The following is a 55,700-nucleotide window of genomic DNA, read 5'->3' on the forward strand; positions in this document are numbered from 1 at the left end:
AAGCCTTCGAGGCCGAACGCGCCATCAACGTAAGCCGCGCAGGGCAGCAGACGCTTCTGGTCTTTCAGGTAGGCTTCAGCCATTTCAATCGCCGAGGTCGCCGGTGCGTAGAACGCCGAACCGTTGCCCAAGTACTTCACGATTTCTGCGCCGCCATCACGGGTGCGCTGAACGATGGCTTCCAGTTTCTCTGCAGTGGTCCAGCCCATGTCGACCAGATCGGGCAGAGGAATACCGGCTACGGTCGAGTAGCGGGTCAGCGGAACCATGGTGTCGCCGTGGCCACCCAGAACGAACGCGGTCACGTCGCGCATGGAGACGTTGAACTCCAGCGACAGGAAGTGACGGAAGCGTGCGGAGTCCAGAACGCCAGCCATGCCGCAAACTTTGTTCGCGGGCAGTCCCGAGAACTGCTGCAGAGCCCAAACCATCGCGTCGAGCGGGTTGGTGATGCAGATGACGAATGCGTCGGGCGCGTGGGCTTTGATGCCTTCGCCAACCGATTTCATCACCTTCAGGTTGATTCCCAGCAGGTCGTCGCGGCTCATGCCGGGCTTGCGGGGAACACCTGCGGTTACGATGCAAACGTCTGCGCCAGCGATGTCGGCGTAGTCCTGAGTGCCCTTCAGTGCGGCGTCAAAGCCAGCAACGGGGCCGGATTCTGCGAGGTCGAGCGCCTTGCCCTGAGGGGTGCCTTCAGCGATGTCGAACAGAACGACGTCGCCGAGTTCTTTCATTGCTGCCAGGTGTGCAAGGGTGCCGCCGATCTGACCTGCGCCGATAAGGGCAATCTTGGGTCGAGCCATGGATTTCATCTCCGGGTCGGTTGAAATTGGGCTTTTGGGTAGTGCTTTGTTTGCGTCCGCGCAAGTGTGCTGCGACGCGGCGCAGGGAAATCAGCGGCTTATGTGAACGCTAACCCTATGCTAAAGCCCTATTTGTATGCGCTTTTTTGAAAGGAACTTTCGTGATCGATTTTAGCCTCGTCTTCTTTGCGATCACGATCCCGGCCGTGATTTTTGCTGGAATAACAAAGGCGGGCTTCGGATCGGGGGCGTCTTTTGCCTCTGCTTCGATTCTGGCTTTGCTGCTGGAACCGGGCATTGCGCTGGGGATTATGCTGCCGCTCTTGATGCTGATGGATGTGTTTTCGCTGCGCCCCTATTGGAAGCGTTGGAACAGCCGCGATGCGTTGCGGATCATTATCGGCGCAGTGCCCGGTGTAGCGCTGGGGGCCTTTCTGTATGACCTTGCGAATCCGGATGTCTTTCGACTGTTGATCGGCGGAATCTCTATCGCATTCGTTGTATGGGCGATTGCGCGGGCGCGGGGTTGGCTTACGGTTTCAGGCGCGCCTTTGGGGGCAGGATGGGGCGCTTTTTCGGGTGTGATGGCAGGGTTCACAAGCTTTGTCAGCCATGCAGGCGGCCCGCCGGTGGCCGTCTACTTGCTACGTCAGGGCATGGACAAAACCACATTCCAAGCAACGACGATTATCGTTTTTTGGGCCATCAATTTGATGAAGTTCATTCCCTATGCAGCTTTGGGAATCTTTACCAAGCAGACCTTTCTAGCTGATTTGATGCTTGCGCCATTTGCGGTGCTCGGCGTCTACTTGGGGGTGAAGGCACACAAGCTCGTGCCCGAGAAGCCCTTTTTCGTTTTCACATATGTTGCGCTTACCCTGACCGGCGCCAAACTGATCTTTGATGCATTGTCCTAAAGTATTCTGCGTTGCGGCAAGATTGGGCTTGAAATAGTCGGTCGGAAATGCATTCATCCGCGCAACTTTATTGCGAGGAGAATAGCGATGGACGCGACCACACGGCCCACCCGCTCGGTACTATACATCCCCGGCTCCAAAGAGCGCGCTCTGGAGAAGGCAAAGACCTTGCCTGTCGACGCGATTATCTTTGACCTCGAAGACGCGGTCGCGATCGACGAAAAGGTCGGCGCACGCGACACCCTAAAGACTGCTTTGGCCGAGGGCGATTACGGCAACCGTCTGAAGGTTGTCCGCATCAATGGTCTGGACACTGAGTGGGGCGAGGATGACGCCCGCGCCGTCGCAGAGATGAACTGTGACGCGGTGCTGCTGCCCAAAGTGGACGGCCCTGCGCAGCTGGATGCACTGGCTGCATTGGTCGGTGACAAGCCCCTGTGGGCGATGATGGAGACTTGCGCTGGCATGTTGAACGCCAACGCAATCGCTGCGCACCCGCAGCTCAAGGGCTTCATTATGGGTACCAACGATCTGGCCAAAGAGCTGAACATGCGCTTCCGCGCGGATCGTCTGCCACTGATCACCAGCCTGCAACTGTGCCTTCTGGCCGCTAAGGCCAACGGCGTGATCATCGTGGATGGAGTTTATAACGCGTTCAAAGATGACGAAGGCCTGAAGAACGAATGCGAGCAGGGCCGTGACATGGGTTTTGATGGAAAAACTCTGATCCACCCCGCGCAAGTTGCTGTTTGCAACGAAGCGTTTGCTCCATCCGAGGCCGAGGTTGATCTGGCCAAACGCCAGATTGCGGCGTTTGAACAGGCAGAAGCCGAAGGGCAGGGTGTTGCGGTGGTCGACGGCAAGATCGTCGAGAACCTTCACATTGTCACTGCAAAGAAAATTCTGGCACAAGCGGAGGCAATTGAAGCTCTAGCCGCGGAGTAAGCCAGAATGCTTATCCTTATCCTCGGTCTCCTGCTCTGGGCAGGGGGCCACTATTACAAGCGAATTCTACCCGCCATCCATGAACAAATGGGGCAGAAGGCCAAAGGTCTGTCTACCCTGCTGATCGTTCTGGGCCTTGCCTTGATGATCGTTGGATACCGGAATGCCGCGTTTATCAACGTCTGGTATCCGCCCGCATGGACCGTGCACCTGAACAATCTGCTGATGCTGGTTGCGGTGTTTGTCTTCGGCACGGCGCACACCAAGGGCCGCCTGCGTGGCTGGACCCGTCACCCGATGCTGATCTCGGTGAAAATTTGGGCGGTGGCGCATTTGCTTGTAAACGGGGATCTGGCCTCGATCATCCTGTTTGGCGGGATGCTGCTGTGGGCCGGTTTGCAGGTCATGTTGATCAACCGCGCCGAGCCCGAGTGGGAGCGCCCCGAGAAGGGCTCTGCCAAAAAGGACATCCTTTTGGTGGTCATCACCTTGGTTGCGTTCGGCGTGATCACTGGCATTCATATGGCCTTGGGCGTCTCGCCCTTCCCACAAGGATAAGACTGATGAGCAAAATCTATCGTTTTTTGACCGAGGACGACACCTCGGACTTTTGCCACAAGGTGACTCTGGCCCTGTCCAAGGGCTGGGAGTTGCATGGCAACCCGACTTATTCGTTTGATCATGCGGCAGGGAAAATGCGCTGCGGTCAGGCGGTCACCAAAGAGATCGAGGGTGAGTACACCCCCGGCATGAAACTCGGAGAGCAATGACATGAGCAAGACCAACGCGGGACGTTTCTTTGAAGATTATGCAGTGGGCCAAGTGATTGACCACGCGGTTCCGCGGACGGTCTCGGGCGGGGAGCGGGCGCTGTACCATGCGCTCTATCCTGCCCGTCATGCGCTGTATTCGTCGGACGCCTTTGCGCAGGCCAGCGGTCTGCCCAAATCGCCGATGGATGATCTAATCGCATTCCACACCGTTTTCGGCAAAACCGTGCCCGACGTGTCGCTGAACGCGGTGGCGAACCTTGGCTACGCCGAGGGCCGCTTCCTGAAACCTGTTTATGAGGGCGACACCCTGCGTTCGCGCAGCGAAGTGATTGGCGTCAAAGAGAACTCGAACGGCAAGACCGGTGTGGTCTATGTGCGCACCCAAGGCCTGAACCAGAACGACGAAGTGGTCATGGAATATGTCCGCTGGGTGATGGTCCGTAAACGCGACGTGACCGCACCTGCGCCCGAAGCTGTTGTGCCTGACCTGAAAAAGGTTCTGTCGGTCGAGGATCTGGTGATCCCCGAAGGTCTGGATTTCACCAACTATGACTTCACGTTGGCTGGCGAGGCGCATCGCTGGGCCGACTACCAAGTGGGCGAAAAGATCGACCACGTGGACGGTGTCACCATCGAAGAAGCCGAGCATATGCTGGCCACGCGTCTCTGGCAGAACACCGCCAAGGTGCACTTCGACGCGACCTTCCGCGAAGACGGCAAGCGCTTGATTTACGGCGGTCACGTAATCTCTATGGCGCGGGCATTGTCGTTCAACGGTCTGGCCAACGCGCAAATGATCGCGGGCATCAACGGCGGCGCACATGCCAACCCGTGCTTTGCTGGCGACACGGTGAAGTGCTGGACCGAAGTGCTGGATAAGGCCGAAACCAGTGCACCCGGCGTTGGCGCATTGCGTCTGCGTCTAGTTGCGACAAAGGGCGGCGAACCGTTCAACCTGAAGGGTGAGAACGGCAAATACCTGAGTGAAGTACTCTTGGATCTGGACTACTGGGTTCTGATTCCCTGTTAACGCTAAAACGTGATCACACTTGTTAACGGTGTGATCACGTTTGAAAAAAATATGTCGGAAACACGATAAAATGCTGCCCTGCGGCACGTTGGAGCCGTGACAGATCGCGAAAATCGGCTATCAATCTGCCCGAGGCACCGCGGCCACCTGGGAGTCGGCTGCGCAACCGAAAGGAAGACTTATGGCTGATGTGAATCGGGGCAACCGCCCGCTCTCACCGCACCTGACGATCTATCGCTTGCCGATTACTGCGATTACGTCGATCCTGACCCGTATCACCGGAAACGCCCTGCTGGTTGCAGCACTGATGACCGTTTGGTGGTTTCTGGCGGCCGCGTCGGGCCCTGAATATTACGACTTTGCCAACGCTGTGATCACCAGCTGGTTTGGCGATCTGGTTATGGCGCTGTCCGTACTGGGTCTGTGGTACCACACGCTGGCAGGCGTCCGTCACCTGATCTGGGATCAGGTCATCGCTCTGGACATCAAAACTGCCGAAAGCCTGAGCTGGCTGGTCATCATCGGATCCGTCGCACTGACTGTGCTGACTTGGATCATCATGCTGATCGCATAAGAGGAGAGCGTCAGATGGCATATCTTACCCCCCGCAAGCGCGCGACTGGCATGGGCTCGGCAAAGTCGGGCGTCGCACATTTCTGGAACATGAAGGTCAGCTCGATTGGTCTCCTGATCCTCGTGCCCCTGTTTGTTTTCACATTTGGTCCGGCACTGGGCAGCAGCTACGAGGAAATGGTTGCGTACTACCAGCATCCGTTCCCCGCGATCATTGCGATCCTGACCCTTGGTGTTGGTTTCATGCACTTTAATAACGGTTTTCAGGTCCTGATCGAAGACTACGTTCACGGTGCTGCCGGCCAGTACTCGATCATCGCTATGAACTGCCTGTGCTACGCCGCTGCGGCAACCGGCATCTTCTCGATCATCCGCATCGCACTTTAAGTCAGAGAGGCGCAGATGGCTGCATACGAATACGAAACCCACGATTATGACGTGGTGGTGGTTGGCGCTGGTGGCGCTGGCCTGCGTGCAACCCTTGGCATGGCCGAACAGGGCCTGCGCACCGCTTGTGTGACCAAGGTTTTCCCGACCCGCTCGCACACTGTTGCGGCGCAGGGCGGTATTGCTGCTTCGCTGGGGAACATGGGTCCCGACAGCTGGCAATGGCACATGTACGACACTGTTAAGGGCTCGGACTGGCTCGGTGACACCGACGCGATGGAATACCTCGCACGCGAAGCACCCGCCGCTGTGTACGAACTGGAGCACTATGGTGTGCCCTTCAGCCGTACCGAAGAAGGCAAGATCTACCAGCGTCCATTTGGTGGTCACACCACCGAGTTCGGCGAAGGCCCGCCCGTACAGCGCACCTGTGCGGCTGCTGACCGGACCGGTCACGCGATCCTGCACACCCTGTACGGCCAGTCGGTCAAAAACAACGCGGAATTCTACATCGAATACTTCGCGCTGGACCTGATCATGTCCGACGATGGCGTTTGCACCGGCGTTGTCTGCTGGAAGCTGGACGACGGCACCATGCACGTCTTCAACGCGAAGATGGTTGTTCTGGCGACAGGCGGTTACGGCCGTGCCTACTTCAGCGCGACTTCGGCGCACACCTGCACCGGTGACGGTGGCGGTATGGTGGCCCGCGCGGGTCTGGCCCTGCAGGACATGGAATTCGTTCAGTTCCACCCCACCGGTATCTACGGCGCAGGCTGTCTGATCACCGAGGGTGCACGCGGCGAAGGCGGTTACCTGACCAACAGCGAAGGCGAGCGGTTCATGGAGCGTTATGCTCCGAACTACAAAGACCTCGCGCCGCGTGACTATGTGTCCCGCTGTATGACCATGGAAATCCGCGAAGGTCGCGGTGTTGGCGCCGAAGGCGACCACATCCACCTGAACCTGTCGCACCTGCCCGCAGAAGCCCTTCACCTGCGTCTGCCCGGTATTTCGGAGTCGGCACGTATCTTTGCTGGCGTTGACGTCACCAAAGAGCCGATCCCCGTTATCCCGACCGTGCACTACAACATGGGCGGCATTCCCACCAACTACTGGGGTGAAGTACTGAACCCGACCGCCGAAGACCCAACTGCTGTTGTTCCCGGCCTGATGGCTGTGGGCGAAGCGGGCTGTGCCTCGGTACACGGTGCGAACCGTCTGGGCTCGAACTCGCTGATCGACCTCGTGGTCTTTGGCCGTGCCGCCGCAATCCGTGCAGGTGCTGTGGTGGACAAGGACGCATCGATCCCCGCGACCAACGTGGCTCAGGTCGAGAAGTGCTTCGATCGCTTCGACGGTATCCGCAACGCACAAGGTGGCACCCCAACCGCAGAACTGCGTCTGGAAATGCAGAAGACCATGCAGCGTGACGCTGCCGTCTTCCGTACCGCCGAGACCATGAAGCAGGGTGTCGAGGACATGACCGCGATCGCGGGCAAGATGGGCGACCTGAAGGTCACCGACCGCAGCCTTGTCTGGAACACCGACCTGATGGAATCGCTGGAACTGACCAACCTGATGCCGAACGCGCTGGCCACCATCTACGGTGCCGAAGCCCGTCATGAATCCCGCGGCGCCCACGCGCACGAGGATTACTCGGAGCGTGACGATGAAAACTGGCGTGTGCACACCGTCAGCCGCGTCGATGGCAACAAGGTCGATCTGTCCTACCGTCCGATCATCACAGATCCTCTGACCACCGAGGACCAAGGCGGCATCGAGATCAAGAAGATCGCGCCCAAGGCACGTACCTTCTGATGGGTCTTGCGGGGGCATATCGGGCGGGTCTTCCTGCCGGATTGCTGCTGGGGCTGGCAGCTTGCGGATCGCAAGCGCCTGTCTCGCAGGCTCCTGCACCGGCTGACCGGATGGATGCCTATCAGGCTGTCCGTCCGGTGGTTGCAAACTATATTCCTGCGGCGCAGGTTGATGTGGTCACCTCTTGTGTGATCCAGACAGCCCCCGCCGCGGATATTTCAAACTTTGCCCAGACGGGTGGGGCGATCGGCGAACAGCAGACGCTCCGCATTCTGGACCTGATCAAGGCGCCTCGCGCCAACGATTGTATCGCGAAACAGCTTCTCTGAGAGGAGAGACCCATGGTTGAATTGGCTCTGCCCAAGAATAGCCGTATCACCACAGGCAAAACCTGGCCCAAGCCCGAGGGCGCGACGAACCTGCGTACCGTGCAGATTTATCGCTGGAACCCTGATGACGGCAAAAACCCCAGCGTCGATACCTACTTTGTCGATATGGATACCTGTGGTCCGATGATTCTGGACGTTCTGATCAAGATCAAGAACGAGATGGACCCCACGCTTGCCTTCCGCCGCTCGTGCCGCGAAGGCATCTGTGGTTCGTGCGCTATGAACATCGACGGCATTAACACGCTGGCCTGTATCTATGGCACTGACGAAGTCAAAGGCGACATCAAGATCTACCCGCTGCCCCACATGCCCGTGGTCCGCGACCTGATCCCCGACCTGACGCACTTCTACGCGCAGCACGCCAGCATCATGCCTTGGCTTGAAACCAAGACAAACACACCTGCCAAAGAGTGGAAGCAGTCGATCGAAGACCGCGAGAAGCTGGACGGCCTTTATGAGTGTGTGATGTGCGCCTGCTGCTCGACCAGCTGCCCCAGCTACTGGTGGAACGGCGATCGTTACCTCGGGCCAGCAGCGCTGCTGCACGCCTACCGTTGGCTGATCGACAGCCGCGACGAAGCGACCGGCGAGCGTCTGGACAACCTCGAAGACCCCTTCAAGCTGTACCGCTGCCACACCATTATGAACTGCGCGAAAACTTGCCCCAAGGGTCTGAACCCCGCGAAGGCGATTGCGTCGATCAAGAAAATGATGGTCGATCGGGCCTACTGATCACACCAGATCTAGCAATGTTAGCGCGCCGTTACCCAATACTGGGTAGCGGCGCGTTGCGTTTGCGACACAGTTCTAAAGGATATGCTGCACCTGCAAAGGTGTAGGGGTGTTCTTCGGAAAAAAGAGGATCATATCAACGGGCAGGGAGGAGCTACCTAGTTCAAAAGGTGCTCACATGTTGGAAGTTAAACGTTCCCCTGCCGACGAAGCTCTCGAGCAAATGTTCGGTTACTACACTCCCGAAGCCGAGTTGGCTGCTCCGGCCCCGACTGCGTTCGAGGAAGAAGCCGCGAACACCGACTACGCGGAATATTTCGAGGCCGCGTAATTTGCGACCTCGCAGCCCCGTGCAGGACCCTCCTCCTTGCACGGGGTTTGCTTTTCCAGCGCAGGCTTTTAGGTCTAGGCGCACGATCCCCAGAGGAGCCTCCGTATGATTGTCGCTGTTGGATTGATCATTGCCTTTGTGCTGGTGCTGATCTTCTCGAACCGCCAAACGCGCAACTGCCGTTGGCGCGAGAACCGTCGCAAGGATCGGGGCGGCCAGCGCTACTACCACTGCGTCAGTTGCGGGGCCGAGACTTGGGGCGATCCCCAGAAGCCCCCTCAAGTCTGCTTGAAACCCGAGCTCGACAACTAACCCTGCCATATTGCCCGGCTCCCACGGATTGGGGCTTCCTCCTGCGCGGATCCTGTGGCTTTCTTGCGGCCGCAAGACAGGAGAAGACCCCATGTGCAACGCCCCCGCCGATGCCGAGGCTCGCCGCGCGATCAAGCCGGTGATCTGCTACCCGACCGACACGCTGCCCCAGCCGAATATGGCGATCTATGAAGCGGCGCGGAACGGGGCAGAAGTCATCGAAACGGTACTCGCCCCTGCGCGGGATGCGGCCAGTTTCACTGTCACCGCGGGGCACTTCTTCCGGATCACATCTGTCACAGGCCCTCAGGTCGGGGACCTGAACCTGTGGAACGCCCATGATCTGTCCGAGCGGTTCTTCAGCGGCAAAACTCGCGCGCTTCATGGCGCTCACGTCACAACTGGCGACCGCTTGTGGTCGAACCTGCCGCACCTGCGTCCCATGGCGACGGTAACCCACGACACACTGGGCTGGTACGGGATCGACGAATACGGCGGTTCGGTCCACGACGTGATCGGAACCCGCTGCGATCCCTACACGCATAACCTGCTGTCCGGCGGGCAATATCACCACTGCTGCCATTCGAACCTGACGCGCGCACTGTCGGACCGCTCGGGCCTGTCCTTGGCCGAGGCCGAGCCCCACGTCCACGATGTGCTGAATGTCTTTATGTGCACAGGCTTTACCCGCGACACCGGCCAGTATTTTATGAAGGCCAGCCCCGTCCGCCCCGGCGACTACATCGAGTTCTTCGCGGAAATTGATCTTCTGGGGGTACTCAGCGCCTGTCCAGGGGGCGACTGTAGCAGCGAACACTCCAGCGACACCGCCGCCTGCTATCCGCTACAAATCGACATCCTGCGTCCCGCACAGGGGGCACTGGACACATGGCAGCAGCCCGCAGCCAACGGATATGACCGCAGCCACGGGCGTTAACCGTCAGGCGAAGGCCGCTTCCAAAGCAATCTCGACCATCTCGCCAAAGCTGCGCTCGCGGTCCTCGGAGGGCAGCGCCTCGCCCGTCTGCAGATGGTCCGAGATCGTCAGAATCGCCAAAGCCCGCCGCCCATAGCGCGCAGCCAAGGTGTAAAGCTCTGCCGCCTCCATCTCGACCGCCAGAATGCCGTGACGGGTCATCTGCTCGTTGAGATCGGGGCGCTCGTCGTAGAACACGTCAGAGCTATAGATCCCGCCCACATGGGGCACCGACCCACGCGCTTCTGCCGCCGCAACCGCCGACCGCAGTAGCCCGAAATCCGCACAGGAGGCATAGTTCAATTCGCGGAAAATCCCCGATGACGGCGTCGACAAGGTCGAGCTTGTCATCGCAATTACCAGATCGCGGATCTTGACCTGAGGCTGCATTCCCCCGGCCGACCCGATCCGGATCAAGGTCTGCGCACTATAGTCCTTGATCAACTCGTTGGCGTAGATGGACAGCGACGGCATACCCATCCCGCTGCCCTGAATGGTCACCCGATGCCCGCGCCACGTCCCGGTGAACCCTAGCATCCCGCGCACCTCGTTCACCAACTCGGCGCCTTCCAGAAACGTCTCGGCCGCCCACTTGGCCCGATAGGGATCGCCCGGCATCAGCACGGTCTCGGCGATCTGCCCCGGCTTTGCGCCAATATGTACCGTCATCGTTAAGTCTCCCGCATTTACCTGACGGTCAAAAAAGAACGGGGCCCGCCGAATGGCAAGCCCTCGTCTTTCTGCTTTGCATAAATACTCAACGTCACGGACGCTCCAGCCGCCGCAAACGATGGTTATTCAGCGGCAACCGGTGTTGGATCAACCAGCGTCACGATATCCATCATGATCCGGTTCAATTCAAAGTCCTTGGGGGTGTAAACCTTGGCCACACCAAACCCAAGCAGTCGCTGTGCGTCTTCGTCAGGGATGATCCCGCCGACCACCACAGGGATGTCCCCCAACCCCGCTGACCGCATCCGGTTCATCACGTCTTCGACGAGGGGAATATGACTGCCGGACAGAATCGACAACCCGACCACATGGACGTCATCCTCTTGGGCGGCTTTTACGATCTCTTCGGGTGTCAGGCGGATTCCCTCGTACTCGATATCCATCCCGCAGTCGCGCGCGCGGAAGGCAATCTGCTCTGCTCCGTTCGAGTGACCGTCAAGGCCGGGCTTGCCCACTAGGAACTTCAGGCGGCGCCCCAGCTTGTCGCTGACTGCGTCCACTGCCTCGCGGATGTCGTCCAGCCCCTCGGTCTTGTTCGAGATGCCGCGCGCGACGCCCGTCGGACCGCGGTATTCGCCAAAGGCGGCGCGCATCTCTGCGGCCCATTCACCGGTGGTCGCGCCAGCCTTGGCCGCTTTGATCGATGCGGGCATGACGTTGCCGCCAGCTTTGGTGGTCTCGCGTAGCTCGGCCAGAGCGGCCTGTACGGCGGCTTCGTCCCGCTCGGCGCGCCATTCATTCAGGCGTGCGATCTGTTCCTGCTCGACGGCGGGATCGACGACCATGATGCCACCGTCCTCGCCCATCAGCGGGCTGGGTTCGCCCTGCTGGAACTTGTTCACGCCAACGACGATGGTCTCGTTCTTTTCGATACGGTTCAGGCGATCCGCGTTCGATTCGACCAGTCGGCCCTTCATGTATTCGATCGAGCTGACGGCACCGCCCATGCCGTCCAGCTGCGCCAGCTCTTGGCGTGCGCCTTCTTTCAGGGCTTCAACCTTGGCGTCCACAGCGGGGTTGCCGTCAAATAGGTCTTCGTATTCCAGAAGGTCAGTCTCGTAGGCCAAAATCTGCTGCATGCGCATGGACCACTGTTGGTCCCACGGTCGGGGCAGGCCAAGCGCTTCGTTCCATGCGGGCAGCTGCACAGCGCGGGCGCGGGCCTTTTTCGACAGGGTCACGGCCAGCATCTCGATCAAGATACGGTACACATTGTTTTCAGGCTGCTGTTCGGTCAGGCCAAGGCTGTTGACCTGAACGCCATAGCGGAAACGACGGTACTTCGCCTCTTCAACACCATAGCGCTCTAGGCAGATTTCGTCCCATAGGTCCACAAACGCGCGCATTTTGCACATCTCGGTGACAAAGCGAATCCCAGCGTTCACGAAGAAGCTGATGCGGCCGACCAGCGTCGGGAAATCCTCGGCGGGGACGCGCGGGCGCAATTCGTCCAGCACGGCGGTCGCGGTGGCCAAAGCGAAGGCGAGTTCCTGTTCGGGCGTCGCACCGGCCTCTTGCAGGTGATAGGAACACACGTTCATTGGGTTCCACTTGGGCACGTTCTGGTAGCAGTACTCGGCCACGTCCGCGATCAGCTTGAGCGAAGGCTTGGGCGGGCAGATATAAGTCCCGCGCGACAGGTATTCCTTGATCAAGTCGTTCTGGACAGTGCCCTGCAGCTTGGAGACGTCCGCGCCCTGTTCCTCTGCCACCGCAATATAAAGAGACAGCAGCCAAGGCGCCGTCGCGTTGATGGTCATAGAGGTGTTCATCTGTTCCAGCGGGATCTGGTCGAACAGGGTGCGCATATCCCCCAGATGGCAAACGGGCACGCCAACCTTGCCAACCTCGCCTTTGGCCAGGACGTGGTCACTGTCGTAGCCGGTCTGGGTGGGCAGGTCGAATGCGACCGAGAGACCGGTCTGACCCTTGGCCAGGTTACCACGATAAAGGGCGTTCGACGCGGCTGCGGTCGAGTGGCCAGCATAGGTGCGGATCAGCCAGGGGCGGTCTTTCTGAGTCTCGGTCATCGGTGCCTCGCAATGAATACGGTTCAGCAATTTTCTTGCGTTCGTGTCTTAGTACTTGGAATTATATGGCGCTGTCAATTCGCCGCGATGCGGCGCAAACCCCTATTTTTCAAGATGCTCGCGCAGCATTCGACTTTGGTCGCGACATAAAATTTCAAAATGACGCGTGAAAACAGTTGCGATGTTGCGTGGCCGATTATATCCATGCTGCAGAGGCAGCGCGATTCTGCGCCGCAGAAGAGAGTTTACCCCCGAAACTTCGGGAGCATGGAGGCACGACGATGGCACTTGATACAAACACTGGGATTGCCCCCTACGATGCGCCGGAAAAGGAACTGTACGAAGTGGGCGAAATGCCGCCCCTAGGCTATGTTCCCCCGAAAATGTATGCTTGGGCGATCCGCCGCGAGCGTCACGGCGAACCGGAAACTTCGTTCCAGAAAGAGGTCGTAGACACTTGGCAAATCGACAGCCACGAAGTGCTGGTCCTCGTGATGGCTGCCGGTGTTAACTATAATGGCGTCTGGGCAGGTCTCGGCCAGCCGATCTCGCCCTTTGATGTTCACAAGCAAGATTACCACATCGCAGGCTCTGACGCCTCGGGGATTGTGTGGGCCGTTGGCGATAAAGTGAAAAACTGGAAGGTGGGTGATGAAGTTGTCATCCATTGTAACCAGGACGACGGCGACGACGAAGAGTGCAACGGCGGCGACCCGATGTTCTCTCCGACTCAGCGCATCTGGGGCTACGAAACCGGTGACGGCTCGTTCTCTCAGTTCACCCGCGTTCAGGCCCAGCAGCTGATGCCCCGTCCCAAGCACCTGACTTGGGAAGAGAGCGCCTGCTACACTCTGACCTTGGCGACCGCATACCGGATGCTTTTCGGTCACCACCCCCACGAGCTGAAGCCTGGCCAGAACGTTCTGGTTTGGGGGGCATCGGGCGGTCTGGGTTCGTACGCTATCCAGCTGGCGAATACTGCAGGTGCGAACGCAATTGGCGTTATCTCGGACGAGAGCAAGCGTCAGTTCGTTCTTGATCAGGGTGCCAAAGGCGTCATTAACCGCAAGGAATTTGACTGCTGGGGTCAGCTGCCCACCGTGAACTCGCCCGAATACAATGCGTGGCTGAAAGAGGCGCGCAAGTTCGGCAAGGCGATCTGGGACATCACCGGCAAGGGTGTGAATGTGGACATGGTCTTCGAACATCCCGGTGAATCGACCTTCCCGGTTTCGACTCTGATCGTGAAAAAGGGCGGTATCGTTGTGATCTGCGCGGGCACCTCTGGCTTCAACTGTACCTTCGACGTGCGCTACATGTGGATGCACCAGAAGCGTCTGCAGGGCTCGCACTTTGCGAACCTGAAACAGGCTGCCTCGGCGAACCGTCTGATGTGCGAGCGTCGTCTGGACCCCTGTATGTCCGAAGTGTTCGAGTGGGAGCAGATTCCGCAGGCACACACCAAAATGCTGCGCAACGAACACAAGCCCGGCAACATGGCTGTGTTGGTTCAGGCGCCGAAGACTGGCCTGCGCACCTTTGAAGAGGCGCTCGAGGCGAAGTAAGACGCGCCCCGCAGACTAGAAAAACAAAGCCGTGCATCCTTTGGATGTGCGGTTTTTTCTATCGTGCTTTTGTAATTTTATATGTTAGCAACAATTAAACCCTTGCAGTCATAGGCCCGTGAACGCACTCTGCAATTGTTTATTTATATTGTTTTGCGGGCTGCGAATTTTATCTAGCGCGTCTCCGCAGTTTTCATTGTCAGGAGTTTCGTTGTGTTGGACACATCCGTTGCGTCTTTGTTGGATCAAATTCGGGATATTCAGGACGAAGACGATCTAGATGCGTTTGTCTGCCGGCTAAAAGACTACTTTGGAACAACGCACTGCGCCTTTTTCGTGATGGCGCCCGGTGGAGGTGTGAGCTTGTTTGGCACCTTTCCCAAGGCATGGAGCGAAGAGTACTTCACGCGCGGAATGGATCGGCACGACCCCATCATCATGGCGTGTTACAACAGTCATATGCCCGTCAACTGGCAGGATTTAGACTGGTCCAGCCGCCAGTCGCAGATCATTTATCAGGTAGCTCTGTCGAACGGGCTAGGGCCTCAGGGTTACACCGTTCCGATCCGTGGCCCGCGCGGACAATACGCGGCGCTTAGCCTGTGCGGCTGTGAGAGCGGGCAGGAGTGGCGCGAAAAGTGGCAGCGCTTGCAGGTCGATGTCCTGACAATTTGCCATTTCCTGAACGCGCGCGTGCTGGAGATGTGCCCCAAGACGCACAATGATCCGTACAAAGGTCTGTCACCGCGCGAAGTGGACGCGATGTCTTTTCTCGCGCGGGGTCTGAGCCGCGCGCAGATTGCCGAAACGCTCCGGATTTCCGAACACACGTTGCGGGCCTATATCGAGTCTGCGCGCCGAAAATTGGACGCCGCCAACACCACCCACGCTGTGGCCAAGGCGATTTCCCACGGCTTCATTCTGGTCTAGGCGTTTTGTCAGTTCCGTTGGGTCGTGGCCCTGTGTAGTGTCCGCGCCATGAGCGTTCCTAGCATTACCTTTTCCGAAGATCAGGCCGAGGCCCACGACCGTATCACGCAGCTGATGCGCGGGGTCGGGGTGGATCTGGACAACGGTATCCTCACGCCTTTGGTCGAGGAAAAGCAATCTATTCTTGGCATTACCGGCAAGGCGGGGTCCGGTAAGACCATGCTATTGGCCGCAGTCGTCAAAGCGCTAGAGGAAGCTGGCGTCGAGATTGTCTCTGGCGACTACGAGGGCCGCAAGAAAAAGGAACGCCGGACGCTCGCGATCCTTGCGCCGACAAACAAAGCAGCCAGCGTTCTGCGCATGCGCGGGGTGCCCGCGACCACGATCCATCGCATTCTCTATAGCCCCGTTTATGATCCCGAATTTGAACGCGTGGCCGAATGGCTGGCGGGCAATGCCGAGCGGCCAGAGATCGAAGCGCTGACTGACGAAGCACTCGAGCGCGCCAAGGCGAGCTACGAGCTGCACAAGTCTGTGCCGGGGGCCTTGGCGGCTGCTGGATTGCGGGGCTCGGACTTTATCACCGGATGGAAGCGCCGTGAGCACCCGCTGGACATCGGTCTGGTGGACGAAGCGTCGATGCTGGATGACCGGCAGTTTGACGATCTGCGCGACATCTTTCCGACGCTGATGCTGTTTGGCGATCCGGCGCAGCTCGCGCCAGTGAACCAGTCGGGCAAGATGGTGTTCGATAAGCTGCCCGAGCCTGCTGTCATGCATTTGAACCGCATTCACCGGCAGCAGAACGACAGCCCGATTCTCGACATTGCGCATGCGCTCGCCGATCCGGACTTAGGATTTGAAGATTTCGAGCGCCTGATCGAACAAAAAGCCCGCGAGGATGATCGCGTGGTCTGGGGCCAGAGGGTCGAGGTTGACCTGATGGCTCGTAGTCCGGTTCTGGTGTGGCGCAACGCGACGCGTATCCGCCTGATCAATGCCTTCCGTAGTGTGTACGGCGCGCCCGAGACCGAGCTTTTAGAGGGCGAGCCGTTAATCTGCGATGGTATCGAATTGCCTCTGAAGCACCGAAAAAAGCGTATTGATCTAGAGGCGCGTGGCCTGATTAAGGGTGCGCAGGTTGTCTATCTGGGGCCTGGCCGCAAGCCGGGTTTCTCTCGACTGCACGTTTTGGGGGCCGAGGAGCCTCAGGTCTCGGCGGCGTCGATCGTGAAAATCGAGAAGCCGGATGAGGAAGAGCCGTTTATCCCCTTTGCAGCGCGGATGGGGGCTGCGTTCTTGCATGGCGCGGCGGTGACGATCCACAAGGCGCAGGGATCGCAGTGGACAGACGTTCAGGTTTTTGCTCCTGATATCTATGCCGCAGCGCGGATGGGACGAACCGAAGCGGGGCAACCTCTGTGGAAGCGGCTGGCATATGTTGCTGTGACCCGCGCGTCAGAGCGGCTTTATTGGGTTGTGCGCCCGCGCTTGTCCAAGCCAAGTGGGCCACTCAGCGTCGCGGATTTGGGCGGTACGCCCGCGCCCTTGCAGATGGACTTTACGGAGTAAGAGGGGCGCTGCCCCTCTCTTGCGTGTTGCGCAATTCACTCCCCGGAGTATTTTCAGCAAAAAGAAGTCAGCGGCGGATCAACTGGAAAAAGGTGGATGCACCCCAGCCCGCGGCAACCGCGAGAGCGAGGCTGAGTAGGCCGTAGAGTAGGGGCTGCTGGCGGGACAAGGTGAACAGCCAGCGTTCCAAGCCGACTTTGCGGACAAGGATTGGAGCCTCTTCGTGGGTCAGGACAGCGCCCTCTCGTGTCACGAAAATACGGGTGGTGTATTCACCTTCGGTCAGGTTCGCAGGCAGTGTGATCCGTGTGTCGAACAGTGTGCTTTCTCGGAGTTCGGCGGAGTCCTCGTTGATCAGGTAAGAGCCATTGCGTTCTCGAATTCGGATCAGCGCGTCGGTAAAGCTTTCTGCATCTTCAATCTCTCGCGGGGCGCCGACAGAACGGATGGCGCGGGGGATAGAAATTTTGTGTCGCAGATCTTCGGTCTCGGACAGGATCTCTGACAGTGGGCCGGTGGTGGCGACGGCGTAGAAACTGGGGGCGCGGTCGATTTCAACGGAGTCGGTGTTCATCCAGATGCCTGCCACACGCTCTTTGCGCCAAACTGTTGTGGGGCCAGAGGGACCGGCAACGGTAATGATGACGTGCAGGGGCTCTTCTTCGGGATCGACAGCGCTGAGGTCGCGTTTGATCGCACCGTAGATCAGGATGTCGGAGCCATCAAACCGGGTGGTGATCCGCACCTCTTCTTGGCTCAGGCCAAGTACCAGTTCTTCGGCCTGCAAGGGGAGGGCGAGGAGGCAAAATGCGATGAGGGAAGCTAGAAGTCGCATCACGACGTCCCGATCGAATAGAGGTCGGACGGAGTCAGCAACAGATCAAGCCCCAGCTTGCCGCAGACCAGCAGCACGAGCGCGGCGAGCGCGATGCGCAGTTGCTCCGCCTTGAGCTTTGCGCCGATCTGCGTGCCGAATTGCGCACCAATGACGCCGCCCACCAGCAAGAGCAGGGCGAGTACGATATCGACGGTGTAGTTGGTCGTGGCGTGTAGCAAAGTGGTAAATGCGGTCACAAAGATGATCTGGAACAGCGACGTGCCGATCACCACCTTGGTGGGCATGCCGAGGATATAGATCATCGCGGGGACCATGATAAAGCCGCCGCCCACGCCCATGATCGCGGACAGGATGCCCACCGACAGTCCGACGAGAAAAGGCGGAATGGCCGAGATATAGAGCCCCGATGCGCGAAACCGCATCTTGAGCGGCAGTGTTTGCGCGATGCCGCGGCCACGCTTTTTGCTCTTGGTCGGGCCTTGGCGTTTGGACTTACGCAGAGCGTTCAAGCTCTCGATCATCATCAGGCCACCGACGATGCCGAGAAAAACCACGTAAAAGAGGTTCACCAACAGGTCCACTTGCCCAAGCTGCTTGAGCAAGGTGAACACGTATACCCCGAGCGCCGAGCCAACGAGGCCGCCCGCCATGAGGACCGAGCCCATCTTGAAATCAACGGTCTTGCGTTTGAGGTGCGCCATCAACGCCGAAAAAGACGAAGCGACAATCTGGTTCGCGCCGGTGGCCACGGCCACGGCGGGTGGAACGCCAATAAAGAATAGGAGTGGCGTGATCAGAAAGCCGCCACCAACACCAAACATGCCAGATAAAAGACCCACGATTCCCCCAAGCCCAAGCAGGAGGAACGCGTTGACTGAAACTTCGGCAATCGGGAGGTAGATCTGCATGGTTCACCGTAGCGTGTGTCCTGTGCAGAGCACAAGAAAATCGCAACGCGCCCAATAGCTTCGTGTCGGACGTGTTGCACTGCAGAAACGGGGCCGCGCGGGCCCCGTTCATTTCAACGCTCTTTGACGTAGGGCTCGCCGCCTGCGCGGGGCGGGATTGCCTTGCCCACGAACCCAGCAAGGAAGATGACCGTCAGGATGTAGGGCAGGACGTCCATCACCTGAACCGGAATGACGATCCCGCCGAGGTCAAGGTTCTGATAGCGCAGGGCAACGGCTTGTAATAGCCCGAACAGCAGGCAGGCCCAGAGTGCATTCCAAGGACGCCACTTTGCAAAGATCAGTGCCGCCAAAGCGATAAAGCCACGGCCTGCTGTCATATCTTTGACGAAGCCCGCTTGCAGGCCCGTTGCCAGATAGGCCCCAGCCACCCCGCAAAGCACGCCACAGATCAATACTGCTGCGTAGCGCAGGCGGGTTACCGAAACGCCCGCTGTGTCGACCGCCGCAGGGTTTTCGCCCACAGCGCGAAGGCGCAAACCAAAGCGGGTACGGAAGAGAACCCACCACGTGATCGGCACCAGCGCAAACGCCATGTAGACCAGCACAGAATGGCCAGAAATCAAATCGCCGTAGATCGGCCCGAGGAAGGGCACGCCAGACAAGGTATCGGCAAAGGGCAGGTTGATCGGCTCGAACCGCGCACCGCCCATGAGGCTGGGCGTGCGCCCGCCTTGTTGAAACCAGCTCTGCGCCACAAGGACAGTCAGACCGGCAGCAAGGAAATTAATCGCAACCCCCGAGATCAACTGATTGCCGCGAAAGGTGATTGATGCCAGCCCGTGCACCAAAGCGAGCAGCATCGACGCGCCAATGCCTGCCAGCAGCCCCAGCCAGACAGAACCGGTCACATAAGCCACAGCAGCAGAAAGGAAGGCCGCAGCCAGCATCTTGCCCTCTAGCCCGATGTCGAAAACGCCCGCACGCTCGCTGTACAAACCAGCGAGACAGGCCAACAGCAGCGGGGTTGCCAGACGGATTGTGGAGTCGAGGATCTGGATAAGTGTCAGAAAATCCATTCTCAGGCTCCTTTGCGCAGGGACAGGAAGATGCGTTCCAGCGGCATTCGGACCATGTGATCCAACGCGCCTGTGAATAGGATCACCAGCGCTTGGATCACCACGATCAATTCTCGCGGTATGCTGGTCCACAGCGCCAGTTCTGCGCCGCCCTGATACAAAAAGCCGAACAGCAATGCTGCGATCAGCACGCCGAACGGGTGATTGCGGCCCATCAGTGCCACTGCGATCCCGATGAAGCCAGCGCCTTCGACGGCGTTCAGGACCAGACGTTCCGCTTCGCCCATGACGTTGTTCACGGCCATCAATCCGGCAAGGCCACCCGAGATCAGCATCGCGATCATCGTGATTTTGACAGGGTTGATGCCTGCGTAGACCGCCGCAGGCTCCGAATGTCCAAACGCGCGGATTTCATAGCCCAGACGAGTGCGCCACAGCAGCAGCCAAACCGCCAGACAAGCCAGCAGCGCTACAACGAATGTCACGTTAGCAGGCGCGGCTTTGGAAAACTCGATGCCGATCGGGGCCAGCAAGTCGTGCAGGGTTGGCAGGTGCGTGCCTTCGGGGAATTTGTCGGTGGCGGGATCCATAGAGCCGACCGGCCTCAGCAGGTTCACCAGCAAGTAGTTCAGCAGGCCTGCTGCGATGAAGTTGAACATGATCGTCGTGATCACGATGTGGCTGCCGCGTTTGGCCTGTAGGTAGGCTGGGATCAGAGCCCACGCCGCGCCAAAAAGTGCCGCGCCGATTGCGGCAACGGGCAGGGCGAGCAGCCAGTGGGGCAGGGGCAGGTACAAACACGCCAGCGCCACGCCAAGGCCGCCGAGCATCGCCTGACCCTCGCCACCGATGTTGAACAGGCGCGCGTGGTAGGCCACCGCAACCGCCAGACCGGTAAAGATAAAGTTGGTAGTGTAGTACAGGGTGTACCCCCAGCCATAGGTCGAGCCCAAGGCGCCAGACACCATCATCTTGACTGCGGCCCACGGGTTTTCACCAATGGCCAGAATGACCAGCGCGGACAGGCCCGCCGCCAGCAAAAGAGAAATGAGCGGGATTAGGAAAACATCCGCCCAACGGGGCATCTTATCCATGTTGGGACGCCTCTTGGCTAACGGGGTCACGGGTGTCGGTAATACCGGCCATCATCAGACCCAATTCTTTTTCATCAGTGGTTGCGGGATCGCGGAAGCCCATGATCTGTCCGTCGAACATCACCGCAATCCGGTCGGACAGAGCAAAGATCTCGTCCAACTCGACAGAGACCAGCAGGATCGCTTTGCCTTGGTCGCGCAGAGCGATGATCTGTTCGTGAATGAACTCAATCGCGCCGATGTCCACGCCACGGGTGGGCTGGCCGATCAGCAGTAGGTCAGGATTGCGCTCGATCTCGCGGGCGACCACGATCTTCTGCTGGTTGCCACCTGAAAAGCTTTTGGCCGAGAGCCAGCAATCGGGCGGACGCACATCAAACTTGGCCATCTTGGCCTGTGTGTCCTGCCGCAGCGCATCGTTGTCCATAAACAGGCCGCGCTGGTACTTTTCATCGCGGTGGTAGCCAAAGGCGACGTTTTCCCATGCGTGGAAGTCTAGGATCAGACCCTCGCGGTGACGATCCTCTGGCACGTGCGCGATGCCCAAGTGACGGCGCGCACTGGCGTCCGCACCCGCGCCAGAGAGAGGTAGAGGCTGTCCGTTCAAACGGATAGTCCCCTTCGCGTCTCGCATCCCGCCAAGAACTTCGAGAAGCTCGGACTGCCCATTGCCTGCAACGCCTGCGATCCCAAGGATTTCGCCCGCGCGGATATCCAGATCAATGCCCTTGAGCCGTTCGACGCCAGAGCTGTCGCGTACTTGCAGGTTCTCAATCTCTAGGATTTTCGCGCCCGGAACGGCGGGCACTTTGTCCACGCGCAGCAACACTTTGCGACCGACCATCAGCTCGGCCAGATGCTCTGGGCTGGTCTCGGCCGTTTTGACCGTTGCTGTCATCTCGCCGCGGCGCATCACGCTGACGGTATCGGTGATTTCCATGATCTCGCGCAGTTTGTGCGTGATCAGGATGATCGTTTTGCCTTCGCGGCGCAGGTTTTCCAGAATGCGGAACAGGTGATCCGCCTCGGCGGGGGTCAGGACGCCCGTGGGCTCGTCCAAGATCAGAATTTCGGCTTGGCGGTACAGCGCCTTCAGGATTTCGACCCGCTGCTGGTGCCCGACGCTCAGATCTTCGACGACCGAGTCAGGGTCCACGTTCAGTTCGTATTCTTTGGCCAGAGCGGTCAGTTCTTTGCGCGCCTTGGCCAGTGAAGGACGCAAGAGCGCGCCATCTTCTGCCCCGAGGATTACATTCTCGAGGACGGTAAAATTCGGAACCAGCTTGAAGTGCTGGAACACCATGCCGATGCCCGCCGCAATGGCGGCCTGACTGTCGGTGATGTTGGTCTTGGTGCCGTTGATAAAAACTTCGCCCCAGTCCGCTTTGTAAAAGCCATAGAGGATCGACATCAGGGTCGACTTCCCCGCGCCGTTTTCCCCGATGATCCCGTGGATCGTGCCGGGCATCACACGGATCGAGATGTCCTTGTTTGCTTGGACAGGGCCAAAGGATTTCGAGATACCGCGCAGCTCGATCGCCGGAGTTTTGGCAGCATCAGGGGCGGCCATGTCTGGCCGCCCCGTATGTTGGTTGGAAACCATGTGCGCCTTACTCGACCGGGCAGGTGCTGTCGGCCATGTAGTCGTGCACGACCAGCTCACCGCTTGCGATTTTTGCGGCTGCCTCGTCGACAGCGGCTTTCATTTCTGCGGTGATCAGCGCTTCGTTGTTTTCATCAATTGCATAGCCAATGCCGCCGTTCGCGATGCCCATGACCTGAATGCCAGTTTCCAGATCGGTGCCCGCCGAGAATGCCTCGTAGACCGCGTTGTCCACGCGCTTCAGCATCGAGGTCAGAACTTTGCCGGGGTGCATGTAGTTCTGGTTGCTGTCCACACCGATACCCAGAATGCCCTCGTCCGCTGCCGCCTGCAGAACACCAACACCGGTGCCGCCTGCTGCGTGGTACACAACGTCCGCGCCCTGCGAAATCTGGGCTTTGGTCAGCTCTGCGCCCTTCACAGGGTCACCCCACGCGGCAGGGGTGGTGCCGGTCATGTTCTGGATGACGGTCGCATCGGGGTTCGCCGCCTTGGCACCCTGAACATAGCCGCATGCGAATTTGCGGATCAGCGGGATGTCCATGCCGCCCACGAAGCCAACGGTGCCGGACTCGGACTTCATCGCCGCCAGCATGCCGACCAGATACGAGCCTTCGTGCTCGTTAAAAACGACCGAGCGCACGTTCGGCTTGTCGGTCACCATGTCGATGATCGCGAATTTGGTGTCGGGGTAGTCGTCTGCCACTTCGTCCAGCGCGCTGCCAAAGGCAAAGCCAGCCATGACGATCGGGTTTGCGCCGGCCTCGGCAAAGCGGCGCAGGGCCTGCTCGCGCTGGGCTTCGGACTGAAGCTCGATCTCGCGGTAGGTTTCGCCGGTTTCTTCGGCCCACTTCTGCGCGCCAGTGTGCGCAGCCTCGTTAAAGCTTTTGTCAAACTTGCCGCCAAGATCATAGATCAGCGCGGGCTCGGCTGCGGCGGCGCCTGCGGTCAGGGCCAGCGCGGCAGCGGCGCCAAAAAATTTGTGCATCATGGTCATGATAGTCTCCTGTTGGACGAGGTGCTGCCCTACAGCTTGGCGCACCTTTCGGCTGCGGACTCGTCTGGTCCGGCTCTGCCCAATTTAGTGCCGACCCATCCAGAAGGGTCAATAGAATTTTTGATTGTTTGGTCAGTTGACCCTGCGTTCAATCGGCGAGTGACCGCGACATCACCAGTGCGTCGACCACGCGGCCGTCCTGCAAATGGTAATAGGCCTTGCGTTTGCCTGCCTCTTTCCAGCCCGCGCGTCGGTAAAGCGCTGTCGCCGCGCTGTTTTCGACGGACACTTCGAGAAAGGCTGACGCTGCGCCAAGCCGCTGCGCTTTTTCGTGAAATGCTGAGAGTGCGCGCATCCCCAAGCCGCGCTTTTGATGGGCGGGATCGGTCACGATGGTCAGAAGCTCGGCTTCATCAAACATCACGCGGCCCAAGGCGAAGCTGTTGGAGTCGCCAACAACGAAAACGCCGTTCTGCCCCAAGAGGTCAGCGAAATCTTTAGCGCTCCATGCCTTGGTCTCGGTCATGGCGCGTCCGTGGGTAGTGGCAAGCGCGTCCGGTGTCACGGCAGGATGACTGGCGGCGCGTCCTTGGCGGGAGCCGCATCAGCTGCGCGTAGGTAGAGCGGCGCAGGCGCCTCTGTCTCGAATGCCGCGCGAGTCAGGGCAACCCTTGCAATTCGTTCCGCCAGTTCCACAGGGGCAGGGGGCAAGAGCGCGGGCACTTCGCCGTCCGTGGTCTTGACCCGCATCAACGGCGCCTCGGGCGCGCAGCCATATCCTTGCTCGTAGATCTGGTCGCGCGGGGCAGGGACGTGCACTCGCACAGGGCGCGGGGCATCCAAAGCTGTCGCGTCCAGCGTCGATACGCCCACTGCCGGAATGCCCAAGGCCATGGCCATTCCGCGCGCTGCAGAGACCGATATCCGGATTCCGGTGAAATTGCCGGGCCCGATGCCCACGCCGATCACGCCGAGGTCTGCCCAAGCGCATCCGCCCTCTGCCAGAACCTTTTCAATCAAGGGCACCAGATGCTCTGCCTGTCCGCGCGACATTTCCGTAGCACGCGCGGCGACCAACTGATCCCCGTTCAGCAAAGCGGCCGCGCAATGCGCGGCCGATGTGTCAAACGCCAGAGTCCAAACCATCGTTAAACAGCGACGGGACGGACTTCGGTCACTTCGGGAATGTAGTGGCGCAGCAGGTTCTCGATCCCCATTTTCAGGGTCAGAGTGCTGCTGGGGCAGCCGGCGCAGGCGCCCTGCATGTGCAGATAGACGACGCCGCGATCAAACCCGTGGAAAGTGATGTCGCCACCGTCCTGAGCTACAGCGGGACGCACGCGGGTGTCCAACAGCTCTTTGATCTGGGTGACGATTTCGCCGTCCTCACCGGTGTGCTCCGCGTGACCGGACGACGCAGTCTCGCCTTCGTCCATCACAGGGGCGCCAGACTGGAAGTGCTCCATGATCGCACCCAGCAGGTTGGGCTTGATGTGGTCCCATTCGACATCGTCAGACTTGGTTACAGTGACAAAGTCATTGCCCAAAAATACGCCCGAAACGCCAGAGACAGCGAACAAACGGGTGGCCAGAGGCGATTTGGCAGCAGTGTCCGCGCTTGGGAAATCTGCAGTGCCAACTTCCAAAACCGCCTGCCCGGGCAGGAATTTCAACGTCGCCGGGTTCGGGGTCGATTCAGTCTGGATGAACATCAGGGGGCCTCCGGTTAACTCAGCAATGGATATGCGGGCGCACCGCCCGACTGTCAAGGTTTAGAAACATTCTAAATGGTGCAGATCAGGTGATCGCTTCAAGCCGCTCTTTGCTCATGTCACCGGGCACGATGGTGAACGGAATGGGCAATTCCCCTGCGGAACGGGTCAATTGCGTAACCAGTGGGCCCGGTCCGCCTTTGCCAGATCCTGCACCCAGCACAAGAACACCAATCTCTTCATCCTCGCGAACATGTGCCAAAATCTCGGGCACTGCCTCGCCTTCCCGGATCACAAGCTCTGGGTCGACATTCTGTTTGTCGCGCATCCACTTGGCGAAAACCTCATAGTGCGCCTGAATGCGTTCGCGGGTTTCCTCACGCATGATGTCCCCGACGCCGATCCAATGATTGAATTCATCTGGTGGAATAATCGACAGAATTGTCACGCCGCCGCCCGTATGAGCCGCGCGCATCGCCGCAAAGCGCATCGCGTTCAAGCACTCGCGAGTATCATCCAAAACAACAAGGAATTTGCGCATCATAGTCCTCCCGACTAAGGGGGAACTTTGCACTGCCCTGTGTTCGCTGGCAAGCGCGCAGCCTCTTTCTTGGTGTAAATACCCCGTTGCACTGGCTGCCATCCAGAACGCCAAGGCTTGGGACCCAACGGAAAAAGCCCCCGCAAATCGCGAGGGCTCTGATCTAAGAGAAACGCCTGATCGGCAAGGGTCAGGTAATTAAAATCGTCTCGATCCTAAAAGGCAGTTCGTAACGAATTCGTTCACCTTTGCCCGATCACATGCCGGGACGTAGTAGACCGACGATGTCGTAGGTTTTTTGCAGGATGGGTTCTGCAATCTCTTTGGCGCGGTCCGAGCCTTTCAGCAAGAGGCGGTCAATCTCTGCGGGATCGTCCATCAGGCGCTTCATCTCTGTCGAGATTGGCGCCAGTTTCTCCACGGCCAGATCGGCCAGCGCAGGTTTGAACTTGCCCCAGCCTTCGCCGCCAAACTCTGCGATCACCGCCTCGCTGCTTGTCTCGGACAAAGCGGCGTAGATGTTCACAAGATTGCGCGCCTCGGGGCGTTCGCTCAAGCCATCTAGTGACTCGGGCAGGGGCTCGGGGTCTGTTTTGGCTTTCTTGAACTTCTTGGCGATGGTGTCGGCGTTATCGGTCATGTTGATGCGCTCCATGTCCGACTCGCCGGACTTGGACATCTTTTTCGACCCATCGCGCAGGTTCATGACGCGGGTGGCGGGGCCTTCGATGATAGGCTCGCACATTGGGAAGAAGTCCTCGGCCTTGAAGTCCTTATTGAATTTCGAGGCGATGTCGCGGGTCAGTTCGACGTGTTGCTTCTGATCCTCGCCCACCGGGACGTGGGTCGCGTGGTACAGCAGAATGTCCGCTGCCATCAGCGAAGGATACGCGTACAGGCCCAAGGACACTTTCTCGGCATTCTTGCCAGCTTTGTCCTTGAACTGAGTCATGCGGTTCATCCAGCCCACACGCGCGACACAGTTAAAGATCCAGCCAAGCTCCGCGTGCTGCGGGACCGACGCCTGATTGAACAGGATCGATTTCGAAGGGTCGATGCCAGAGGCAATGAAACCGGCGGCAACTTCGCGCGTTGCGTGCTTGAGTTCTGCGGGATCTTGCCAGACGGTGATCGCATGCAGGTCCACGACACAATAGATGGTCTCGTAGTCCTGTCCCTGCATGTCCACAAAGCGTTTGATCGCACCGAGGTAGTTCCCCAGTGTCAAACCGCCCGAAGGTTTGATCCCCGAAAACACACGGGGGGTATGGGTGGCTGCAGTCATCGGAATTCTCCGTCTGGATTTTAAGGCCTGCATCGCTTACCCCCTGCTCAAAGGCAACGTCAAGGATCGCACCATGAACACCCCCCCGCATAATGGTCCTATCAACCCGATGCCGCCCTACATTGTGGCGCTGTTTCTGGTACTCGTCGGCATCGAGGCTGTGCTGTCGCTGGCTGATCGCGGGATCGTTGGCGGGGCCATGGGGGTCGGCTGGCGTATGTCCGCGCTCGAGGAATACGGCTTCTCGCCCCGCGTCTTCTGGTGGATGTTCGAGAACGGGATATTCCCGCCAGAGCATCTGAAACGCTTTGTCTCCTACGCCTTTGTGCATGGCACCTTTACCCACGCTTTGTTCGCGGGTGTCTTTGTGCTGGCGCTTGGCAAAATGGTCGGCGAAGCTTTCGGGGCAATCGCAACGCTCGCAGTTTTCTTGGTGGCGACGGTCTGCGGCGCCGTGATCTACGCCGTTTTCGTCGGTGGTGACCGGTTACTGTTTGGCGCATATCCAGGCGCTTATGGCTTGATCGGGGCCTTCACTTATGTGCTGTGGCTCCGGCTCGGTCAGATGGGCGAAGCGCAGGTGCGGGCGTTTTCCCTGATCGGGATGCTGCTGGGGATTCAGCTGGTGTTTGCTGTGCTGTTCAGTGGCCCCAAGGACTGGGTTGCGGATATTGGCGGCTTTGTGGCTGGTTTCCTGCTGTCCTTCGCGGTCAGCCCCGGGGGTTGGACCAAGATCCTGAATAAGCTGCGCCAGCGCTCTGATTGATCTGGGTTGAACTGGCGATTGTTAGCACAACGATCCCGTTCGAGATTAGTTCTGTTCCAATCATAAGCCCGAGCATCAAGCTTGCGTTCTGGGGCAAGATCAGGGCAAGCAATCCCCCCAGCATCGCAGAGGCGAGCCCCGCTATAAACAAGGCGCGGCCCGCCTGAGGGTCGTGTAATGCACGCCCGATCGCCAGCTTCAGCGTGCCTGATAGCAAAAACAGCAACGCCACCAGTAACGTGACGGTCTGCGCTCCTGCTGCAGGCGCTGCAATCAGCACCACACCCAAGAGCAGCGCGACCAGTCCCAGCCCAAGCGTTCCTCGGACCACGGGGGCATGCATGGATTGCGCCGCGGCGATGATCTGGATCGTGCCGATAAAGATAAAGAGCCAGCCCGCAATCACTTCGACCGCGATCGAGACCAGCAGAGGCGCGGCCAATGCCACGATCCCCGACGAACAGAATAGTAGCCCTACGATCCGCAGGGCGCTTTTGTTAGGCATGCCTCATCTCCCACCACTCGGCTGCATGGTGGGAGCTTAGACGCGGAACTCTTAAGCCGAGGTGTAGAGTTCCATTACCTTTTTAAGTTGCGCTTGAATTCCGACAATCGGAATGCACCGATCAGCTGTCCGATCCCGAAATAGCTGACCATACCTGTCCCTACGAGGGCCAGAAGCACTGGCAGTTTCCATGCCGGATTGGCAAGCAGCGGCAGCAAGATTGCGTTCAGTCCATACAGAATGGCACCCATCGCGAGCGAGGCGAGAACGATACGGACAATCCGATTCTGAAAGCGTGCGTCCATCTGGGCCGCTTCGCCCATTTTGCGGGACATGAACCAGAGCAGCAGGACAGTGCCCCACCCCGCCAGAGTCGTCCCCCATGCGGCGGCGATAAAGCCGATGATCGGAGACAGCCCAACCGCCATTCCGAAGTTGATCGCGAGAGAGGCAAGCGCGATGTAGAAAGGGCGCTTGGTGTCTTCGCGGGCAAAGAACAGGGGTTGCAGGACCTTTTGCAGGACGAAAGCAGGCAGACCTAGGCCATAGACGGCCACGGCGAGCGCGGTTGCACTGGTATCGCTGATCTCGAAAGCGCCGCGTTGAAACAGGACTGTCACCAGCGCGTCAGGGATTGCAACCAGCGCAACGGCGGCTGGAACAGTCAGTGCCAAAGAGACCTCGGCAGCGCGGTTCAGGGCATCACGCCCGCCGCTCGTGTCTCCCGCACGCAGGCGGCGGGACAAATCAGGCAGCAACACAACGCCGATCGCCACCCCGACCACGCCGAGCGGCAGTTGGTACAGGCGATCGGCATAGTTCAGCCACGCGACTGCCCCTTCGAAGTAGCTCGCGACTTGTCGGCCGATCAGTAGGTTCACTTGCACGACGCCGCCAGCCAAGGCTGCGGGACCTGCGATGATCGCCAGCCGCTTTACCTCTGGGGTGATGCGGGGCAGGCGCGGATAAAGCCGAAAACCCTCTGCCGCCGCCGCGCGCCAAACGATGCCCATCTGGATCAGGCCCGCGATTGGGACGGACCAGGACAGGGTCAGACCGGGATCCCAACCCAGAAGGTAGCCAAGGCCCAAAGCTCCAAGGAAGATGATATTCAGGGCCACGGGGGCTGCGGCAGCAGCAAAGAATTTGCCCGTCGCATTCAAGAGACCCGAAAGCAGCGCCGCCAGCGAGATCAGCAGAATGTAGGGAAAGGCGATCCGCCCATACAGCACCGCCAGATCGAACCGCTCGTCCCCCGCAAAGCCGCTGGCCATGGCCAGAACAAGGGCGGGCATAAAGACCTGCGCAATGACCGTAAATACAATCAGAGTCGAGCCGAGCGCGGCAAACGCATCCTGTGCAAAGACACGCGCTTTTTCTTGGCTTTCATCGCCCTCTAGTTTTTTGGAGAACATGGGCACGAAGGCCATGTTGAACGCCCCTTCGGCAAAGAAGCGGCGGAACATGTTGGGCAGCGAAAACGCGACCAGAAATGCCTCGGCCACGGGACCGGCACCCAGCATCGAGGCAATCGCCATGTCCCGCAAAAAACCAAGGATGCGGCTGGCAAAGGTCCAGCCGCCCACCGTCAGGAACCCTGACATCAACCGGATTGGTTTCACGCAATCGCCCTTTCAACGCCTTTGTCGATGGCTTCGCGCAGCTTCTTTTCCAGACCTTCTCGTTTGCTGGCCGAGTGGAATTTCAGCCCGAACATGTCTTTGACGTAGAACGAGTCGACGACCTGTTCGCCGTAGGTCGCGATGACCGCGCTACTGATGTAGACGTTCGCATTCGAGAGCGTCCGAGATAGGTCATAGAGCAGGCCAGGACGGTCGCGGGTGTCGACCTCGATGATCGTGTATATCTCGGACCCTTCGTTGTCGAAGGTGATGTGGGTCGGCACGCGGAATGCCTTTTCGCGCTTCTTGAACTTGTCTTTGTCCTTGAGCGCTTGGCCCGCCAGAACTTCGCCCTTCAGTGTTTTGCCGATCATTGACCGCAGGCGGGGCAGGCGCGATTCCTCGTAAGGGTGACCTTCGGCGTCCTGCACCCAGAACACGGCGGTCGCGTAGCCGTCCTTGGACGTATATGTACGCGCATCCACCACGTTTGCCCCAACCAGCGCCAAGGCCCCGGCAAGACGCGCAAAGATGCCCGGATGGTCCGCCATAGCAAAGCATGCGCGCGTCGCGTCGCGGTCTGCGTCCAGCTTCAGATCAATGCGAATTTCGTCGTCCGGGATGTCCTTGAGCAGTTCGGCAAAGATCGCGTGGGCCTGTAGCGGCAGTCCGGTCCAGTAGGGCGGATAATGACGCTTGGTCTCGCGCTTGAAAGCGGCCTCGCTCCAGTCCGGCAGGGCAGCGCGCAGGGCTTTGCGGGCCTCATTGCCACGAGTTTCGCGGTTGATCTCTTCGAGACCGTGTTCCAGCGCACGGGCGGTTTCCGCATGGAGCTGGCGCAGCAACATCGCCTTCCAGTTGTTCCACGTATCTGGGCCCACGCCGCGGATGTCGCAGACGGTCAGGATGGTCAGCAGGTCCAAGCGCTTGCGATTCTTCACCACCTTGGCGAAATCGCGGACTGTGCGCGGATCGGAAATGTCCCGCTTTTGCGCAACGTCGGACATCAGCAGGTGATAGCGCACCAGCCACTCAACCGTCTCGCATTCCTCTTTCTTGAGGCCAAGGCGGGGGGCCACACGGCGGGCGATCTGCGCGCCAAGGATCGAATGATCTTCGGGGCGGCCTTTGCCGATGTCGTGCAGCAGCATCGCAACGTAGAGCACTTTGCGATTCACATCCCCTTCGAAAATCGAAGAGGCGAGGGGCAGGGGCTCTGTCAGCTCTTGGCGTTCGATCTGGGCCATCTGGCTGATGCACTGGATGGTGTGCTCGTCGACGGTGTAGCTGTGGTACATGTTGAACTGCATCATCGCGACGATGGGCGCGAATTCAGGCATGAATGCCCCAAGGACGCCAAGTTCGTTCATTCGGCGCAGCGCACGTTCTGGATTGCCGCGTTTCAGCAGCAGCCCGAGGAAGATTTTGTTCGCCTCTTTGCTATTGCGCAAATTGTCGTCGATCCGGTCCAGATTGCCCACGACCAAGCGCATGGCGTCGGGGTGGATGAGCAAACCGGTACGCAAGGCTTCGTCGAAGAGACGTAGAAAGTTCAGGGGATCGGACAAGAACGCGTCTTCGTCCAGAATGGCGAGACGGTTGTTGATCTCCTTGTAGCCGTCTCGCAGCTTCTTGCGGCGGCGGAACAGGGTGGCGAGCGAGGGGCCAGGCTTGTTGTGGCTCGCCTCGAGCGAGGTCAGAAAGATGCGGGTCAAATCGCCCACCGAGGTCGCGTGCCGGAAGTAATCCTGCATGAAGTGTTCGACCCCGCGGCGTCCGCCGGTGTCGACATAGCCCATGCGGCTGGCAACCTCGACTTGCAGGTCGAAGGTCAACTGCTCGGTGGGACGGTTCGTGACCAAATGCAGATGGCAACGCGTGGCCCAGAGGAAATCTTCGGCCCGCACCAGCATCTCGTACTCTTCGCGAGTAAAAACGCCAAGGGGGACCAGATCCGCGGCATCATCGACGCCGTGCACGTATTTTGCGATCCAGAACATCGATTGCAGGTCGCGCAGGCCGCCTTTGCCTTCTTTTACGTTGGGTTCAACAACGTAGCGTTGGCCGCCCTGCTTTTCATGGCGCAGGTCCCGCTCTTCGAGCTTGGCCGCAATAAATTCGCGGCCCGTGGATTTGAACAGGTCATCGCGCAGGCGGTCGTGCAGCTTGTTGGACAGTGGCTCGTCACCCGCTAGATAGCGCTGCTCTAGCAGCGAGGTGCGGATGGTGAAATCCTCTTTGCCCAGACGCAGGCAATCCGCAATCGTGCGACTGGCGTGCCCGACTTTCATGCGCAGGTCCCAGAGCAGGTAGAGCATGGTTTCGATCACGCTCTCGGCCCAAGGGGTGATTTTATACGGGGTCAGGAACAGCAGATCGACGTCCGAAAACGGTGCCATATCCCCGCGTCCGTATCCGCCGACCGCCAGAACCGACAGCTTTTCGCCTTCGGTCGGGGTGGAAAGAGGATGGATATATTCCGCCGCGATCTTCAAAACAGCAATGACGATGCTGTCGGTCAGATAGGTATAGGCATGGGTCGTTTCGCGCGCTTTGAACGGGGCCTTGGCTAGGCCCTCGGCGATCGCTGCGCGGCCAGCCTTCTGGGCCTCCATCAGCAGTTTGAACGACGATTTGCGGAAGTCGGAAGAGTTGCCTTCTGCAGCCTCGAAAGCCGCTGCGATGGCTTGGTCAATGGCTGCCCGGTCGAAGATCTCTTCGGCCGGACAAATCAGGTCTTTCGTCATTTCTTTCCCTTAACCGGTGTCGGATCAGAACCCGACACCGCTGAAGCTGCGCGGTGCGCCGTCAATTACGACCACCTGCTTATCGCGGATTGTTGCAACAGCAAGGCCACGATCGTTAGTTCCATCCGAATTCAGGCGGAAAATGCCCGTAACGCCTTCGAAACCCTGCGATTGGGTCAGGCTCTGACGGCTGAGCGCGTTCTGGCGGCCAGATGCCATCAAAGCGCCGATGGCCGCGATCCCGTCATAGGCCAGACCGGCGATCGAATGCGCCGAGGTGCCGTAGGCCCCTTGGTAGCGGGCGTTGAACTGCGCGGTACGCCCTGGATCAGGCAGCGCGAACCAGGCGCTCTGCACGCCTGGCAGCTCGAGTGTCTGGGGCGGGATATCGAGGCGGGTCAGGCTGATGTACTGGTGCTCTTCGGGGTTGATGCCATTCTCTGGCATCAGCTGAGTCAGGAGCGGCAGCGCACCGTCGGTGGTCGACGTCAGAAAGACGCTATCTGCTGCCAGCGCTGCAGACTTGATCTGCGGCATCGCATCAATGATTCCTTGCTGAGAGAAGGGGTGTACGACGCTGCCTGTTACCGTCACACCTGCACGGCTAGCGGCTCCATTCACGGCGTGTTGCGCCAATTGTCCCGCCAGATTGTCCGCGTAGATGCCTGCGACAGACTGTTTGCCTTGGGACTTGGCGTAGTTCATCAAGCGCATGGCCGATGTTTCAAAGAGCGGGCCAAGGACGAACACGTTGTTGCCCGCGATCGTGCGGTTGTTAGAGAAGGCGAGCACATTCACGCCGCGCTGTGCAGCGACAACGCCTGCGGCATTCGCGGCATCGGCGTAGACCGGCCCGAGGATAATATCTGCACCATCATTGATCGCTGTGCTGGCCGCAGTCGTCGCGCCTGCTGCGCTGCCGGCTGTCCCGTACACGGTCATGTCAATCTTCGCACCATTCAGGTCTGCGATCGCCAAGCGTGCAGCGTTTTCGAGCGCCGTCGCCAGAACCTCGTCGCCGGCCTGTCCGGTGCCGCGGGGCACCAGTAGCGCCACCTTGACCGTTTCACCCGATCCGGTGCGCGGTCCCGATCCGCCAGCTGACCGAGGGCCTACCGGCTCGCACGCGGCCAGCGCCAGAGCTGCTGCCGGAATGGCGGCCCATTTCGCGGCTTTAAAGGCTCGCGCTAAAAACTTGATGATTGCCACTTCGGTTTCCCCCTGACACACAATGACCACAGAGCAGGTTGCTGAGGCGGATCATAGAGGACAAGGGGCATGGGTCCAGTGGGTATTCAAAAAATCGGAAAACTCTCTTCAGGGTTGTATTTTGTAGCAACCCCGATCGGGAGTGCGCGGGATATCACATTGCGGGCACTAGATGTTTTGGCTTCGGCGGACGTGCTGGCAGCCGAAGACACGCGGACCCTGCGTCACTTGATGGAGATCCACGGGATTGCTATCGGGGACCGCCAAATTGTGGCCTATCACGATCATAATGGGCCGCAGGCGCGGCCTCGGTTGATGGATGCCTTGGCTGCCGGAAAATCTGTAGCCTACGCCTCTGAGGCGGGCACGCCGCTGGTGGCTGATCCAGGGTTTCAGTTATCGAAGGATGCCATTGCGGCCGGGCATCCGGTGCTTGCCGCGCCGGGCGCTTCGGCTGTTTTGACGGCATTGACTATTGCCGGGCTGCCTACCGACAGGTTTCTGTTTGCTGGTTTCCTGCCAAACTCCAAGTCCCAAAGGAAATCGGCGCTCGTCGAACTTGGCCAAATTCCGGCAACACTTGTTTTCTACGAATCCCCAAAGCGGATCTCGGCCATGGTCGCGGATGCAGCCGAAACGCTGGGCGGTGATCGCGAGGTTGCGATCTGTCGGGAGCTGACGAAGAAATTCGAAGAGGTCATACGCGGCTCGTTGAGTGAAGTTTCCGAAATTTTGTCCAATAGGCAGCTCAAAGGTGAAATTGTCGCGGTCATCGGGCGACAAACTTCAGAGGCTGTTAACCAAGAAACCATTGAGCAGCAGCTAAGGGACGCACTTTCGCGTATGTCTGTAAAAGACGCGAGTGATGCGATTGCCCAAGCGAACGCTCTTCCGCGCCGCAAGGTCTATCAAATGGCACTGAAAATCGGGAAGGACGCTGAATGAGTGGCAAGGTATCTTATCTCGCAGGTCATGCTGCCGAGGAAAGCGTGGCACTCAAATACCAATCAGAAGGCCATAAAATTCTGGCGCGTCGTTGGCGCGGTAAATCTGGCGAAATCGATATTGTGGCCGAGAACGCATCAGGCTTGGTTTTCATTGAGGTCAAGGCGTCGAAAACGCATGGTCGAGCGGCCGAAGCTTTGGGCTATCGACAGCAGCAACGGTTAATGCGTGCAGTGCAAGAATATGCGGCTATTCACATGGGGCGTCTGGACGTCGATATGCGTGTGGATGTCGCGCTGATGGACGGCTTTGGCGACATCCAAATTCTGGAAAATGCGCTGATGGCAGCTTGAGCCATTGCAGTAGCGCGGCACTGACGCCATGTATTCTCGCGACAGTGAAGGAGAAGCGCCATGGCACTCAAAGTTGCATTTCAGATGGACCCCATCGGTCCGGTCAATATCGAGGCGGACAGCACATTTCGTCTGGCAGAAGAGGCTTTGGCGCGCGGCCACGAGATATTTTATTATCTGCCAGACCAGATGTTTTATCGCGAAGGCGAGGTTTACGCCGAGGTGTCACCCCTGACGGTGCGGCGTGTTAAAGGTGACCATTTTGAGCTAGGCGAAGCGGTTGTGCGTCCGTTGACCGATATGGACGTTGTATGGCTCCGTCAGGATCCGCCGTTTGACATGCACTACATCACGACGACGCATCTGCTTGACCGCATTAGTGACAAGACTTTGGTCGTGAACGATCCGTTTTGGGTGCGGAACTGCCCAGAAAAACTGATGGTGCTCGATTTCCCTGATCTCACGCCGCCAACCGCAATTGCCCGTAACCTAGCAACTTTGAAAGCGTTCAAAGAGGACCATGGGGACATCATCGTGAAACCGCTTTACGGCAATGGTGGTGCGGGCGTTTTCAAGCTGACCAAGGACGATCGAAACCTTTCGTCGTTGTTCGAGACCTTCACGGGGTTCTCGCGTGAACCGCTCATCGCACAGAAATTTCTGCCTGCCGTGTCTGCAGGAGACAAGCGCGTGATCTTGGTTGATGGCGAGCCGGTCGGCGCCATTAACCGTGTTCCTGCAGCAGGCGAGACGCGGAGCAACATGCACGTGGGAGGCAAGCCCGAGAAGGTTGCTTTGACAGAGCGCGATTCGGAAATCTGCGCCAAGATTGGACCCACCTTGAAAGAAAAGGGCCTGATTTTTGTTGGTATCGATGTGATCGGCGACTGGCTGACCGAGATCAACGTGACCTCGCCCACCGGTATTCAAGAGCTCGAGCGCTTTGATGGCATCAACGTCGCCGGAAAGATTTGGGAAGTGATCGAAGGCAAGCGCGCGGCTCAAACCTAAGACATCTCTCGCGTCAGGCTGAGGCGGTAGCTCACCGCCTCAGCGATGTGCGGTCGGCGGACGCAATCGCTATGGTCTAGGTCAGCGATCGTCCGCGCCACACGTAACACGCGATGGTAACCTCTGGCGCTGAGCCCCATCTTTTCGGCGAAGCGGTGCAAGAGGTCACGTCCCTCGGCGTCCGGAGTTGCACACTGTGCGAGGATTTCGCCGCTACATTCTGCATTGGTTCTGACGGTCCCTTGGTTTTCGTATCGCACTGTTTGTACGGCACGGACGGCCGCAACTCGTTCAGCAATAGTTGCGCTCGTATCGCCCGTGGCGGGGAGGTCGAGGTCCTGATACCCAACTGGTGGCACTTCGAGCCGCATGTCGAAGCGGTCCATCAAAGGGCCGCTCACTTTGCCAAGATAGTCTTGCCCACACTTCGGCACACGGGCGCAGGCCTGCTCTGGATCCGTTAGATAGCCGCAGCGACACGGATTGGCAGCGGCCACAAGCATGAAGCGGCAGGGGTAGCTCACATGCGCATTCGCGCGAGACACCATGATGTGCCCCGTTTCGATCGGCTGCCGAAGGGTTTCCAGCACATTGCGGGGAAACTCAGGCAGTTCATCCAAAAAAAGCACCCCGTTATGGGCAAGGCTCATCTGCCCGGGTTTTGCGCCTTTGCCACCGCCAGCGATCGCAGCCATCGAGGCCGTGTGATGAGGCGTTTGGAAAGGGCGTTCTCGCGAGATGCCGCCTTCTTTGATCTGCCCAGCAACGGAGTGGATCATGCTGGTTTCCAAAGCTTCCGATGGTGTCATCGGCGGCAGAATTCCGGGTAATCGCTCTGCCAGCATAGATTTGCCTGAGCCCGGCGTGCCGACAAGAAACAGGTGATGCCCGCCCGCTGCAGCGATTTCTAGGGCGCGTTTTGCGCGCTCTTGGCCACGCACGTCCCGCAAGCATTTGTGCTGTGCGGATTGTATCACTTCGCCTGCGCGAGAGGGTTCAATGGGGGCCTGGCCGCTGAAGTGGCGCAAGATCGCGGCCACGTCCTTTGCCGCGATCACGGGGCAATCGCCGACCCAAGCGGCTTCGGGGCCAGAAGCAGCGGCACAAAGCAGCGTACGACCCTCTTCGGCTGCGGTCATCGCTGCGGGCAGGGCGCCCGACACCTCGACGATGCGTCCGTCCAACGACAGCTCACCCAAAGAAACAATGCCTTCTGCCGTGTCTGGGGGGATCGCGTCAATCGCGGCAAGCAGCGCAATCGCGATGGGTAAATCAAAGTGCGATCCCTCTTTGGGCAGGTCGGCAGGTGAGAGGTTGATCGTGATTTTTTTGGAGGGGAGGGCGATGGCCAGCGTTTCCAGTGTCGCGCGAACGCGCTCTTTGGCCTCGGACACGGCTTTGTCGGGCAATCCCACGACGGAAAAGGCGGGCAGACCGGCCGCGAGTGTGCATTGAACCTCGACTTGACGGGCGGTGACGCCCTCGAATGCGACTGTGTATGTTTTGGTAACCAAGTGAACGCCCCTCGTCCCGATTGGGATAGCGCGCCCATGGTTGCCAGATTGTTAATGTCAGGGGAGTTGATTGAGACCCTCGAGCGCGAGCCTGCCCTGTGACAGGTCGAACGTGGTTAGAGACAAGGGGTCAATCTGGTGCCCAAGGGCTGCGTAGGCGCCAATACCTTTGGCGCGCTGCACAAGTGACAGGATGGGCCCCATGTGCGCGACGATAACCAGTGCTGGATGCTGTGAGGACAGCTCTAGCACCGTTTTCCAAACGCGGGTCGATAGGGCATTCCAGCTTTCTCCGTTCGGCGGGGCCGTGTCGCCTGGCTGCTCGTAGTATTGGCGTAAAGCGGAGCCATATGCTGCATCCACGTCCTGCCATGTCCGGTCTTCCCAATCCCCCATGTGGATCTCTCTGAGTTCGTGGCGATGGGGCAAGCGTTCTCGGTCCGCCGCAATCGCATCACCAGTGAATCGGGCGCGAAGCAGGTCTGAAGAGACCACGACGGCACCTTCGGGCAGCGCATTTGACAGACGCGTCAGGGCGGCTGTGTCTGATAGATCTGCGGGCACATCCGTCCAGCCAATCAAGCGTTTAACATGGGTTGGACCATGACGAACGAGGTAGAGCCGGCTCATGGGAGGTCCCCTTTCAACGCCAGCGGTAGGCCCGCCATCACGGTCACAACTAAATCTGCGCGGGCGGCTAAGTCGCGATTAAGGCGGCCCTGAGCCTCTCTGAATTGGCGGGCGAGGGCATTTTCGGGTACGATCCCCGCGCCAACTTCATTTGTTACGATCACCACACGGCCCGGCGCAATGGCCAATCCTGCGAAAAGCCTGTCTTTGGCGGCTGGCAAATCGCTCTGGCCAAGCAGGTGGTTCGTGAGCCACATCGTGGCACAATCTAACAGAGCAATCTCGTCCACCGCCATTGTGTCTAGACATTCTTCGGGCGCGAGCGGAGCTTCGACCGTCCGCCAGCCATCCTCTGCGCGGGCCCTTTGGTGTGCAGTGATCTTGGCGCGCATTTCGTCATCCCATGCCTGCGCTGTAGCAATATAAAGTCGCCGCCCCGAGCTCTGGCGCACAATGCTTTCGGCATAGTCGGATTTACCGGAAGCGGCCCCGCCTAAAACCACGGTGAGATGTGGCAACATTTTTTTGCTCCTAATTGTGAACCAAAGTGGGGGCCTGTGCGTAGGTTATGCAGAAACCGAATTTAGGAACGCGTCAAGCGTACCATCGCACAGGGGGTGAAGATGGCAGTATTGGATAGCCAGAGTGATCTTTCTCTTTCGCGCACCGCAATGAAGGCCGAGTTGCTGGACGCGGAAACGGAATTGGCCCTAGCCTACGCTTGGCGTGATCACCGAGACGAGGCAGCACTACACCGACTGATTACCGCATACATGCGCCTTGCGATTTCGATGGCGGCAAAATTCAAACGCTATGGCGCACCGATGAACGACCTGATCCAAGAGGCAGGTCTGGGCCTGATGAAGGCCGCTGACAAATTTGATCCTGACCGCGGTGTACGTTTTTCGACCTACGCGGTTTGGTGGATCAAAGCGTCCATCCAAGATTATGTGATGCGCAATTGGTCCATGGTTCGGACTGGGTCAACCAGCAGTCAGAAATCCCTGTTCTTTAACATGCGCCGTGTGCAAGCCCGTTTGGAACGCGAGGCTGCGTCGCGGGGCGAACATTTGGACCGCGCACAGTTGCACCAGCTGATTTCGACCGAGGTTGGCGTGCCTTTGGCGGATGTCCAGATGATGGAAGGGCGTCTGTCTGGAAATGATTTCTCCCTGAATGCCTCGCAGAGTACCGAGGACGAAGGTCGCGAGTGGATCGACACGATCGAGGATGACAACGCGCAATCATCCATGATGGTCGAAAACCAGCACGACACTGACCGTCTGCGCGATTGGCTGGTCGAGGCAATGGGCGCGCTAAACGAGCGCGAGCGGTTCATTATCCGCGAGCGCAAACTGCGTGACGACGCGCGGACACTGGAAAGCCTTGGCAATGAACTTGGTTTGTCTAAAGAGCGCGTGCGTCAGCTTGAGGCAGCAGCCTATGTCAAAATGCGCAAGACGCTTGAAGGTGGCCGGAAAGAGGTGCATGCCTTCTTGTGATGAGGCTGTATTCACTGATCATATTTGTGACTGCATTCGCGGCTTCGGCCGACGCAGAGCAAATAACCCAGACAGACCTGCGTCATCTGCCCGATGCGCAGGTCTACGTTTTGGGTGAGTTTCACGACTCCGCCATCCAGCATCAGAACCAAGCCACAGCTGTCGAAGCATTGGCGCCAAAGGCGCTGGTGTTTGAAATGCTCTCGCCCGAGCGAATCGAAAAGATCACTCCCGCAGATCGATTGGATCAAACACTTTTCGATACAGCCACGAGCTGGTCGTCCAGCGGCTGGCCCGACCTGTCGTTATACTGGCCGATTTTCGAGGCTGCGCCGACCGCGCCAATCTATGGTGCGTGGGTGCAGCGGGATGCTGTGCGCGAGGCCTTTTCCAAGGGTGCGGCAGAGGTATTTGGCCCCGAGGCCATGCGCTACGGTCTTACATCGCCTCTGCCAGAGGACGAACAGTCAGAGCGAGAGCAACTGCAATTCGAAGCTCATTGCGGCGCGATGCCCTTAGAAATGATGGGCGGGATGGTGGCGTCCCAAAGATTGCGGGACGCGCAGCTGGCAAAGGTTACGCTGGACGCACTGCAAAAGCATGGCGCACCGGTCGCGGTCATTACAGGCAATGGCCATGCCCGCACCGATTGGGGCATGCCGGTCTACGTGAAACGCGCCGCGCCAGAAGTGGATGTGCTGTCCATTGGACAACTGGAAAGCGCGCCAGAAGGTCAGCCGCCCTACGATCTCTGGCTCGTGACCGCTCCGACCGATCGCGGCGATCCTTGCGAAGGTTTTGGCCAGACCCAGTGATTGCGCTTTGCGCGCGGGCAGCTTACCTCTGTGGCCAGAGCCAAGAGGAGGGCGCCATGCTGGCCGGAAAACGCATTCTGCTGATCATCGCCGGAGGAATTGCGGCCTACAAGACGCTCGAACTCATTCGGTTGCTCAAGGGGCAGGGCGCTGCTGTGACGCCTGTGATGACGCGCTCTGCGGCAGAGTTCGTGACGCCGTTGTCGGTATCTGCGCTGGCCGGGGAGAAGGTTTACACCGACCTGTTTGACCTGACCGAAGAGGCAGAGATGGGGCATATCCAGCTCAGCCGCGTTGCTGACTTGGTTGTTGTCGCCCCCGCAACCGCTGATTTGATGGCCAAGATGGCGGGCGGTCATGCGGATGACATGGCGACCACACTGCTGATGGCGACGGACACGCCCGTGATGATCGCTCCGGCGATGAATGTCCGGATGTGGGATCACCCAGCGACCCAGCGCAATCTTAAAGCCTTGGTTGCCGACGGCGTGCGCGTTGTTGGCCCGAACGTAGGTGATATGGCGTGCGGAGAGCATGGGCCGGGGCGGATGTCTGAGCCTGCAGAAATTTTGGACGCTGTCCGCAGCGCCCTGAGCGCAGGGCCCTTGGCTGGCAAGCATATCCTTGTGACGTCCGGGCCGACCCATGAACCGATTGATCCGGTGCGCTACATCGCGAACCGGTCCTCCGGTGCGCAGGGCACTGCCTTGGCCACAGCGTTAATGGACTTGGGCGCTCAAGTGACCTTTGTCACGGGACCGGCGAGTGTCGGGCCGCCAGTCGGGGCGAATGTCGTCCCTGTCGAAACCGCTGCAGAGATGTTGGCTGCAGTCGAAGCCGCGTTGCCCGTAGACGCTGCGGTATTCGCAGCTGCGGTCGCAGATTGGCGCGTCGCCAGCGCCTCTGGCAAGAAGATCAAGAAGCAGGATGGCGCTTTGCCGGTTCTGGAATTCGCAGAAAACCCCGATATACTGGCGCGGATATCTCAGATGGGGGCAGGGCGGCCCCGTCTGGTCGTCGGCTTTGCAGCTGAGACTCACGATGTGATTGAAAATGCGACCGCAAAACGGCTGCGCAAAGGCTGTGATTGGATTGTGGCGAATGATGTGCGTCCTGAGACCGGCATTATGGGCGGTTCGGAAAACAAAGTCACAGTCGTGACTGAGGAGGGCGCCATGAATTGGCCTCGAATGACCAAGGCAGAGGTGTCGGTTCAGCTAGCCGCAGAAATCGCAGATACGCTGACGCGATAGACTTTACGGAAAAATCACCACATCGCCGTAGGAGGACAGCATTTTGGTCGCGGCAGAGAAGCCTTCGGCGATGTTGCCCTTCTGAATGTAGCCTGAAATGCCAGAAGCATAGGCGCGCTTTACATCCCGATCGTCGTCCGACGTCGATAGGACGAACACAACTTTGTCCTGCAGTTTCTCGTCTTTGCGCATTTCGTCCAGCATCTCGAAACCGTCCATGACGGGCATGTTGAGATCCAGAAGCACTATATACGGTTCTTGCAACGACACGTCCGGCTTTTCGCCACGCATGATTTTGAGAGCCTCTAGGCCATTGTTGGCGAAGACCAGTGGGTGCGCCAGATCAGCCCGTTTGAAAGAGCGTTTCACGATCTCCTGATCGACGACATCATCTTCTACCACCAGCAGGGTTACCGTCTCTTTCCCAGACGGAGACCTGTCATCGGCATTGATCGCAGTCATTACTGGTTCTCCACAGCGCCTCCGGCTCCCCCCGAAGGATCGTCTAAACGTCGCGCCACCTCGCCCTAAATTTCCCCACAAAAAGCTGGGCCTTGTAGTTGAGCGTCCGAGGCGTAGCTACTTTAGCATGCTGACCAGTTTATCGCGAAAACAGAATGTGCATCAACATGCAGGCCTGAGCGATTTGTAAGACATGGCTTTGCAGTAAAGCAAGGATATCCTGCCTTTCTTCTTGACCTCAGGTCACTAAATTGATCGTGGGACGTAAATCCTTTGCTTATCATCTTTTTTCTGTGCCACTATGTCTGTGTGAGGTGCAGATAAATGCTCATGCGCCGCTAACAAAATTGTTTGGTTTTCCGGTCCCCAGTTCTAGTTTGCAAAATATCGCCGCCTATTCGGTGCGCTGAAATACGCCAATAGAGGGAAAAGTCGGATGCGCGTAGCACTCATCGAAGATGATGACCTGCATGCAGAAGTTGTGGGGCGGTGGATGGCCCGCGAATCACGAGTGGTGTTCAAGCGCTTTCATTCCGCGACCGAGTTTTTGGATTCTCTGACATCGAATGACTCTGATTTGCCCGATGTCGTCTTTGTCGATTACCATTTGGGAGAGTCTACGGGCGCAGAGTTCGTGACCAATATTCGCGGTATGACAGACGCCCGCTCCGACATTGGGATCGTTCTTTTCTCTGGCGTAGATATTGTAGAGTTTTCCGAGATCCTCGAGGGTCTGGATGTCGACGGTTTCCTGCTCAAAGATGATCTGTCGCGCGAGCGACTGACGATGGTGGCTGGGTTGGCTGTCCAATCTTCGCGCCGGCGTCAGGAACTGTCCGAGCTCAAGGGGCGCTAGGCCCCTTGTGGCAACGGCTCAGGCGTTAAGCGACTGTTCCCCGAATTTTGTCGTCTTGGCCGGGATAGCCAGAGCTTCTTGCGGGGCTTTGAAAGCCTCCGTGATCCAATCCAGAGCAATATGGATAATCTTGTCCTGCTTGCGCGTGGCATGGAAATACGCCCAAACGGGATGCTCTTTCTTTGGAAACTGCGGCAGGAAGCGCAGCCCGCGCTGGCGGATTGCATAGTCCTCGACCAAAGCCGCTGCGAAAGGCGCGCGCTGGATCACGTCGGCGCACAGGAGCCCGTCGTTTAGCATCATGTGCTCTTGACCCATCTCTTCTTGCAGGCTCGCGTGATGCTCTTCCAATGACAAAATGCTTTCCAATCGAATCCACGATTGCAACTTGTCCTGAAAGGCTGATCCGCACCAAACGGCAGAACGCAGGGTGCCGACACGCTTCTGGATTAAATTGCCTTCTTCCAAGGGGATCGTGGTGAGGAAGATATCGGTTTCGCCGAAGCCAAGGCTGGCGGACCCGAAGCGCAGTTTGAATGTGATGCTCGGGACCGTTTCAAACAGGTTCGATACCGAGTTCATCAACCGAGATTGGCGAATCATCTCATCATAATTGATCCGGACCTCTTTTGGGCCCGTTTCAGCGTCACCTTCAAGCTGTATCCTAGATAGCTCGGCATCCGTGATTTCAGCCAAGGATGCGAGGTTTTCGGCGTAGGGCGTAGGCTTCCACTTCTGACCGTCTTTAACAAACAGCTGCAGGCCGAGTTCGTCTGATAGACCATGGATGCGCCGCGAAACCGTCGCGACATTGGTCTTCAGGGCTTGCGCCGCACCAGACATGGTGCCGTACCGCTTAAGAGCGAGGCAGTATTTGAGGTCATCCCAGTTGTGCATGAGGTCCGATCATTTCTCGCGGAGCTTCGTTATTTTGGTAAGCCGGACACAGAGCACCGCTTGCCTGCGTCGAAAACAAAACTCATCAAAAGTACACGTATGGTATGTCTTAGGTTAGTTCAGGCGCAGGTGCTCTGTAAACATTCTTGGTTTCTAATTTAAAAACACTCTTGGAGCCGGCGGCTTTCACGGCAATCCTGCTTCTTCATCGACTTGCATCCTGTCGCCCTTGGGGCCTTAGATAGCGCAACATGTTTCGCACCCAAGGAGAGCCCATGAGCAGCCCGTCTTTCACCCCCGAAATCGAGGTCAAAGTACTGGATGCGCGGTTAAATGAATGGGGATTGCCCACATACCAAAGCGACATGGCCGCCGCGATCGACCTACACGCATGTATAGGTTCTTCGATGGACATTGCTCCGCAGGAAAAGGCCGTTTTGATACCCTCTGGCCTAGCGCTGTATATGAACAATCCGCATGTGGCGGCGGTGATCTTGCCGCGCTCCGGCATGGGTCACAAGCATGGCTTGGTGCTGGGAAATGGGACTGGTCTGATTGACCCTGATTACACCGCGCAGATTTTCGTCAGCGTCTGGAACCGGAACCCCTCAGGCGATCCGATCACGATTAATCCTGGCGAGCGGATTGCGCAGATGATGTTCTTGCCAGTCATTCGCCCTAACTTGTCGGTGGTCGAGGAATTCTCGGGCGAGACGGCGCGGGGTGGCGGCGGTTTCGGCTCGACCGGATCGAAGTAAGGGGCTGACATGCTACTGTTTTTAGCGATGGCTGGCGCGCTCTGGGGGATCGGAGCGCTGATGAAGACTCCGAAATCTGCGCGCTGGGTGATGATCCTAATCCTCTATGTGGCTGTCTTGGGCGCCCATCTGGTCTTGCCTGACGGCGCGCCTCTGCGATTGTCGCTTGGCGGCAGTATTGAGCCTTGGCTGATCGTTGGCGCGCTGCTGGCTCTGGCGCTGGGTTACCGTTTCGGATTGCGCGCCATCCGCGCCAAGGTCGCCGAGAGAGATGCACCTGCAGTGGATGACACCCCGAAGCAGACGTTTGAACCTGTCGAGTTGGAGCGTTACGCCCGCCACATCGTCCTGCGCGAAATCGGCGGGCCAGGGCAAAAGGCGCTGAAGCAGTCCAAGGTGCTGGTCGTCGGGGCAGGGGGCCTGGGCAGTCCGGTGCTGCTATATTTGGCCGCCTCTGGCGTCGGCACCATCGGCGTCATAGACGAGGACGTGGTGGATAACGGCAACCTGCAGCGGCAGGTGATCCACGCAGATGCGGACATAGGTCGGCCCAAGGTGTTCAGCGCGCAGGACCACATGCTGGTCCTGAACCCCTTCCTGAACGTCAAACCCTACAACCGTCGCCTGACCGAAGAAGACGCCGAAGAACTGATCGGCGAATACGATCTGGTCCTCGACGGCACGGACAATTTCGAAACCCGTTATCTGGTCAACCGGATCTGCGTGAAGCTCGGTAAACCTTTGGTGTCCGGCGCTCTGACCCAGTGGGAAGGGCAACTCAGCCTCTTTGATCCGGCGAACGGGACCCCATGTTACCAGTGTATCTTCCCCGAGGCGCCCGCGCCCCATCTGGCTCCGCCCTGTGCGCTGGCCGGTGTGGCGGGGCCTCTGCCCGGGATTATCGGGACGATGATGGCGAATGAGGCTGTCAAAGCGATCACCGGCGCGGGCCAGACCCTGCGCGGACGCATGGTGATCCATGACGCTCTATACGCCGAGACCCGCAGCATTACCCTGCAGCCACGGGCCGATTGCCCCGTCTGCGGACAGCACAAGGATTGAACTATGACTGATGCATTGATGCAGCCTTGGGATGGCCCCTACGGTCTGCCCCGCTTCGAAGCCATTTCCGACGACGATTTCGCCCCTGCCTTCGCGGCCGCTCTGGCCGAGCACAAGGCCGAGATCGACGCCATTGCGGACAACCCCGAAGCGCCCACCTTTGCCAACACTGTGCTGGCGCTCGAAGGGTCGGGCTTTGCGCTCGATCGGGTTCTGTCGGTTTTTTACAACTTGGCGGGCAGCGACTCGAACGACGCGCGCCAAGCGCTGCAGCGGGATTTTGCGCCGCAATTGTCCGCCCACTACAGTGACATCAACAACAACCGTGCCCTGTTTGATCGTGTCGAAACCCTGTGGGCACAGCGCGACGAATTGGGTCTGGACGAGCAGGACGCGCGGCTTTTGTACCTGACCCGTCGTGGGTTTGTGCGGTCTGGTGCGGCGCTGACCGGCGAACAGGCAGACCGCATGCGCGAAGTGATGTCGCGTCTGTCGTCGTTGGGCACCCAGTTCACCCAGAACCTCCTAAAGGACGAAGCCAGCTGGCAAATGGAGCTGGCCGAGGATCAGCTGGAGGGTCTGCCGGATTTCCTGATTTCGGCCGCGCGCCGTGCGGGCAATGGCAAGCCGGTGATTACTCTGTCGCGGTCCTTGATTACGCCTTTCCTGCAGTTCTGCCCCGACCGCGCACTGCGAGAAAAGGCGTACAAGGCATGGGCCGCCCGCGGCGCAAATGGCGGCGAGACCGACAACCGTGGTATCGCGACCGAGACCCTGAAATTGCGCGAAGAGCGTGCCAAACTACTGGGCTACGACAACTTCGCCGCTTTCAAACTAGAGACCGAGATGGCTGGCTCGCCCGAACGGGTCGAGGAACTGCTGATGCAGGTCTGGACCCCGGCTAAGGCGCAGGCCGATGCAGATGCCGCCAAGCTGACCGAGATGATGCGCGAGGACGGCATCAACGGTGATCTGCAAGCGTGGGACTGGCGCTACTACTCCGAAAAGCGCCGCCAAGCCGAGCATGATCTCGATGAAGCCAAGCTGAAGCCCTATTTCCAGCTGGATAAGATGATCGAAGCAGCCTTTGACTGCTCAACACGCTTGTTCGGCCTGCAGTTCGAGCCTCTGGACGTCCCGCTCTACCACATCGACGCCCGCGCATGGCGCGTCACCCGCGATGGTCAGCACGTGGCAGTGTTCATCGGTGACTACTTCGCCCGTCCATCCAAGCGGTCCGGTGCATGGTGCAGCGCGTTCCAGTCCCAAGCTGGCTGGCCCGAGGCGCAGGCCCCGATCGTGGTGAACGTCTGCAACTTCGCACAGCCGGACGAAGGCCAGCCCGCGCTGCTTTCTTATGACGACGCGCGCACTCTGTTTCACGAATTCGGCCACGCCCTGCACCAGATGCTGTCGGATGTGCGCTATGGCTCAATGTCTGGCACGTCGGTCGCGCGGGATTTTGTGGAACTGCCGAGCCAGCTGTATGAGCACTGGCTGGAAGTGCCCGAAGTACTGGCGAAATTCGCGGTCCACGCGGAAACCGGAGAGCCGATGCCCCAAGCGATGGCGGATGCGGTTCTTGGCGCCGCGACCTATGATATGGGCTTCCAGACTGTGGAATATCTGGGTTCGGCTCTAGTCGATCTGGCCTTCCACCGCGGCGCTGCGCCCGAAGATGCGATGGAGAAACAGGCCGAGCTTTTGGCGGGTATCGACATGCCGCAAGCCATCGGGATGCGGCACGCGACGCCCCAGTTTGCTCATGTCTTCTCGGGCGACGGCTATTCCAGCGGCTACTACAGCTACATGTGGTCAGAGGTCATGGACGCTGACGCCTTCGATGCCTTCAAAGAGGCTGGCGGTGCGTTCGACGAAAAAACCGCCGACAGCCTGCAGTCCAACATCCTGTCTATGGGTGGATCGAAACCGGCCGAAGAGCTCTACACGGCGTTCCGTGGCCGGATGCCCGGTGTCGATGCTTTGCTGCGCGGACGTGGGCTGGTCGCCTGATCCGCTGAAACAAAAAAGCCCCCGCGATTTGCGGGGGCTTTCGTTTGTCCGAAGGAGCCGGACTTAGATTTTCTGGTCGTACTCGCCGACCGCAGGCTCGGTGCGGATCACGTCGTCGATCTCTTTGAAGATCGCGCGCAGTTCCTCGTCGCTCTCCGAGCTTTCGCAAACCACAACCAAGTTCGGGGTGTTCGACGAAGCGCGCACCAGACCCCAGCTGCCGTTTTCCAAAATGACGCGGGCGCCGTTCACGGTGACAACCTCTTTGACAGCTTTGCCGGCAAAGGTGTCGCCTGCATCTGCCTTGGCGACCAGCTTCTCGACGATGCGATCCAGCACGTCGTACTTTTCGGTATCGGCGCAGTAGGGCGACATCGTCGGGGTGGAGTAGGTCTTGGGCAGAGCCTTGCGCAGGTCCGACATAGACATGTCGGGGTTGCGGTCCATCAGTTTGCAGATCTCTACCGCGACGCGCATGCCGCAATCGTAGCCGCGACCCACAGGCTCGGCCAAGAAGTAGTGGCCCGACTTTTCAAAGCCTGCAAGCGCACCGATTTCCTTGACGCGGCGCTTCATGTGGCTATGACCGGTCTTCCAGTAGTCGGCCTTCACGCCGCGTTCCTGCAGTTCGGGGTCCGAGGCAAACAGGCCGGTGGATTTCACGTCCGCCACGAAGGTCGAATTGGGGTAAAGCTTCGACAGGTCGCGGGCCATGATGACGCCGACCTTGTCTGCGAAAATCTCTTCGCCTTCATCGTCGACAACGCCACAGCGGTCGCCGTCACCGTCGAAACCCAGCGCGATGTCTGCGCCCGACGCCTTCAGCGTGTCGGACATGTCGTGCAGCATTTCCATGGCTTCGGGGTTCGGGTTGTAGTTCGGGAAGGTGTAGTCCAGCTCGTTGTGCGAGGGTACAACTTCGACGCCAATGCGCTCCAGAATCTCGGGGGCCAGCGCCGATGCGGTTCCGTTGCCGGTCGCGCAGACGACTTTGAGAGGGCGAGACATTTTGAAGTCGCCGATCAGGTCTTGAATGTAGGCTTCTTTGACGCCCTCGATCAGTTCGTACGAACCGCCTTCGTGGGCTTCACCCAGACCACCCAGAACGATGTCGCGGAGCTCGCCCATCTCGTCGGGGCCGTGGGTCAGCGGGCGGTCAAAGCCCATCTTTACGCCGGTCCAGCCGTTGGGGTTGTGCGACGCGGTGACCATGGCCACAGCGGGGACGTCCAGATGGAACTGGCTGAAATAGGCCATGGGGGACAGGGCGGGGCCGATGTCCTTGACCTGAATCCCCGCCTGCATCAGGCCGAGGATCAGCGCGTTCTTGATGGCCAGAGAATAGTCGCGATAATCGTTGCCGACGGCGATCACGGGCTCAATGCCACGCTTGCGCATCTGGGTGCCAAGGCCCAGACCCAGAGCGGTCATACCAGGTAGGTTAATTTCCTCGGGGTATTTCCAGCGTGCATCGTATTCACGGAAGCCGGTGGGCTTGATCATCGGACGCAGCAGGAAGTCCCAAGTGTTGGGTGTTACGTCGGCAATCGGCTTGGTCATATTAGAAATCACTCTTTCTGTATTTTAAAAAACGGCAGGTACGCACACGTTACTCTCGCTAGTAATTAGCGCTCGGACCCAAACTGCAACACCCTTTTACCCTCAGCTTGTGACTTGTTCACGAAGGATCGACGCTGTGAGCGAAATCATGAGGTAAATTCCGGCAAAAATCAAAAAACTGACCACGGTATTCTCGAACGCCTTGGGGTAAGTTGCCTGATCGGGCACGACAGGCTCTACGCCGCGGGACAGATAGCGTGTCTGGCGGCTGGCTTCGATTTGGGCGGACTCCAGATTCTGTAGTGCGGATTGTAAGAGCAAGTCCCGAGTCGCGACGTCTGCTTGGGCCAGCGAGATCTTGGCAGAAATCGCAGCCAGAGAGTCCTCGCCCTGGGTCGCTTCGTTCATGCGAGTCTCAAGTTCGGCAATAGCCGCTTGCAGGCGGCGGATGTCCCCCTCGACGCCGTCGACGCGGCTTTGGTTGGGACGCGCGTTGTCTAGCAAAGCCTGCAGTTGAAGCTGCTTTTCCTGCAATTCGATCTGGCGCTGAGTGATTTGCTGACGCAATGCGCCAATCACACCTTCGGGGTCCACGATCGCGGCCTCTTGTTGCAGAGCCACGAGCGCTTCTTGGGCTTCGCGGCGCAGACGCTCGGCCTCGGCCAGCGATTTGCGCGACTCGCTCAGTTGGTCCTCTCGTTTGCGCAGCGTCTGGCTGTCGACTCGCTCTTCGGCGTAGCGGATCAGCGCGTCGGAAAAGGCTTTGCTGGCCTCGGGATCGACGGCGATGACTTCTAGGCCCATTACGCCTTCGGTCGGGTCATAGCCGATCAGAACCTTGCGTTTATAAAGCTTGTAGGCCTCTTCGTTGGTGGCGTCCTCATCAAGGCGAAGGATCGGATCGATCCAGTCCTGCTGGAAATGAGCCTTGAAGCCGAGTTCTTCATTCAAGCGTAGCATTGCCTCGCGGGATTGCAGGTAACGCTGGATTGCGACGGCCTCTTGGTTGGTGTTCATCTGTGACGGGAGCAGACCTCCTAGGCCGCCCGCACCGCTCGACTGGTCCGAGGTTTGAATGATGAAGTCCGAGGTGGTCGCATATTGCGGTGTTGCCTCGAAATAGAAGAACCAGCCGCAAATCGCGGTCGGCAAGAAAACAAAGAACAGCAGGCGTAGAGCAAGCAAGCCGGTTTTCTTGCGGCGGCGCTTGCTGATCTCGGCTTGGATGCGCCCGATTTCACGCGCGCGGCGTTCGGCTGGGCTTTCGCCATCGCTGACTTCGGTGCTGGGCAGGGTCTCCTGACGGCGCTCTGGCACGGTTTGCGGCAGCTTGGTCAGCTTGGTTTCTTCGGGGTCCGAGACGACTAGATCGAGCGACGCAGACCGCTGGAACGGGTCAATCCCACGCTTGCGCAGCTGGCGTACAGCGTCGAAATCGGAGGTGGCCGGAATATCATGTTTCTGGGCCAAACGGCGGGCCAGGCGCAGCTGGCGACCTGTTAGACCTTCTTTGCGGATGGCATCAATGTCGTTCTCAGAGTCGACTTCTGCACGCGAGGAAACAGCGCCAGCCATGGTCTGACGCTCTTCGGTTTCGGGCGTCTCTTCCAGAGCAGGGGGCTTCGGTGCGGCGACCGGTTTGGCAAGCGGCTCGCGGCTGATGCGGAATTTTCTAGCTTTTGGTTTCGTAGTCATACAGCTGCTTCGCTTCCTCAAGGCTGTCGAACATGTGCAGTTGCCCGTGCATCAGGACTGCAGCTTTGCGACAGTATTTTTCCAGCGTCTCCGGCTGGTGTGACACGATCACGATCGTCGTTGTGCGCAACCGTTCCCGCAAGAGGTCGGCCGCCTTTTTGTTAAATTCTACATCCGTTGTAGACGGCATCCCTTCGTCGATCAGGTAGATGTCGAAGTCCAAGGCCAGCATTAGGGCAAACGTAAATCTGGATTTCATGCCCGCCGAATATGTGCCGAGCGGCTGGTCGAAATATTCCTCGAGTCCACACAGCCAGCGACAGAACGCCTCGACGTAATCGGGATCCAGACCATAGAGACGCGCGATGTAGCGGGCGTTTTCCATCGCCGACAGCTTCGAGATGACGCCGCCCATGAACCCCAGCGGGAAAGAGATTTTGCACCCGCGGATTATCTCGCCTTCGTCGGGTTTTTCCAATCCCGCCATCATGTTAACGACCGTGGTCTTGCCCGTGCCGTTCGGCGCGAGGATGCCCATAGACTCTCCCAAATCGACACGAAAAGACGCGCGATCCAAGATCACTTTGTGCTGCGTTCCGGTCCAGAACGACTTGCTGACATTTCTGAATTCCAGCATGCCTTGCCTCGGTGCCATGTTTGGCGGTTCTTATTCTTAGGTAGATTAACGGTTAACTAAGCGCAAACTTTGCAGGAACTATGTCAAAAAAACGCGATGTAGGACAACCCGCGTTAGAAGCTCTCAAAGCGGAACTATCGATATGCGGTATCTGTGCGCAACGATTTGCACAGACGGCGACCGGACACAGCCCGCGTCCGGTGGTTTGGTTTGGCTCTGGTGCGCGTTTGCTGATTGCGGGGCAGGCGCCCGGGATGCGTGTGCACCACAGTGGCCAGCCGTTCACGGACCCGTCGGGTGACCGTCTGCGCGACTGGATGGGTGTGACGCCAGAACAGTTTTATGACCGCTCCCGCGTGGCGATCCTACCCATGGCATTCTGCTTTCCGGGATACGACGCCAAAGGCGCAGACCTGCCGCCGCCGCCCATCTGTGCGAAAACGTGGCGCGGACCCTTGATACAGGCGCTCGGGACGGTCCGGCTAACGCTTGCGGTGGGGGGATATGCCCAGAAATGGCACATCGGCGGGCGCACATCTGTCACTCAGACAGTGACGGAATGGCGCGATCATCTGGAAAACGGTGTCCTGCCCTTGCCTCATCCGTCGTGGCGCAATACCGCATGGCTCAAGAAAAACCCGTGGTTCGAGGCAGAGCTGCTGCCGGTGCTGCGGGCCAAGGTCAAAGAGGTGCTAAATGACTGAGACACTCCTGGATCAAGCCCACGCCGCCATGGACGCCGCCCCCGAGAGCGAGGCCGCGCGCCTGCGGTTCTATGATGTGCTGTCCGGATCGGAACTCTTCCTGCTGCTCGAAGAAGAGTCCGAAGGCGAGACGATCAAGCCGCGGCTCTTTCCCGTCGATGGCACTGAGTTTGCCGTAGTGTTCGACACCGAAGCGCGACTCGCTCAGTTCGCCGAGGGCGAAGCGCCCTATGCCGCGATCCCCGGCCGTGTCTTGGCAGAGTTGCTGAACGGGCAGGGGATCGGCCTTGGCGTCAATCTGACAGTCGCACCATCAGAGATGTTGCTGCCCCCCGAAGCTATCAGTTGGATCACCGATACCCTGTCCTCTGCCCCAGAAGAGGGCGAGGCGAATATCGAGGAATTCCTGTCCCCACGCGGATTGCCGGACTCTCTGTTGGTCTCGCTGGACAGCCGTTTGGCATCGGCCGCCGGTTTGGCGCGGTTCGCCTATCTGGTGGGTGTCCGCTACGAAGGCGGCGCGATGGGCCACATGTTGGGGGTTGTGGATCCTGTTCCCGGTGCCGAGCCGTCTATTGCGCGGGCGGTTCACGCTGCGCTGACCTTTTCGGGAATTGAGGCGGGTAGCATCGATGTATCCTTTTTCCGCGCGTCCGATCCAATGTCTGCGGCGCTGGCCAAGGTCGGTCTGCGGTTTGATCTGCCCCAACCCGAAGAGAAAGAGGGCCCCAAAGCCCCCGGCCGCGATCCGAACAATCCGCCGAAACTGCGCTAAGACCCCGCGCCATGCGGCAGGCGCACAGCCGCCCCGCCGCAGGCGATTGTGGACATTTCCCTGACTGTGTGGGACATGAACGCCCAACAGGAGAACGCTATGACGACCACCCGCTTTGCCCCTTCGCCGACCGGTTATATCCACGTTGGTAACCTGCGCACCGCGCTGATGAACTACCTGATCGCCCGCAAAGAGGGCGGCAAATTTATCCTGCGCATCGACGACACCGACCCCGAGCGGTCCAAGGAAGAATACGTTGATGCCATCAAGCAGGATCTGGAATGGCTCGGCATCCAGTGGGATCAGGTCGAGCGTCAGTCCGAGCGTCTGGATCGCTACGAGGATGCGGCGAACAAACTGCGCGAGATGGGCCGTTTCTACGAATGCTTCGAAACCCCGACCGAGCTGGACTTGAAGCGCAAGAAACAGCTGAACATGGGCAAGCCCCCCGTCTACGACCGGGCTGCCTTGGCTCTGTCGGACGAGGAAAAGGAAAAGCTGCGCGCAGAGCGTGGCGCTGGCGTCTGGCGCTTCAAATTGGATCACGAGCGGATCGAGTGGACCGACGGCATCCTTGGCGATCTGTCGATCGACGCGGCCTCGGTCTCTGACCCCGTCCTGATCCGTGCGGACGGCCAGATGCTGTACACGCTGGCTTCGGTTGTTGACGACACCGATATGGGCGTGACCCACGTTGTGCGCGGCTCTGACCACGTGACCAACACCGCGACCCAGATCCAGATCATGCGCGCCTTGGGCCATGATCACCCAGCGTTCGCCCACCATTCGCTACTGACCGGCCCGCAGGGCGAGGCACTGTCTAAACGTCTGGGCACCCTGTCCCTGCGCGATTTGCGTGCTGCTGGCGTGCAGCCGATGGCTCTGCTGTCGCTGATGGCGCGTCTAGGCTCGTCGCAGCCGGTGGAACTGCGGACCTCGATGGAAGAACTGATCGAAGGCTTCGACATCGGCCAGTTCGGCTCGGCCCCGACGAAGTTCGACAGCAATGACCTGTACCCGCTGACCGCGCGCATCAACGCGGCGAAGCCTTATTCGGAAGTCGCCCCCCTGATCGCAGAGCTTGGCGTTCCTGCTGAGCTGGCCGAACAGTTCTGGACCGTCAGCCGCGAGAACATCACCGTGCTGGACGACCTGAAGGGCTGGTGGGAGCTGTTCCGTGACGGCGCAGAGCCCAAAGTTGCCGACGAAGACCGCGAGATGATTGAGCAGGCGATGACCCTGCTGCCCGAAGGTCCGTTTGACGGTGACACGTGGGGCAACTGGACTTCTGCGGTGAAAGAGGCGACTGGCCGCAAAGGCAAGGGACTGTTCATGCCCTTGCGCCGCGCTGTAACCGGTCAGGACCGTGGCCCCGATATGTCGGACGTCATGCCCTTGCTTCAGGTCGTGAAAGCGCGCGGGTTCAAGGCCTAAGACGCCAAAACACCAAGGATTTCAGGGGCGCTTATGGCGCCCCTTTTTCGTGGTGTTAGGCCAATTTGCACGCCAAATTCAGCACTTTGATCAACGTGTTCATATTCCGCGTCGTGCCTGTGGTGCTGCCTGGTAAGACCAGTTTGGATCGCCCCATGCCTGACGGATAATGGGCGTAGACCTCGCGTGACCCAGCCGCAACGTGCTCGTCTTGTTTGCCCACCAGCGGGGCGCTTAGATCAGGCGCGCCATCCAACAGCAGTACCCCGAGTTGATTGCCCGCGGCGTCTGGAAACGGGTTATTTGCGATGATCTGCGAAAGCTCTTCGGGCGTGCGGATATGGACGCGGATCGATTTGCCGCAATACTCATACAGCCGAGCCTCCAGCGAGACACGCGCGCCTTCGGGCGTCATTTCCGTGGCGAAGATAACGTTTCCGCTGGCAATATAGGTTTGGACGTCGTGAAAGCCGATATCCCGACACATTCGCGCCAAGTCAGACATCGGCAGCTTGCCCGTTCCGCCAACATTCACGGAGCGTAAAAATGCGATGTAAATCCCCATAGCGCCAGTGTGACAGGTTCTGGCAAGCACAGAAAGTCAGGATTAGCTGAGGTCGAGTTTCGGCTCGATCATGCCGGCATGGTCCAGAATCCAGCGCTCCACCGCGGTCACCGCGGCGGGTTTGTCGGGGCGCGACTGGGGCAAGAGATACCATTTGCGATAGATCGGCAGACCTTGGACGCGCAGCCGTGCCAGCCGCCCCGATGACAGTTCATCTGCCACGGTGTGGGCCGAGATCATGGCGATCCCCAGTCCGTGGATCACTGCTTGCTTGATCGTTTCGTTCGAGGACATCTCGGTGATCCCCGCCACCTGATCGTGCCCGATCTCGTCCAGAAAGCGGGTGGCCAGAATGCGTGTGCCCGATCCCGCTTCGCGCATGACGAACCGTTCGCGCAGCAGCGCCTCGCGCGGGACCATAGGATCGCGGGCCAGTGGGTGATCCTGATTAGCGATGATGATGTGGGGGTGGTCGAACAATGGGACTGCTTCGGTGAGGTAGGTGCGGGGCGGGCGGCCCATGATGCACAGG

General features: G+C 59.0%; 58 protein-coding genes (2 of these 58 running past the window's edge). 30 read left to right on the top strand and 28 right to left on the bottom strand.

The window, feature by feature from the left end:
* On the bottom strand, positions 1-806 hold the 5' portion of the coding sequence (mdh, locus tag N4A58_RS18945) for a malate dehydrogenase (RefSeq protein WP_072708096.1). 157 nt of this gene lie to the left of the window's left edge; 806 of the gene's 963 nt are visible here — the first part of the coding sequence; it begins with the start codon at positions 804-806; its stop codon lies beyond the left edge, outside the window.
* A 161-nt stretch (positions 807-967) separates the two neighbouring features.
* On the opposite strand from mdh, the gene N4A58_RS18950 reads away from it, so the two are divergent.
* The 13 genes from N4A58_RS18950 to N4A58_RS19010 all read left to right on the top strand — a co-directional run bounded on the left by N4A58_RS18950 (position 968) and on the right by N4A58_RS19010 (position 9,953).
* The gene (locus N4A58_RS18950; RefSeq protein WP_293712678.1) at positions 968-1,723 is read left to right on the top strand and encodes a sulfite exporter TauE/SafE family protein; all 756 of its coding nucleotides are present in this window, start codon (positions 968-970) and stop codon (positions 1,721-1,723) included.
* A gap of 87 nt (positions 1,724-1,810) precedes the next feature.
* Positions 1,811-2,668: a CoA ester lyase gene (locus N4A58_RS18955; protein ID WP_293712680.1), complete on the top strand. Its 858-nt coding sequence runs from the start codon at positions 1,811-1,813 to the stop codon at positions 2,666-2,668.
* A gap of 6 nt (positions 2,669-2,674) precedes the next feature.
* On the top strand, positions 2,675-3,226 hold the full coding sequence (locus tag N4A58_RS18960) for an NnrU family protein (protein ID WP_293712682.1): 552 nt from the start codon (positions 2,675-2,677) through the stop codon (positions 3,224-3,226).
* Positions 3,227-3,231: 5 nt separating this feature from the next.
* The gene (locus tag N4A58_RS18965; RefSeq protein WP_176852968.1) at positions 3,232-3,438 is read left to right on the top strand and encodes a DUF1737 domain-containing protein; all 207 of its coding nucleotides are present in this window, start codon (positions 3,232-3,234) and stop codon (positions 3,436-3,438) included.
* 1 nt (position 3,439) lies between these two features.
* Positions 3,440-4,471, top strand: coding sequence for a MaoC family dehydratase (locus N4A58_RS18970; protein WP_293712686.1), 1,032 nt, complete (start codon positions 3,440-3,442; stop codon positions 4,469-4,471).
* A 181-nt stretch (positions 4,472-4,652) separates the two neighbouring features.
* Positions 4,653-5,045, top strand: a complete 393-nt coding sequence (gene sdhC / locus N4A58_RS18975) for a succinate dehydrogenase, cytochrome b556 subunit (RefSeq protein ID WP_072707849.1) — start codon at positions 4,653-4,655, stop codon at positions 5,043-5,045.
* A gap of 14 nt (positions 5,046-5,059) precedes the next feature.
* Entirely contained in the window at positions 5,060-5,431 is a 372-nt protein-coding gene (gene sdhD / locus N4A58_RS18980; protein WP_293712688.1) for a succinate dehydrogenase, hydrophobic membrane anchor protein, read from the top strand.
* Between the two features lie 15 nt (positions 5,432-5,446).
* A complete protein-coding gene (sdhA, locus tag N4A58_RS18985) occupies positions 5,447-7,252 on the top strand; it encodes a succinate dehydrogenase flavoprotein subunit (RefSeq protein ID WP_293712690.1) in 1,806 nt (601 codons plus the stop codon).
* Positions 7,252-7,581 (top strand): hypothetical protein, encoded by a 330-nt coding sequence (locus tag N4A58_RS18990; RefSeq protein ID WP_293712692.1) that lies wholly within the window; start codon positions 7,252-7,254, stop codon positions 7,579-7,581. The genes sdhA and N4A58_RS18990 overlap by 1 nt, the downstream gene beginning before the upstream one ends.
* A gap of 12 nt (positions 7,582-7,593) precedes the next feature.
* Positions 7,594-8,373, top strand: coding sequence for a succinate dehydrogenase iron-sulfur subunit (locus tag N4A58_RS18995; RefSeq protein WP_072707842.1), 780 nt, complete (start codon positions 7,594-7,596; stop codon positions 8,371-8,373).
* Positions 8,374-8,551: 178 nt separating this feature from the next.
* On the top strand, positions 8,552-8,704 hold the full coding sequence (locus tag N4A58_RS19000; protein ID WP_293712694.1) for a hypothetical protein: 153 nt from the start codon (positions 8,552-8,554) through the stop codon (positions 8,702-8,704).
* 105 nt (positions 8,705-8,809) lie between these two features.
* Complete coding sequence (locus N4A58_RS19005) at positions 8,810-9,016, top strand: hypothetical protein (protein WP_293712695.1); 207 nt, start codon at positions 8,810-8,812, stop codon at positions 9,014-9,016.
* Between the two features lie 91 nt (positions 9,017-9,107).
* Positions 9,108-9,953 carry a DUF1989 domain-containing protein gene (locus N4A58_RS19010; RefSeq protein WP_293712696.1) on the top strand — a complete coding sequence of 282 codons (846 nt, stop codon included), beginning with the start codon at positions 9,108-9,110 and terminating at the stop codon, positions 9,951-9,953.
* A gap of 3 nt (positions 9,954-9,956) precedes the next feature.
* Here N4A58_RS19010 and deoD read toward each other — a convergent pair whose 3' ends face one another.
* Positions 9,957-10,661 (bottom strand): purine-nucleoside phosphorylase, encoded by a 705-nt coding sequence (deoD, locus tag N4A58_RS19015; RefSeq protein ID WP_293712698.1) that lies wholly within the window; start codon positions 10,659-10,661, stop codon positions 9,957-9,959.
* A 125-nt stretch (positions 10,662-10,786) separates the two neighbouring features.
* On the bottom strand, positions 10,787-12,754 hold the full coding sequence (locus N4A58_RS19020) for a protein meaA (RefSeq protein ID WP_072707833.1): 1,968 nt from the start codon (positions 12,752-12,754) through the stop codon (positions 10,787-10,789).
* A 281-nt stretch (positions 12,755-13,035) separates the two neighbouring features.
* On the opposite strand from N4A58_RS19020, the gene ccrA reads away from it, so the two are divergent.
* The 3 genes from ccrA (at position 13,036) to N4A58_RS19035 (ending at position 16,821) form a co-directional block, all read left to right on the top strand.
* Positions 13,036-14,319 carry a crotonyl-CoA carboxylase/reductase gene (gene ccrA, locus N4A58_RS19025; RefSeq protein WP_092464044.1) on the top strand — a complete coding sequence of 428 codons (1,284 nt, stop codon included), beginning with the start codon at positions 13,036-13,038 and terminating at the stop codon, positions 14,317-14,319.
* A gap of 213 nt (positions 14,320-14,532) precedes the next feature.
* Positions 14,533-15,249 (top strand): LuxR family transcriptional regulator, encoded by a 717-nt coding sequence (locus tag N4A58_RS19030; RefSeq protein WP_293712701.1) that lies wholly within the window; start codon positions 14,533-14,535, stop codon positions 15,247-15,249.
* A gap of 48 nt (positions 15,250-15,297) precedes the next feature.
* A complete protein-coding gene (locus N4A58_RS19035; protein WP_293712703.1) occupies positions 15,298-16,821 on the top strand; it encodes an AAA family ATPase in 1,524 nt (507 codons plus the stop codon).
* Between the two features lie 67 nt (positions 16,822-16,888).
* Here the strand turns inward: N4A58_RS19035 and N4A58_RS19040 are convergent, their stop codons facing one another.
* The 11 genes from N4A58_RS19040 to trpS form a co-directional block, all read right to left on the bottom strand.
* Complete coding sequence (locus N4A58_RS19040; protein ID WP_293712705.1) at positions 16,889-17,659, bottom strand: TIGR02186 family protein; 771 nt, start codon at positions 17,657-17,659, stop codon at positions 16,889-16,891.
* A complete protein-coding gene (locus N4A58_RS19045) occupies positions 17,656-18,567 on the bottom strand; it encodes a sulfite exporter TauE/SafE family protein (protein ID WP_293712706.1) in 912 nt (303 codons plus the stop codon). Before N4A58_RS19045 ends, N4A58_RS19040 begins: the two co-directional genes overlap by 4 nt.
* A gap of 113 nt (positions 18,568-18,680) precedes the next feature.
* Positions 18,681-19,646 (bottom strand): ABC transporter permease, encoded by a 966-nt coding sequence (locus N4A58_RS19050; RefSeq protein ID WP_293712708.1) that lies wholly within the window; start codon positions 19,644-19,646, stop codon positions 18,681-18,683.
* Positions 19,647-19,648: 2 nt separating this feature from the next.
* Complete coding sequence (locus N4A58_RS19055; RefSeq protein ID WP_072707820.1) at positions 19,649-20,740, bottom strand: ABC transporter permease; 1,092 nt, start codon at positions 20,738-20,740, stop codon at positions 19,649-19,651.
* On the bottom strand, positions 20,733-22,310 hold the full coding sequence (locus N4A58_RS19060) for an ABC transporter ATP-binding protein (RefSeq protein ID WP_293712710.1): 1,578 nt from the start codon (positions 22,308-22,310) through the stop codon (positions 20,733-20,735). The genes N4A58_RS19055 and N4A58_RS19060 overlap by 8 nt, the downstream gene beginning before the upstream one ends.
* 40 nt (positions 22,311-22,350) lie before the next feature.
* Positions 22,351-23,340 carry a BMP family ABC transporter substrate-binding protein gene (locus N4A58_RS19065; protein ID WP_072707816.1) on the bottom strand — a complete coding sequence of 330 codons (990 nt, stop codon included), beginning with the start codon at positions 23,338-23,340 and terminating at the stop codon, positions 22,351-22,353.
* A 148-nt stretch (positions 23,341-23,488) separates the two neighbouring features.
* The gene (locus N4A58_RS19070) at positions 23,489-23,866 is read right to left on the bottom strand and encodes a GNAT family N-acetyltransferase (RefSeq protein ID WP_293712713.1); all 378 of its coding nucleotides are present in this window, start codon (positions 23,864-23,866) and stop codon (positions 23,489-23,491) included.
* Between the two features lie 35 nt (positions 23,867-23,901).
* A complete protein-coding gene (tsaB, locus tag N4A58_RS19075; protein WP_293712715.1) occupies positions 23,902-24,486 on the bottom strand; it encodes a tRNA (adenosine(37)-N6)-threonylcarbamoyltransferase complex dimerization subunit type 1 TsaB in 585 nt (194 codons plus the stop codon).
* Positions 24,487-24,488: 2 nt separating this feature from the next.
* Positions 24,489-25,052, bottom strand: a complete 564-nt coding sequence (locus tag N4A58_RS19080) for a NifU family protein (RefSeq protein WP_072707810.1) — start codon at positions 25,050-25,052, stop codon at positions 24,489-24,491.
* An 85-nt stretch (positions 25,053-25,137) separates the two neighbouring features.
* Complete coding sequence (locus tag N4A58_RS19085; protein WP_072707808.1) at positions 25,138-25,593, bottom strand: universal stress protein; 456 nt, start codon at positions 25,591-25,593, stop codon at positions 25,138-25,140.
* Between the two features lie 256 nt (positions 25,594-25,849).
* On the bottom strand, positions 25,850-26,878 hold the full coding sequence (gene trpS, locus N4A58_RS19090; RefSeq protein ID WP_293712718.1) for a tryptophan--tRNA ligase: 1,029 nt from the start codon (positions 26,876-26,878) through the stop codon (positions 25,850-25,852).
* Between trpS and N4A58_RS19095 the strand changes: the two genes are divergently transcribed.
* Positions 26,865-27,644, top strand: coding sequence for a rhomboid family intramembrane serine protease (locus tag N4A58_RS19095; protein ID WP_367177055.1), 780 nt, complete (start codon positions 26,865-26,867; stop codon positions 27,642-27,644). The genes trpS and N4A58_RS19095 overlap by 14 nt on opposite strands.
* Here the strand turns inward: N4A58_RS19095 and N4A58_RS19100 are convergent.
* The 4 genes from N4A58_RS19100 to N4A58_RS19115 all read right to left on the bottom strand — a co-directional run bounded on the left by N4A58_RS19100 (position 27,589) and on the right by N4A58_RS19115 (position 33,727).
* Positions 27,589-28,149 carry a DUF308 domain-containing protein gene (locus N4A58_RS19100; RefSeq protein WP_293712720.1) on the bottom strand — a complete coding sequence of 187 codons (561 nt, stop codon included), beginning with the start codon at positions 28,147-28,149 and terminating at the stop codon, positions 27,589-27,591. The two genes, N4A58_RS19095 and N4A58_RS19100, sit on opposite strands and share 56 nt — an antisense overlap.
* Before the next feature lie 74 nt (positions 28,150-28,223).
* Positions 28,224-29,771 (bottom strand): murein biosynthesis integral membrane protein MurJ, encoded by a 1,548-nt coding sequence (gene murJ, locus N4A58_RS19105; protein WP_293712722.1) that lies wholly within the window; start codon positions 29,769-29,771, stop codon positions 28,224-28,226.
* A complete protein-coding gene (locus N4A58_RS19110) occupies positions 29,768-32,518 on the bottom strand; it encodes a [protein-PII] uridylyltransferase (protein ID WP_293712724.1) in 2,751 nt (916 codons plus the stop codon). Before N4A58_RS19110 ends, murJ begins: the two co-directional genes overlap by 4 nt.
* Positions 32,519-32,542: 24 nt before the next feature.
* Positions 32,543-33,727: a penicillin-binding protein activator gene (locus N4A58_RS19115; protein ID WP_293712726.1), complete on the bottom strand. Its 1,185-nt coding sequence runs from the start codon at positions 33,725-33,727 to the stop codon at positions 32,543-32,545.
* Positions 33,728-33,796: 69 nt separating this feature from the next.
* On the opposite strand from N4A58_RS19115, the gene rsmI reads away from it, so the two are divergent.
* The 3 genes from rsmI to gshB are packed head-to-tail and all read left to right on the top strand — an operon-like array spanning position 33,797 to position 36,036.
* On the top strand, positions 33,797-34,672 hold the full coding sequence (gene rsmI / locus N4A58_RS19120; RefSeq protein WP_293712728.1) for a 16S rRNA (cytidine(1402)-2'-O)-methyltransferase: 876 nt from the start codon (positions 33,797-33,799) through the stop codon (positions 34,670-34,672).
* Positions 34,669-35,025: a YraN family protein gene (locus N4A58_RS19125; protein WP_293712730.1), complete on the top strand. Its 357-nt coding sequence runs from the start codon at positions 34,669-34,671 to the stop codon at positions 35,023-35,025. The genes rsmI and N4A58_RS19125 overlap by 4 nt, the downstream gene beginning before the upstream one ends.
* Before the next feature lie 60 nt (positions 35,026-35,085).
* Positions 35,086-36,036, top strand: coding sequence for a glutathione synthase (gene gshB / locus N4A58_RS19130; RefSeq protein WP_293712732.1), 951 nt, complete (start codon positions 35,086-35,088; stop codon positions 36,034-36,036).
* Here the strand turns inward: gshB and N4A58_RS19135 are convergent.
* Genes N4A58_RS19135 through cobU form a run of 3 tightly spaced genes read right to left on the bottom strand, consistent with a single transcriptional unit; the run spans position 36,033 to position 38,701 of the window.
* A complete protein-coding gene (locus tag N4A58_RS19135) occupies positions 36,033-37,550 on the bottom strand; it encodes a YifB family Mg chelatase-like AAA ATPase (RefSeq protein ID WP_293712733.1) in 1,518 nt (505 codons plus the stop codon). The two genes, gshB and N4A58_RS19135, sit on opposite strands and share 4 nt — an antisense overlap.
* Positions 37,551-37,607: 57 nt before the next feature.
* Positions 37,608-38,180: a histidine phosphatase family protein gene (locus N4A58_RS19140; protein ID WP_293712734.1), complete on the bottom strand. Its 573-nt coding sequence runs from the start codon at positions 38,178-38,180 to the stop codon at positions 37,608-37,610.
* Positions 38,177-38,701: a bifunctional adenosylcobinamide kinase/adenosylcobinamide-phosphate guanylyltransferase gene (gene cobU, locus N4A58_RS19145; protein ID WP_293712736.1), complete on the bottom strand. Its 525-nt coding sequence runs from the start codon at positions 38,699-38,701 to the stop codon at positions 38,177-38,179. Before cobU ends, N4A58_RS19140 begins: the two co-directional genes overlap by 4 nt.
* Positions 38,702-38,803: 102 nt before the next feature.
* Between cobU and N4A58_RS19150 the strand changes: the two genes are divergently transcribed.
* Genes N4A58_RS19150 through coaBC form a run of 3 tightly spaced genes read left to right on the top strand, consistent with a single transcriptional unit; the run spans position 38,804 to position 41,750 of the window.
* The gene (locus N4A58_RS19150) at positions 38,804-39,682 is read left to right on the top strand and encodes an RNA polymerase factor sigma-32 (protein WP_293712738.1); all 879 of its coding nucleotides are present in this window, start codon (positions 38,804-38,806) and stop codon (positions 39,680-39,682) included.
* 26 nt (positions 39,683-39,708) lie between these two features.
* Entirely contained in the window at positions 39,709-40,497 is a 789-nt protein-coding gene (locus N4A58_RS19155; protein ID WP_293712740.1) for a ChaN family lipoprotein, read from the top strand.
* Positions 40,498-40,553: 56 nt separating this feature from the next.
* Entirely contained in the window at positions 40,554-41,750 is a 1,197-nt protein-coding gene (gene coaBC, locus N4A58_RS19160) for a bifunctional phosphopantothenoylcysteine decarboxylase/phosphopantothenate--cysteine ligase CoaBC (protein WP_293712742.1), read from the top strand.
* A 3-nt stretch (positions 41,751-41,753) separates the two neighbouring features.
* Here coaBC and N4A58_RS19165 read toward each other — a convergent pair whose 3' ends face one another.
* The gene (locus N4A58_RS19165) at positions 41,754-42,212 is read right to left on the bottom strand and encodes a response regulator (RefSeq protein ID WP_293712744.1); all 459 of its coding nucleotides are present in this window, start codon (positions 42,210-42,212) and stop codon (positions 41,754-41,756) included.
* Between the two features lie 436 nt (positions 42,213-42,648).
* Here N4A58_RS19165 and N4A58_RS19170 point away from each other — a divergent pair, with 436 nt between their 5' ends.
* On the top strand, positions 42,649-43,068 hold the full coding sequence (locus N4A58_RS19170; RefSeq protein WP_293712746.1) for a response regulator: 420 nt from the start codon (positions 42,649-42,651) through the stop codon (positions 43,066-43,068).
* An 18-nt stretch (positions 43,069-43,086) separates the two neighbouring features.
* Here N4A58_RS19170 and N4A58_RS19175 read toward each other — a convergent pair whose 3' ends face one another.
* Positions 43,087-43,965, bottom strand: coding sequence for a LysR family transcriptional regulator (locus N4A58_RS19175; protein ID WP_072707776.1), 879 nt, complete (start codon positions 43,963-43,965; stop codon positions 43,087-43,089).
* A gap of 275 nt (positions 43,966-44,240) precedes the next feature.
* Between N4A58_RS19175 and dut the strand changes: the two genes are divergently transcribed.
* From dut to N4A58_RS19190, 3 genes are read left to right on the top strand one after another with little or no spacing between them, the layout of a single operon-like run.
* Positions 44,241-44,723, top strand: coding sequence for a dUTP diphosphatase (gene dut / locus N4A58_RS19180; RefSeq protein ID WP_293712749.1), 483 nt, complete (start codon positions 44,241-44,243; stop codon positions 44,721-44,723).
* A gap of 9 nt (positions 44,724-44,732) precedes the next feature.
* Positions 44,733-45,785 carry a HesA/MoeB/ThiF family protein gene (locus N4A58_RS19185; RefSeq protein ID WP_293712751.1) on the top strand — a complete coding sequence of 351 codons (1,053 nt, stop codon included), beginning with the start codon at positions 44,733-44,735 and terminating at the stop codon, positions 45,783-45,785.
* Positions 45,786-45,788: 3 nt separating this feature from the next.
* Positions 45,789-47,798 (top strand): M3 family metallopeptidase, encoded by a 2,010-nt coding sequence (locus tag N4A58_RS19190; protein WP_293712753.1) that lies wholly within the window; start codon positions 45,789-45,791, stop codon positions 47,796-47,798.
* 63 nt (positions 47,799-47,861) lie between these two features.
* On the opposite strand, the gene N4A58_RS19195 is transcribed toward N4A58_RS19190, so the two are convergent.
* From N4A58_RS19195 to N4A58_RS19205, 3 genes are all read right to left on the bottom strand, one after another.
* Entirely contained in the window at positions 47,862-49,358 is a 1,497-nt protein-coding gene (locus tag N4A58_RS19195) for a phosphomannomutase/phosphoglucomutase (RefSeq protein ID WP_293712755.1), read from the bottom strand.
* 102 nt (positions 49,359-49,460) lie between these two features.
* Positions 49,461-51,053 carry a capsule biosynthesis protein gene (locus tag N4A58_RS19200; protein ID WP_293712757.1) on the bottom strand — a complete coding sequence of 531 codons (1,593 nt, stop codon included), beginning with the start codon at positions 51,051-51,053 and terminating at the stop codon, positions 49,461-49,463.
* A complete protein-coding gene (locus tag N4A58_RS19205; protein WP_072707764.1) occupies positions 51,031-51,690 on the bottom strand; it encodes an ABC transporter ATP-binding protein in 660 nt (219 codons plus the stop codon). Before N4A58_RS19205 ends, N4A58_RS19200 begins: the two co-directional genes overlap by 23 nt.
* Positions 51,691-51,770: 80 nt before the next feature.
* Between N4A58_RS19205 and N4A58_RS19210 the strand changes: the two genes are divergently transcribed.
* The 3 genes from N4A58_RS19210 (at position 51,771) to gltX (ending at position 54,603) form a co-directional block, all read left to right on the top strand.
* On the top strand, positions 51,771-52,394 hold the full coding sequence (locus N4A58_RS19210) for a uracil-DNA glycosylase family protein (protein WP_293712759.1): 624 nt from the start codon (positions 51,771-51,773) through the stop codon (positions 52,392-52,394).
* Complete coding sequence (locus tag N4A58_RS19215) at positions 52,387-53,169, top strand: SseB family protein (protein WP_293712761.1); 783 nt, start codon at positions 52,387-52,389, stop codon at positions 53,167-53,169. Before N4A58_RS19210 ends, N4A58_RS19215 begins: the two co-directional genes overlap by 8 nt.
* Positions 53,170-53,268: 99 nt before the next feature.
* Positions 53,269-54,603 carry a glutamate--tRNA ligase gene (gene gltX, locus N4A58_RS19220; RefSeq protein WP_293712763.1) on the top strand — a complete coding sequence of 445 codons (1,335 nt, stop codon included), beginning with the start codon at positions 53,269-53,271 and terminating at the stop codon, positions 54,601-54,603.
* Between the two features lie 55 nt (positions 54,604-54,658).
* Here the strand turns inward: gltX and N4A58_RS19225 are convergent, their stop codons facing one another.
* The gene (locus N4A58_RS19225; protein ID WP_293712765.1) at positions 54,659-55,168 is read right to left on the bottom strand and encodes a DUF1697 domain-containing protein; all 510 of its coding nucleotides are present in this window, start codon (positions 55,166-55,168) and stop codon (positions 54,659-54,661) included.
* Between the two features lie 42 nt (positions 55,169-55,210).
* Positions 55,211-55,700: the 3' portion of a LysR family transcriptional regulator gene (locus N4A58_RS19230; RefSeq protein WP_293712767.1), read on the bottom strand. The gene runs 443 nt beyond the window's last position; 490 of the gene's 933 nt are visible here — the last part of the coding sequence; its start codon lies off the right edge, out of view — the gene reads right to left on this strand; its stop codon occupies positions 55,211-55,213.

This window comes from Donghicola sp. (assembly GCF_025210255.1).
Lineage (GTDB): Bacteria > Pseudomonadota > Alphaproteobacteria > Rhodobacterales > Rhodobacteraceae > Donghicola > Donghicola eburneus.

What these genes read in the sequence shown, in the direction of transcription:
- N4A58_RS18955 (WP_293712680.1), top strand. Translation starts at nt 1,811, where the DNA reads ATGGACGCGACCACACGGCCCACCCGCTCGGTACTATACATCCCCGGC.
- N4A58_RS18960 (WP_293712682.1), top strand. Translation starts at nt 2,675, where the DNA reads ATGCTTATCCTTATCCTCGGTCTCCTGCTCTGGGCAGGGGGCCACTAT.
- N4A58_RS18965 (WP_176852968.1), top strand. Translation starts at nt 3,232, where the DNA reads ATGAGCAAAATCTATCGTTTTTTGACCGAGGACGACACCTCGGACTTT.
- N4A58_RS18970 (WP_293712686.1), top strand. Translation starts at nt 3,440, where the DNA reads ATGAGCAAGACCAACGCGGGACGTTTCTTTGAAGATTATGCAGTGGGC.
- sdhC (WP_072707849.1), top strand. Translation starts at nt 4,653, where the DNA reads ATGGCTGATGTGAATCGGGGCAACCGCCCGCTCTCACCGCACCTGACG.
- sdhD (WP_293712688.1), top strand. Translation starts at nt 5,060, where the DNA reads ATGGCATATCTTACCCCCCGCAAGCGCGCGACTGGCATGGGCTCGGCA.
- sdhA (WP_293712690.1), top strand. Translation starts at nt 5,447, where the DNA reads ATGGCTGCATACGAATACGAAACCCACGATTATGACGTGGTGGTGGTT.
- N4A58_RS18990 (WP_293712692.1), top strand. Translation starts at nt 7,252, where the DNA reads ATGGGTCTTGCGGGGGCATATCGGGCGGGTCTTCCTGCCGGATTGCTG.
- N4A58_RS18995 (WP_072707842.1), top strand. Translation starts at nt 7,594, where the DNA reads ATGGTTGAATTGGCTCTGCCCAAGAATAGCCGTATCACCACAGGCAAA.
- N4A58_RS19000 (WP_293712694.1), top strand. Translation starts at nt 8,552, where the DNA reads ATGTTGGAAGTTAAACGTTCCCCTGCCGACGAAGCTCTCGAGCAAATG.
- N4A58_RS19005 (WP_293712695.1), top strand. Translation starts at nt 8,810, where the DNA reads ATGATTGTCGCTGTTGGATTGATCATTGCCTTTGTGCTGGTGCTGATC.
- N4A58_RS19010 (WP_293712696.1), top strand. Translation starts at nt 9,108, where the DNA reads ATGTGCAACGCCCCCGCCGATGCCGAGGCTCGCCGCGCGATCAAGCCG.
- deoD (WP_293712698.1), bottom strand. Translation starts at nt 10,661, where the DNA reads ATGACGGTACATATTGGCGCAAAGCCGGGGCAGATCGCCGAGACCGTG.
- N4A58_RS19020 (WP_072707833.1), bottom strand. Translation starts at nt 12,754, where the DNA reads ATGACCGAGACTCAGAAAGACCGCCCCTGGCTGATCCGCACCTATGCT.
- ccrA (WP_092464044.1), top strand. Translation starts at nt 13,036, where the DNA reads ATGGCACTTGATACAAACACTGGGATTGCCCCCTACGATGCGCCGGAA.
- N4A58_RS19035 (WP_293712703.1), top strand. Translation starts at nt 15,298, where the DNA reads ATGAGCGTTCCTAGCATTACCTTTTCCGAAGATCAGGCCGAGGCCCAC.
- N4A58_RS19045 (WP_293712706.1), bottom strand. Translation starts at nt 18,567, where the DNA reads ATGCAGATCTACCTCCCGATTGCCGAAGTTTCAGTCAACGCGTTCCTC.
- N4A58_RS19050 (WP_293712708.1), bottom strand. Translation starts at nt 19,646, where the DNA reads ATGGATTTTCTGACACTTATCCAGATCCTCGACTCCACAATCCGTCTG.
- N4A58_RS19055 (WP_072707820.1), bottom strand. Translation starts at nt 20,740, where the DNA reads ATGGATAAGATGCCCCGTTGGGCGGATGTTTTCCTAATCCCGCTCATT.
- N4A58_RS19060 (WP_293712710.1), bottom strand. Translation starts at nt 22,310, where the DNA reads ATGGCCGCCCCTGATGCTGCCAAAACTCCGGCGATCGAGCTGCGCGGT.
- N4A58_RS19065 (WP_072707816.1), bottom strand. Translation starts at nt 23,340, where the DNA reads ATGACCATGATGCACAAATTTTTTGGCGCCGCTGCCGCGCTGGCCCTG.
- N4A58_RS19070 (WP_293712713.1), bottom strand. Translation starts at nt 23,866, where the DNA reads ATGACCGAGACCAAGGCATGGAGCGCTAAAGATTTCGCTGACCTCTTG.
- tsaB (WP_293712715.1), bottom strand. Translation starts at nt 24,486, where the DNA reads ATGGTTTGGACTCTGGCGTTTGACACATCGGCCGCGCATTGCGCGGCC.
- N4A58_RS19080 (WP_072707810.1), bottom strand. Translation starts at nt 25,052, where the DNA reads ATGTTCATCCAGACTGAATCGACCCCGAACCCGGCGACGTTGAAATTC.
- N4A58_RS19085 (WP_072707808.1), bottom strand. Translation starts at nt 25,593, where the DNA reads ATGCGCAAATTCCTTGTTGTTTTGGATGATACTCGCGAGTGCTTGAAC.
- trpS (WP_293712718.1), bottom strand. Translation starts at nt 26,878, where the DNA reads ATGACTGCAGCCACCCATACCCCCCGTGTGTTTTCGGGGATCAAACCT.
- N4A58_RS19100 (WP_293712720.1), bottom strand. Translation starts at nt 28,149, where the DNA reads ATGCCTAACAAAAGCGCCCTGCGGATCGTAGGGCTACTATTCTGTTCG.
- N4A58_RS19110 (WP_293712724.1), bottom strand. Translation starts at nt 32,518, where the DNA reads ATGACGAAAGACCTGATTTGTCCGGCCGAAGAGATCTTCGACCGGGCA.
- rsmI (WP_293712728.1), top strand. Translation starts at nt 33,797, where the DNA reads ATGGGTCCAGTGGGTATTCAAAAAATCGGAAAACTCTCTTCAGGGTTG.
- N4A58_RS19125 (WP_293712730.1), top strand. Translation starts at nt 34,669, where the DNA reads ATGAGTGGCAAGGTATCTTATCTCGCAGGTCATGCTGCCGAGGAAAGC.
- gshB (WP_293712732.1), top strand. Translation starts at nt 35,086, where the DNA reads ATGGCACTCAAAGTTGCATTTCAGATGGACCCCATCGGTCCGGTCAAT.
- N4A58_RS19140 (WP_293712734.1), bottom strand. Translation starts at nt 38,180, where the DNA reads ATGAGCCGGCTCTACCTCGTTCGTCATGGTCCAACCCATGTTAAACGC.
- cobU (WP_293712736.1), bottom strand. Translation starts at nt 38,701, where the DNA reads ATGTTGCCACATCTCACCGTGGTTTTAGGCGGGGCCGCTTCCGGTAAA.
- N4A58_RS19150 (WP_293712738.1), top strand. Translation starts at nt 38,804, where the DNA reads ATGGCAGTATTGGATAGCCAGAGTGATCTTTCTCTTTCGCGCACCGCA.
- coaBC (WP_293712742.1), top strand. Translation starts at nt 40,554, where the DNA reads ATGCTGGCCGGAAAACGCATTCTGCTGATCATCGCCGGAGGAATTGCG.
- N4A58_RS19165 (WP_293712744.1), bottom strand. Translation starts at nt 42,212, where the DNA reads ATGACTGCGATCAATGCCGATGACAGGTCTCCGTCTGGGAAAGAGACG.
- N4A58_RS19170 (WP_293712746.1), top strand. Translation starts at nt 42,649, where the DNA reads ATGCGCGTAGCACTCATCGAAGATGATGACCTGCATGCAGAAGTTGTG.
- N4A58_RS19175 (WP_072707776.1), bottom strand. Translation starts at nt 43,965, where the DNA reads ATGCACAACTGGGATGACCTCAAATACTGCCTCGCTCTTAAGCGGTAC.
- dut (WP_293712749.1), top strand. Translation starts at nt 44,241, where the DNA reads ATGAGCAGCCCGTCTTTCACCCCCGAAATCGAGGTCAAAGTACTGGAT.
- N4A58_RS19185 (WP_293712751.1), top strand. Translation starts at nt 44,733, where the DNA reads ATGCTACTGTTTTTAGCGATGGCTGGCGCGCTCTGGGGGATCGGAGCG.
- N4A58_RS19190 (WP_293712753.1), top strand. Translation starts at nt 45,789, where the DNA reads ATGACTGATGCATTGATGCAGCCTTGGGATGGCCCCTACGGTCTGCCC.
- N4A58_RS19195 (WP_293712755.1), bottom strand. Translation starts at nt 49,358, where the DNA reads ATGACCAAGCCGATTGCCGACGTAACACCCAACACTTGGGACTTCCTG.
- N4A58_RS19200 (WP_293712757.1), bottom strand. Translation starts at nt 51,053, where the DNA reads ATGACTACGAAACCAAAAGCTAGAAAATTCCGCATCAGCCGCGAGCCG.
- N4A58_RS19205 (WP_072707764.1), bottom strand. Translation starts at nt 51,690, where the DNA reads ATGCTGGAATTCAGAAATGTCAGCAAGTCGTTCTGGACCGGAACGCAG.
- N4A58_RS19210 (WP_293712759.1), top strand. Translation starts at nt 51,771, where the DNA reads ATGTCAAAAAAACGCGATGTAGGACAACCCGCGTTAGAAGCTCTCAAA.
- N4A58_RS19215 (WP_293712761.1), top strand. Translation starts at nt 52,387, where the DNA reads ATGACTGAGACACTCCTGGATCAAGCCCACGCCGCCATGGACGCCGCC.
- gltX (WP_293712763.1), top strand. Translation starts at nt 53,269, where the DNA reads ATGACGACCACCCGCTTTGCCCCTTCGCCGACCGGTTATATCCACGTT.
- N4A58_RS19225 (WP_293712765.1), bottom strand. Translation starts at nt 55,168, where the DNA reads ATGGGGATTTACATCGCATTTTTACGCTCCGTGAATGTTGGCGGAACG.